We start from the raw sequence: 56355 nt of genomic DNA on the forward strand, positions 1-56355 counted from the left end.
GCCGGAAGTTGCGGGTTCAAGTCCCGTCGGTCGCCCCACTTCTTCACAGCCGAGAACCCGCGATGACCGATTGGGGCTTTCCCGATTTCGACGACCATGAGGGCGTCCACCTGTTCACCGATCCGGCATCGGGGCTTCAGGCCGTCATTGCGATCCACTCGACCTCGCTCGGACCGGCAGCGGGCGGCGCGCGCTTCTGGCATTACGCGACCACCGACGCCGCCATCACCGACGCACTGCGCCTGTCGCGCGGCATGAGCTACAAGAACGCGATGGCTGGTTTGGAGCTGGGCGGCGGCAAGGGCGTCGTCCTTGCTGCGAAGCCCGGCGACGTCATCACCACCGCGCAGCTCGAAGCCTTTGGCCGCTCGGTCGAGTCGCTTGGAGGCCGCTACGTGACCGCCGAGGATGTCGGCATGTCCGAAGAGCGCATGAAGGTGATCGCCGGCCAGACGAAGTACGTCTCCGGCCTGCCCGTCGCGAGCGGCGCGGCGGGCGGCGATCCCGGCCCCTACACCGCACATGGCGTATATCTGGGCGTCAAGGCCGCCGCCGCGCGCGGCCTCGGCGCGACCGACATGAAGGGTGTCCGCGTCGCCGTGCAGGGCCTCGGCTCGGTCGGCGGTGGCCTCGCCAAGCTGCTGGCGAAGGACGGCGCGATCCTGACGCTGGCCGATGTCGATTCTGCGCGTGCCGACCGTATGGCCAGGGAACTCGGCGCGACCGTGGTGTCGCCGGGCGCGATCCTGACCCAGGATGTCGACCTCGTCAGCCCCAACGCGCTCGGCGCGATCCTGACGGAGGCGAGCATCGCGGCCCTGACCGCCAAGGTCGTCGCCGGGGGTGCCAACAACCAGCTTGCGACCCGCGGCGAAGGCCAGCGGCTGCACGACCGCGGCATCCTCTACGCGCCGGACTACGTCATCAACGCAGGCGGCATCATCAATGTCGGCCTCGAATATCTCGGCCACGGCGACGAATCCGAAGTCATGGCGCGTATTGCCCGGATCCCCGAGCGCCTCGTGGAGGTCTGGGACGAGAGCGACCGCACCGGCCAACCGGCCTCGGACGTGGCGGACCAACTGGCGAAGCGCCTGATCGGCCGCTGAGCGCTCGTTGGCCGCCTACGCATTGTCGGCAACCGGGAAGGAGAGGGCGATGTCTTCCCGTTATTGGTGAAGACCCGCTCGGCAGGATGATGCGGCGTGGCGTCTACGCTCCAGGAGCATAGCGCCGTGTCAGCCGTGATCGCCGCGTAGAGGGCAGCGCTGGTCGGTCGTGCCATGTGCACGACCTGCCGAGCCCGTGCCCAGCCGGTCGAGACGGTCCTGACGGCATTGCCGCCGGTGATGGCCAGCGCGACGGTGGCGTCGATGGCGCGGCAAGATGTCGTCACGGGTCGAACCTCCGCGTTGGTGCGATCCAGCGCAAGGGCAATGATCCTCGTTGCAAAGACTGGTTAGCCCGCGGTCGTCGCCTGACCCACGTCTCCATTGCCGGCCCGGTAGTCGCGCGATCCCATCCTCAAGCGTCGCCCAAGCAAAAGCTGGGGGCTCCACGTCGAGAAGGGGCCGGTTTCAGCACCACGAGACCCCAGCGTTCGCTGGGGTGACGGATTGGGCCGTGGGTGGCCACGCGACCGGTGCCGCTGTCGCCGCCGGTGGGGTGTAGTTGGGTAGTCGGGCGACTGGGTGTTTACATGTTTCATGCACCCGCGGGCAACGGTGGAGCGCATCAGGCCTCTTTGCCGCCCGCCCGCCTACCTAACTGCAGCCCCAAGCGTCACCTCAGCAAAAGCTTGGGTCTTCATGAGGTGAGGTTGCGGAACCTCTTCTCCCACCCCGGCGGAGGCCGGGGTCTAGTTGGGATATGGGCGGTAGCCGATCGCGAGCATTGGCCTGACTGGACCCCGGCCTTCGCCGGGGTGGCGCTTTGGTGAACGGCAGTGGCCCTGTTTCTCGAAGAGCCCACAAGCAGAGGACGGTTCGTCACCGCGTAGAAACCTCTGCCTCCCGCAAAGGCGGCCGGACGCACGTCGACTGCACGCAGGGCAGCAATCGCCGACACCGCTACGACCGAACCCGATAATCCCCGCAATCCGCCCGCATCCCCAACTCGTGCGTGACGAGGCGGAATTTTCACCATATTAGTGATCGTTCAGTGCCGACGCTTCACGCCTTCGCCAATCCCGCCCGCTTCCTTCGAATCGCGCGCCCGCTGACGCCCATCCTGTTCTGGGCGGGCGTGGCGCTGATCGCGGTCGGCTGCTGGGCCGGGCTGACGCAGACGCCGCCGGATTATCTTCAGGGCGAAACCGTCCGCATCCTCTACATCCACGTACCCACCGCATGGCTGGGCATGGGCGGCTGGACCGGCATCGCCCTGTCCTCGATCGCCTTGCTCGTCTGGCGGCATCCCCTCGCTGCGATCGCCGCACGCGCCATTGCGGTGCCGGGCGCGCTGTTCGCGGCGCTGTGCCTCGTCAGCGGCGCGATCTGGGGACGGCCGACCTGGGGTACCTATTGGCAATGGGACGGGCGGCTGACGTCGATGCTGCTGCTGTTCTTCGTCTACTGCGCCTATATCGCGCTCGCCCGCGCCGATGCGGAGCGGGGCGGCGACGGACGACTGCCCGCGCTGTTCGGGATTGCCGGCACCGTGCTGCTGCCGATCATCCGCTACTCCGTGATCTGGTGGAACACGTTGCATCAGGGGCCGAGCATCGGCCTGACCAAGTCCACGATCGCAGGATCGATCCTGTGGCCGCTGCCGATCATGCTGGTGGGCTTTACCTGCCTGTTCGGCGCGATCGTGCTGATGCGGATGCGAACGTTGCTCGCGCTGGCCAAGGCGGAGGCGCGGATGCGCCGGATGGCGCGGGCATGAGGACGGCGGCATGAATCCCTGGCCCTTCGTGACCGCGGCCTATGCGGTGGTGCTCGGCGGCGCGGCGGTGCTGGCGCTGTTGTCGTTCATCGCCATGCGCGCGGCGGAGAAGCGCCCATGAAGGCGAAGCATCAGCGGCTGACGCTCATCCTGCTCGCGCTCGGCGCGGTGGCGGTGGCGGCGGTGCTCGCGCTGTCGGGATTGCGGGATCAGGCGGCGTTCTTCTACGCACCGTCCGATGTCGCCGCACAGGGCCTGCCCCTCGGCCGCGCGGTCCGTTTGGGTGGGATGGTCGAGGCCGGGTCCGTCAAGCGAGCCGCCGACGGCGTCACCGTCCATTTCGTCGTGACCGACGGCAAGGCGACGACGCCCGTCACCTATGCCGGCATCGTCCCCGACCTGTTCCGCGAGAAATCGGGCGTCGTCGCGGAGGGCCAGTTCCAGCGTGACGGATCGTTCGTGGCCGGCAACCTGCTTGCGAAGCATGACGAGAAATACATGCCGCCCGAACTGGCCGGCAAGATGCACGAGACGAAGACGCTGGAACAATGATCGCCGAGGCTGGCCTTGCTGCGCTGTGGCTCGCCGCCGCGCTCGCTGCCTTGCAGCTTGCCCTGGCCGCGATCGGCCTGCGTCGGGGCGAGGCGCCGGTCCTCGCCACCGTCCGCCCGGTCGCGCTGGTGCAGGGCGGGCTCGTGGCGCTGGCGATGCTGGCGCTGATCGTCGTGTTTCAGACATCCGACATGTCGGTGAAGCTGGTTGCCGAGAACAGCCATTCGGCTAAGCCGTGGATCTACAAGGTCGCCGGCGCGTGGGGTAACCACGAGGGGTCGATGCTGCTTTGGGTCACCATCCTCGGCCTCGCCGGCGGCGCCGTCGCGTGGTTCGAGAAGACGCTGGCGGAACGCACGCTGATCGCGACGCTCGGTGCGCAGGCGGCGATCGCGCTCGGCTTCTACGCCTTCCTGTTGTTCGCCTCCAACCCGTTCGCGCGGCTCAACCCGGCGGCGGTGGACGGCGCAGGGCTCAACCCGCTGTTGCAGGACCCCGGCCTCGCGTTCCACCCGCCGACGCTCTACGCCGGCTATGTCGGGCTGTCGGTCGCCTTCTCGTTCGCGGTTGGCGCGCTCGTCACGCGCGATGTCGGCCGCGAGTTCGCGCGGGCGATGCGGCCGTGGGTGCTGGGTGCGTGGATATTCCTGACGCTGGGCATCACCGCCGGCAGCTATTGGGCCTATTACGAACTGGGCTGGGGCGGCTGGTGGTTCTGGGACCCGGTCGAGAACGCCTCGCTGATGCCGTGGCTGGCGGCGACGGCGCTGCTCCATTCGGTGACGGTGCTGGCGACCCGCGACGGTCTTCGCGCGTGGACCGTGATGCTGGCGGTCGTCGCGTTCTCGATGTCGATGCTCGGCACGTTCCTGGTCCGCTCGGGCATCCTGACCAGCGTTCACGCCTTCGCCGTCGATCCGCGGCGCGGCGCGTTTATCCTCGTCCTGCTCGCACTCTACATCGGCGGCGCGCTGGCGTTGTTCGCGGCGCGGGTCGGCACCGTGCGGCAGGGGACGACCTTCGACCCGGTCAGCCGCGAAGGGGGCCTCGTCGCCAACAATCTGTTGCTGTCGGTGATCCTCGGCATCGTCCTGATCGGCACCCTGTACCCGATCGTCGCGGCCGGCTTCGACGTGCAATTGTCGGTCGGGCCACCCTTCTTCAACAAGGCCGCGGGGCCGCTCGCATTGATCCTGATCGTGGTCATGGCGGTCGGGCCGCTGGTCCGCTGGCGACGCGACGATGCGCAGGCGCTGGTCGTCCGCGCAGTCTGGCCGATCGGCGTCACCGCCTTCGCCTTCGCTGCGCTGGTCGTCTTCGCAATGCCGATCGGCGTGCTGCCGCTGCTCGGCCTCTCCCTTGCCGCCGGGCTGGCGGTGGCCAGCGTCGCGTCCTTGTGGGGGCGTGACCTGCGCCGCACGCCGCTATTCACCTGGGGCATGGTCGTTGCGCATCTCGGCATCGCCGTCAGCCTCGCGGGAATCGCGTGCGACTCCGCCTTCACCGTCGAACGCCTGATCGCCCTGCGCGGCGGGGACTCGACGAGGGTCGGTCCGTACAAGGTCACGCTCGACGGTATCTCGCCTGTCGTCGCCGACAATTGGTCGGCACTTCAGGCGCGGCTCAGCATCGAGCGCGACGGCCACGTGACCCGCCTCTATCCGCAGTCCCGCACCTTCTCCGATCCGCCGACCACGACCAGCGAGTCCGCGATCATGACCGTGCCCGATGGCCAGCTCTACACCGTGCTCGGCCAGCCCGATGGGACCGGCCGGTGGCAGATGCGGCTGTGGTGGAAACCTTTCGTGACCCTGATCTGGGCGGGCGGCGTGCTCGTCGCGATGGGCGGCGCGCTGTCGCTAGTTGGGCGTCTGCGCAAGCGGCGGCGACGGTGGGAGGCGTGGACGTGAGGCGCTGGCTGTTGTGGCTGCCGCTCGGGGCATTCGCCCTGCTCGTCGCGGTAGTGGCCAGCGGGCTGATGCGCCCCGCCGACCGCGCGGTGCACTCGGCGCTCGCGGGCAAGCCGCTGCCCGCCTTCACCCTAGCGCCGTCCGTCCCCGGCAAGCCGGGCCTGTCTTCGACGGCGATGCGGGGGCAGGGGCCGCGACTGCTCAACGTCTTCGCGAGCTGGTGCATCCCGTGCATCGCGGAAGCACCGCAACTGTTGAAGCTCAAGCAAGCCGGCGTGCCGATTGACGCGATCGCGGTGCGCGACACCGCCCGCGCCGTGCAGGGCTTCCTCGCGCGGAACGGCGATCCGTATGCGCGGATCGGCGACGACCGTCAGAGTGCGGTGCAGCTGTCGCTCGGCTCCTCGGGCGTGCCGGAGACGTTCCTGATCGACGGCAGCGGCGTCGTCGTGAAGCAGTATATCGGCGACATCCGCCCCGATCAGGTCGACGCGGTGATCGCCGACTGGCGAGCGGCCCGATGAAACGTGCCCTGTTGCTGGCTGCGATGTTCGCTGCACCGGTCGCTGCGCAGACCAGCGCGCCCGCCACGTACGCCGACACGCAGCTCGCCGATCCTGCGCAGGAAGCCCAGGCGCGCGGCCTGATGGAGACGCTGCGCTGCGTCGTCTGTCAGGGGCAGTCGATCGCCGACAGCGACGCGCAGATGGCTGGCGACATGCGCGCGCTGGTCCGCCAGCGTATCCGTGCGGGCGAGCGACCGGAGGCGATCCGCGACTGGCTGATCGGCCGCTACGGCGATTACATCAGCTACGATCCGCCGTTCGGTGCGGCAACCGCGGCACTGTGGCTGGCCCCGGTGGCGCTGCTGCTTGCAGGTGTGTGGATCGCGCGCGGCAGTTTCCGAAAGCGGCGGCGGGCATGATGGGCTGGATTGCACTGGTCGTGCTGGCGGCGGCGGCGTTCGGCGCGATGATCGCGTTGCGCGTGCCGCGGCTGTTATGGTCAATGGTGGGCGCGGCGCTGATGCTCGGCGCGACCGGCTATGCCTTGCAGGGCAGCCCCGCGCTTCCGGCGTCGCCGGTCTTGCCCGATCGCAACTCGCTCGTCGTGGACGAGGCGCTGGCCAACCTGCGCACCGACATATTCGGCCGGTACGGAGCGGACAGCGCGTATCTGACGGCGGCCGACGCGCTCTCGCGCGGTGGTAACCCGCGGTACGAGGTGGAGGCGCTGCTCGGCGGCATCCGTATGTCGCCAAAGAGCGTGCAGTTGTGGACTGCGCTCGGCGACGCGTTGGCCCGGCACGACCGGCAATTGTCGCCCGCATCCCGCTTCGCCTTCGCCCGCGCAAGGCAGTTGGAGCCCGCGAATCCCGGACCCTATTTCTTCCTTGGCGTGGCACAGCTTCGCTCCAACGACTTTCCCGCGGCTCGGGATTCCTGGCGGATGGCGCTGGCGAAGACCCCCGCCGATGCGCCATATCGCACGGCGATCGCCCAGCGTCTGGCATTGCTGGACCGATTGCTGAGTATCGATGCGGCAGCGGGTACTACTAAGTAGCGCGCGACAGGGCCGTAAAGACCCCGGCATCAAGTGTTGAGAACGCGGTTTAGGTAGTCTGATGGTGACCGGCTAGCCGCTCCGGCCGCGCAGGCGAAGTGTCCCGAAAGCGGTGCAGCGCTTCCATCATGTTCGCTCCACTGGTTTTATAAGAACCGCAGCGATAGCGTTTTTGTCGGGCTCGCCGACACTATGGTCACAGCAACGCCATCGCCTGAACCCGCAACCCGAGGCCGAACCGCGAGGACCGATTGCGTCATCCCCCGCTCGGGGTAAGTTTCTACACCTGCGCCAGGCGACCGCTATTCGTCACGGTTGCCGCAACCGAGTTCCACGCCAACGATGTTGCCCTAGCACCTCAGCGGAAGGTCACGTTTGGGCGATAAGAGAGCGCGAGCGCATCGCAACGCCCGAAGCTCGGCGGTGGCAGCGCCGCCTTGCTATGGCCGGCTGCTGCCCCGGAACCCGTGCACCCCGCAACGAGCGTGCAGCGCCATATTCAGCAGGCAAAAAAATAGCGGCCCGAAGGCCGCTATTTCCTTAGCCGAAGCTAGAACAGCTCAGTTGCTGTCCGAATCGTCATCGCTGTCAGCAACGATCACGATGCCGGCAACGACCGCAGCAGCGGCCAGAGCGGCAACGATGAAGCCGCCACCGGCCAGCTCGTTCTTCTTGGCCGAAACCGAACCGGCGCGAGCCGACTTGGCGACCGACAGGCTCGAAGCCGCGTTCACCGGAGCGGCAACCGCAGGCGCAACGACCATCGTCGCAGCGGCCGCAGCCGCGAGATACTTACCAAGACCCATGTAGAACTCCCTTCAAATGTCCGTCGATCAGCGCAGTGCCATAAAGCCAATGGCCTTGCAACAGTTCCACCCGACCGGCCCGTTTACGTCACCACATGATGCGGCGATGCAACACTCCAGTCGCGATTGTCTTACAGCAAAAATCGCGAACAAAAAGTAGCAAACTGCCGTAATGCAGCAATTCCGCGACGATCAGATCGTATCGAGATGCCATGTTCGCTCGGCTTCCAGACCCAGAGCGCTCAACCGGCCGGATTCGTAGGCGCCCGTATCGACGCCGATGCGATGCGGCAGGAACTCTACCGTAGATGAAACCGTGTGACCGTGGACGATCATCTTCTCCAATGGGGCCCGATGATCGAGGAAGGGGTTGCGAATCCAGCGTAAGTCGCTGCTGCGCTGCTCCGACAGCGCGCGATCCGGGTGAACGCCGGCGTGCACGAACGCATAATCACCGATGACCTCCATATCGCTCGCGCTCGCCAGCAAGGCCTGGTGACCCGGCGGCACAACATCCGCCAGCGCCTCGGCAAGTTCATCATAGTCCATCGCTTCGTAGTTCGGCGGCGCGATGCCGTAGCTGATCGCCGTCTCGCGACCACCGATGCGACAGAACAACCGCAATGCCTTGTCCTCGCCCCCGATCGCACCGAGGAATATCTCCTCATGGTTGCCAGCGAGGAGGCGCACATCGGGCTTCTCCTCCGCAAGTCGGCGTATCCGTTCGACGACGCCGCATGAATCCGGACCGCGATCGACCAGATCGCCAAGGAAGACATAGGTCGTACGTGCGGGACCGCGCGCAGTGTCGTCCGCGTCGATGGCGTCGAGCAAGGGCTCGAGCAGATCCAGCCGTCCGTGAATATCACCGATCGCATAGACTCGTTGGCCCGGCGGGATCGTCGGCGCGCTCCGCGGGGGCGTCGCCCGTTTAAGAAACTTGAGCAGCATCGCTTTTCAGGGACATGGCCAGCGGGACGCCGCCGGCAGGAGTCGTCGCCCTACGCGTTCGCAGGTTGCGCCGCAATGAATGCGATCAACTCGCCAGCCGCAGCTCCGGTCGCGTCGCCACGGGTGAGTAGGGCGGCTGATCGGGCCAGATGCCGCGCGTATCGAGTACCGCCTTGCCCTGACGCTCCTGAAGCGGGATCGAGCGGAACAGGTCGTGGTCCACCAACAGGATCATGATGTCGCACGTTTCGATCGCGGTATCGACGTCGATCAGGCGAGCGCCAGTGCCGTCGAACGCCTTGGGCAGCACGTCCGCATAGGGTTCGACGATGCGCACCCGTTCGCCGAAGCGGGCGGCCAGCGCGCTCGCGACGCGCAGCGCCGGGCTCTCGCGGAAATCGTCGATATTGGCTTTGAACGCGAGGCCCATGCAGCCGACCGATGCACCCGGCATCGCGTCGATCATCGCCGCCGCCTTGGCGATGACGTGATCGGTCTTGCCGTCGTTGACCTCCCGCGCGGTGCGGATCAGCGGCGTGCTGTCCGGCGCGGCGGCGACGAGGAACCACGGATCGACTGCGATGCAATGACCGCCGACACCCGGACCCGGCGACAGGATGTTGACGCGCGGATGGCGATTCGCAAGCCGGATCACCTCCCAAACGTCGACGCCCAGCCGATCGGCGACGAGGCTGAGTTCGTTGGCGAACGCGATGTTGACGTCCCGGAATGCGTTTTCCGTCAGCTTCGTCATCTCCGCCGCACGAGCGGTCGTGGTGACGCAGGCCCCCCGCACGAAGCGGCGATAGAAGCCCAGCGCCTTGCGGGCGCAGCGCGGCGTGATGCCGCCGATGACGCGGTCGTTGTCGATCAGTTCGACGAGGATGCGGCCCGGGAGCACGCGCTCGGGGCAATAGGCGATGGCGATGTCCGCGCCCTCGCCGCTGCCGCCGCGGCCCGGCACGCGCAGATCGGGGCGCAGCGTGGCCAGCAGATCACGAACCTGCTCGGTGGTGCCGACCGGCGAGGTCGATTCGAGAATGATCGTGTCGCCCGCCTTCAACACCGCGGCGATGCTGGTGGCCGCTTGCAGGACGTAGCCGATATCGGGCTGATGATCCGCGGCGAACGGCGTGGGCACGGCGATGACGAACACGTCGGCGGGGGCGACCTCGGTCGCGGCGCGCAGCGTGCCGCGGGAGACCACGCCCGAGACGAGGCCATCGAGATCGACCTCCTCGATATGGACGCGCCCGGAGTTGACCGTCTCCACGACCGAGGCAGTCACGTCGACGCCCAGCACCTGCGCGCCGGTACGGGCGATCACCGCCGCGGTGGGCAGGCCGATATAGCCCAGCCCCATGACGACGACGTTGAGTTCAGCGGCGGAAGCCATCGGCGATCACCTTTCCGATCCGGGCCGAAGCGTGACCGTCGCCGAACGGGTTGTGGGCGCGGGCCATGACGGCATGGGCGTCGCTATCGTCCAGAAGCGTGAAGACTTCGGAAACGATGCGATCCTCGTCGGTGCCGATCAGCTTTGCGGTGCCGGCGGCGACGCCCTCCGGCCGCTCCGTCGTTTCGCGCATCACCAGTACCGGCTTGCCCAGCGCGGGCGCCTCCTCCTGCACACCGCCCGAATCGGTCAGCACGATGTCGGACGCGGCGAGCACGGCGACGAAACCGGGATAGTCGAGCGGCGCGATACGGGCGACGTTCGCACGATCTCCCAGCAGCTCGTCCATGACGGCGACGACATTGGGGTTGGGGTGTACGGGAAAGATGACGCCGACATCCTGTCGCTCGGCGATGCGGCCGATCGCACGGGCGATCGCAGCCATGCCGTCTCCGAAATTTTCGCGGCGATGGGTGGTGACGAGCACGATCCGCCGACCGGCCATCTTGGCGAGCACCGGGGCGACCATGTCGGCGAGGGCGGGTTCGGTGCCGATCCGGTCGCGAGTCCAGTGCAGCGCGTCGATGACGGTGTTGCCGGTGACATGGACCTTGGTGGGATCGATCGCCTCCCGTATCAGCGCGTCGGCGGCGGTCTGGGTGGGGGCGAAGTGGTGCTGCGCGATCGGTGCGACGATGCGGCGGTTCACCTCCTCCGGCCAGGGGTGATAGATATCGCCGGAACGCAGCCCGGCTTCGACATGCGCAACCGGGATGCGACGATAATAGGCGGCAAGGGCGCCCGCCATCGCGGTCGCGGTGTCGCCCTGGACCAGCACCATATCGGGCCGTTCCACATCAATCGTCTCGCCGATACCGGTCAGCAGCCTGGCCGTCAGCCGGTCGAGCGATTGCCCCGGTTCCATGATGTCGAGGTCATGATCCGGCGTCAGGCCGGCAATCGCCAGCACCTGATCCAGCAGGCCGCGATGCTGCGCCGTCACACAGGTCCGCACGCGCAGGCCCTCGATCGACGCAAGGGCACGGATGACGGGAAATAGCTTGATCGCTTCGGGACGCGTGCCGAACACGACGAGGATGGTATGAGCCATGCCGCGGCTTTACGGCCGCAGGGTTTACCATCACGCTAACCGCGCATCGTGCAACAATTGAGGCGCGCATGGCTTTAGGTGGCAGGGTACGAGCCTGTGGTCAGCAGGCAAAGGGAGACGAATACCGATGACGATCAAGCCGTTGCGCAAGGCCGTGTTTCCGGTCGCGGGGCTGGGCACCCGCTTCCTGCCGGCGACCAAGGCGATGCCGAAGGAGATGCTGACCGTCGTCGACAAGCCGCTGATCCAATATGCCGTCGAAGAGGCGCTGGAGGCGGGTATCGACCAGATCATCTTCGTCACGGGTCGCAACAAGTCCGCGCTGGAGGATCATTTCGACATCTCCTACGAGCTGGAGGACACGATGCGCGCGCGCGGCAAGTCGCTCAGCGTGCTGGAGGGTATTCGGCAAAAGCCGGGCTCCCCCGTGTACGTCCGCCAGCAGGAGCCGCTGGGACTGGGCCATGCCGTATGGTGCGCGCGAGAGATCGTCGGCGACGAGCCGTTCGCGGTGCTGCTTCCGGACGAACTGATGGTCGGGCGGCCGGGCTTCCTGAAGCAGATGGTGGAGGCTTACGCTCGGGTCGGCGGCAACGTCATCGGTGCACTGGAGGTGGCGGACAGCGAGACCGACAAATACGGGATCATCTCTCCCGGTGCGCGGGTGGACGATCGTACCGTCGAGGTAAGCGCGCTGGTCGAGAAGCCGGCAAAAGGCACTGCGCCGTCGAACCTGATGATCCCCGGCCGCTATATCCTGCAACCCGAGGTCATGCGTATCCTCGAAGGGCAGGAGAAGGGTGCGGGTGGGGAGATCCAGCTGACCGACGCGATGGCGCAGTTGATCGGCAAGCAGCCGTTCCACGGTTTCACCTTCGACGGCGAGCGTTACGACTGCGGCGACAAGGCGGGCTATATCTGCGCGAACGTCGCGCTGTCGCTCGCGCGTGACGACATCGGGCCGGCGGTTCGCTCGTTCATCGAGACCAAACTGGGGTGAGCCCTCGGCATGCTCCGGTCAAATACCGGAGCACGCCGAGCAGGCGGGATCCTTCGGCAGGCGCAGCGTACGGAATCGTCCCGACAGGAAATCGAGCAACATGACGTTGCCCGCCGGGTCGTCCCCGAAGGGGGCGACGGCGCGCAGCACCTCTAGCGCTGCGAGGCTGCCGAGGACGCCGGTGACCGGGCCGAGCACACCCTGTTCGGCACAGCTCACCCCCTCCCGGTCGGGCGAATCGCCGACGAAACAGCGGTAGCAGGGCGCGGCGGGTTCCCAGCCGCGGAACACGCCCAACTGCCCGTCGAACTGCCCGACCGCCGCCGACACCAGGGGCGTGCGCAGCGCAAGCGCGGTGTCCGCCACGAGCAGCCGGGTCGCGAAATTGTCGCACCCGTCGAGGATCACATCGACGTCAGCCAGCACATCGCGCGCGTTGTCGGCGTCGAGCCGGATGGCATGCACCACGACATCGACATGCGGGTTGATCGCGGCGACCGCACGGGCGGCGGCAGCGGCCTTCGACAGGCCGAGATCGCCGCCGGAGAAGATCGTCTGCCGTTGCAGGTTCGACAGATCGACTCGGTCGTCATCGATCAGGACCAGCCGTCCGATGCCCGCCGCCGCAAGATACTGGATCGCGGGCGAGCCGATCCCGCCGCAGCCGACGATCGCCGCCGACGCCGCCCTGATTCGCATCTGGCCGCTGCCACCGACCTCGCGCAGGACGATGTGGCGGGCATAGCGGGCGAGTTCGTCGTCGGAGAGTGGCGTCACCAGCGGTAAGCGACCGACAGCCGGTACCAGCCGGGACGCGAGGCGGCGCTGCCGGTGCGGGTCAGCGCGATCACGTAGCCGACGGTATATTGCTCGACGGTGGGGCAGCCGATCGCTGCGGGCACGACCTGACGCACGCCGCCGGCCGGGCCGATCAGGATCGCCACCGGCGCGACGACGCGGACACCGTCTGCCGGTGAGGTGGCGATGCGGCAGCGTTCCGACTCCACTTCGCCACGGACATAGGCCGTCGCCTCCGGCGTGATCGCCGCACGCACCAGCGGGAAGGGCGGCAGGACCGTCCAGTCCTGCGGCGGTACTGGGGGCGCGGGCGTCGTCGCTGCCGCCTGAGCCAGGAGCGCCAGCGCAATCATCCGGCCAGTCCGCTTGTGCCTGTCGAGCCGAACCCGCCCGAGCCGCGCGCCGTTCCATCCAGCGCGTCGACCTCGATCATGTCGGCCCGTTGAACGGCGGCGGGTACGAGCTGCGCGATGCGGTCGCCGCGCGCGATCTGGAACGGCTCATCGCCCAGATTGGCGAGGATCACCTTCACCTCGCCGCGATAATCCTCGTCGATCGTGCCGGGCGTGTTGAGACATGTGATTCCGTGCTTCAGCGCGAGACCGGAGCGGGGCCGGACCTGCACTTCGTAGCCCGCGGGAATGGCGATGGCGAAGCCGGTGGCGACGGCGGCACGCGCACCCGGCGCGAGCGTCAGCGCCTCCGCCGCGACCACGTCCATGCCCACTGCGCCGGCTGTCGCATAGGCGGGGAGGGGGAGGTCGCTGCCGTGCGGCAAGCGCTTCAGCGCGATACGGATCGCAGTTGTCATATCGCCCGACAGGTAACGTCTGGGGGGCTTCAGGACAAGGTTGGGGCCGGTATTCCGGTCAGGCTTTCCGCGATCCGGTCGACCAACCGCGCCGCAACCGCGTCTTTCGGCAGGCGCGTCCAGCTTTCCACGCCGGCGTCCGTGACGAGGTGAACGCTGTTGTAATCGCCACCGAAGACGTCGGTCGAGACGTCGTTGGCGACCAGCCAGTCGCAGCGCTTGCGCACCCGCTTGGCGATGGCGTGTTCGAGGACGTTCTCCGTCTCCGCCGCGAAACCGATCAGCAGCGCCGGCCGCTGCGACGAAGACGCCAGACCGGCCAGGATATCCGGATTCTCGACCAACGTCAGCGCGGGCGGGGCATCGCCCTTCTTGAGCTTCTGCGGCAGCGTCGCGACGCGCCAGTCGGCAACGGCGGCGACCATCACGGCGGCGTCGACGGGCAGTGCGGCGTCGACCGCAGCGGCCATGTCCAGCGCCGACTGCACGTCGACGCGGTCCACCCCGGCGGGCGTGGGCAGGCCGACCGGCCCGGCGACGAGCGTCACGCGCGCACCGCGGCGGGCGAGGGCGGCGGCGATCGCAAAGCCTTGTCGGCCGGAGGAGCGGTTGGCGATGTAGCGAACGGGGTCGATCGGCTCGTGCGTCGGTCCGGCGGTGACCAGGACGTGGCGGCCGGTGAGCGGCTTCGGTGCGGCGGGATTCGCGGCCTCGATCGCGTCGACGATCGCCTGAGGCTCCGGCAGGCGACCGGGGCCGTACTCGCCGCAGGCCATTGCGCCTTCGTCAGGGTCCATGACGGTGATGCCGTCCGCGCGTAGTTGCATCACGTTGCGGACGGTGGCGGCATGCTGCCACATCCGGACGTTCATCGCGGGCGCGCAGAGCACGGGCGTGTCGGTCGCGAGCAGCAACGTGGTGGCGAGATCGTTCGATAGCCCCGCCGCCATCCGCGCGATCAGGTCGGCGGTGGCGGGGGCGACGACGATCAGGTCGGCTTGGCGGCTGAGCTGGATGTGGCCCATCTCGGCCTCGTCCTTCAGGTCCCAGAGGGTGGTGAAGACCTGATCCTCCGACAGCGCGGCGAGCGTCATCGGTGTGACGAAATGGCTGCCGCCCTCGGTCAGGACGCACCGCACGCTGTGGCCACGCTTGCGCAGCAGCCGGATCAACTCGCACGCCTTGTACGCGGCGATACCACCGCCGACGATCAGCAGGATGCGCATCAGCGTACCACCCGCGTAACGGTGATGCGACGTCCGTCGCGCGCGGCGGCGATCAGGTCGCGCAGCGCGTCGACCGAGAAGATCAGCCCAACGACCGATAGCGGCGCGATCAGCAGCGCCCAATAATAATTGTCCGCCCGCGCGACGATCGCCAGCACCATCGCGTAGGCGGCGATCGTCACCTGCACGCGAACGGCGATCGGCTCCCGCCATGCCGACCAGCCCGCGAGTGCCAGCACAAGGAAGGGCGCGGCGAGCCAGAGCGGAACGAACTGCAAGGCGCTCGACAGGATCGTCGCCCGGATCGCGAAGCCGAGGCCGAGCAACGCGCCCCAGCCGGGCGATGCCGGATCGAGCGGGCGAACGACCTCCGCCACCGCCTGCGCATGGAAACCGAGAATGACCGCGAGCACGACGAGCGCCGCCGCCCACCCGATCGCTTCCCGCCGGGCACCGTCGCGGGCCGCAAGCACGAGCATAACGACGACGTACAAAGCCGCCGTCTCGCGGATCAGCGCGGCGGCGAGGCCGATCGCGACCGGCTCGATCCAGCGATCGGGCCGGTCCGCGGGGCGATGCAGCGCCAGCGACAGGGCGATCAGCAGCCCGGCCCAGAGTTCGTGGAAGATCGCGAGTTCGGGCGCGCTCGCCGCGGCGAGGCCCGCGAGCAGCAGCACCATCGCCGCGACGCGGGCGGGCGTCCGCGCCAGCGCAGGCGCGAGGCGGGCATACCAGGCCAGCGCCACCGCGACCGTCAGCATCCACAAGAGCACCGTGACGACGAACGCCGGCATCGCGCCCGCCACGACCGCCAGCGTCGGCAGGCGAAAGGCGACGAACGGGCGGAGCGGGTAGCTGCCGGAGCGCAGGGCATCGGCCGCCACCGAGTAGTAGTCGCCGCCGTGACGCACATTGTCGACGATCGTACCATACAGGACCGCGTCGCTCATGCCGTCGCTCGGCGCGCCGACATCCGGATTGGGAGTGCCCATCGCCACCAACGCCGCCAGCAGCAGCGCGGCGAGAGCCGCCAGCATCATCCGCGCGGCATTCTGGGGCCAGCCGGCGAAGCGCGACGGTTGGGCGAGCAGCAGCGGGGCGAGCGGGCGACGGCGCATGGCGGATGCGCGGTAGCATGGATTTCGCGACTGGCGAATGCTTTGGCGAGCGCTCGCGATTGTCGCCGCACTGCCCGCATGGCAAGCCACTGGCGATCAGGGAGATAACGATGCGCGGCTGGGTGATGACGGGCAGTGTGATGACAGGCGGCGTGATGAAGGGCGGTGTGATGGCGTGCGGTCTTGCGCTGGTCGCGGCGATGCCGGCCGTGGGAGCGGAGCGGCAGGTGCTGCCGGCGGACGTGGTGCCGCTGCACTACGACGTGGCGATCGTGCCCGACGCGGCGGCGCTGAGCTTTTCGGGCGAGGTCGGCACCGACGTGCAGGTCGCGACAACGACCGGGCGCATCGTCGTCAACGCCGCCGATCTGGTGCTGGATTCGGCGACGCTGGACGGCAAGACGCCGCTGACGATCGCGATCGACAAGGTGGCGGAGACCGCGACGCTGACCGCGCCGGGCATGATCGCGCCCGGCAGGCACCGCGTCACGATCCGCTGGCATGGCGCGATCAGCAAATTCACCTCCGGCTTCTTCGCGCTCGACTATGACGATGCGGCTGGCACGAAGAAGCGGATGATCGCCACCAAGTTCGAGCCGGCCGCCGCACGCCGCTTCATGCCTTTGTGGGACGAGCCTGCGCGCAAGGCGAGCTACACGCTGACGGCCGATGTCCCCGCCACCGATCTGGCGCTGTCGAACACGCCGGTCGCGAAGGAGGTCACGCTGCCGGGCGGGCGCAAGCGGGTGACGTTCGCGAAGACGCCGAAGATGTCGTCCTATCTGCTGTTCTTCGCGAGCGGCGATCTGGAGCGATTGTCGCGCAAGGTCGGCAAGGTCGAGGTCGGGATCGTCACCCGCCGCGGCGTCGCGTCGCGCGGGCAGGAGGCGCTCGACACGGCGGTGCAGTTGCTGCCCTATTACAACAGCTATTTCGGGGCCGAGTACCCGATCGCCAAGCTGGACCTGATCGCGGGGCCGGGATCGGGCAGCTTCAGCGCGATGGAGAACTGGGGCGCGATCTTCTTTTTCGAGAACGCGTTGCTGCTCGATCCCGCCAGCATCACGGAATCGGCGCGGCAGCAGATCTATGGCGTCGTCGCGCACGAGATGGCGCACCAGTGGTTCGGCAATCTGGTGACGATGGACTGGTGGAACGACCTTTGGCTTAACGAGGGTTTCGCGAGCTGGATGGCGACGACCGCGACCGCGCGCTTCCATCCCGAATGGAAGCCGTGGCTGGGAAGCCAGATCGACCGCGCGGGAGCGATGCGGCTCGATGCGCTGCCCGGCACCCATCCGGTGATCCAGGACGTGGCGAGCGGTCCCGCCGCCAATCAGGCGTTCGACGGCATCACGTACGGCAAGGGCGAGGCGGTGATCCGGATGCTGGAGGCGTATGTCGGCGCGGCGTCGTTCCAGCGCGGGGTGCAGGCGTACATGGCTGCGCACGCCTACGGCAACACGGTCAACGACGACCTCTGGACCAGCATCGAGGCGGCGAGCGGCCAGCCTGTCGCGGCGATCGCGGCGGATTTTCTGGGTCAGGCGGGCGTGCCGCTGGTGAATGTCGCCGGAGGTGGCCCGGTGTCGCAGGGCCGGTTCAGCTTCGATCCGGCGGCGACGGCAGGGCGCTGGACCCTGCCGCTGACGATCCGGCCGCTGGCCGGCGGCTCGGGCCAGCCGTGGTTGATGACGGCCGCCACCACGCGGCTGCCGACCGCTGCGCCGACGCTTTTCAATGCAGGGCAGGCGGCATATGCGCGCGTCTCCTATGGGGCGCCGGCCTATGCGCCCGTCCTGGCGGCGTTTCCGAGCCTGCCGGCGGCGGACCAGATCGGGTTGTTGTCCGATGCCTGGGCGTTGGGACAGGCGGGAAAGGGGCCGGCCGCGCGTGCGCTGGAGCTGGCCCGCGCGTTGCCCGCCGATGCCGATCCGCTGGCGTGGACGCAGGCGCTGTCGGCGATCGGCGAAACGACCGGTCTGGAGGCGGGCACCCCCGGTGACGCGGCGTGGCAGGGATGGGTGCGGGCGACCGTCGCCGCACCGTTTGCGCGGTTCGGCTGGACCGCGAAGCCGGGCGAGAGCGCCAACGACGCGATCCTGCGCGAAGCGCTGATCTACACGCTGGGTCGCGCCGACGATCCGGCGGTGCTGGCGGAGGCGAAGCGTCGCTTCGCAGGCTGGCAGCGCGACAGGTCGAGCCTGCCCGCAGCGCTGGTGGATCCGGTGCTGATCCTGGCGGGGCGGAATGCGGACGCGGCAACGTTCGCGATGTTCCGCAGTGCAGCGAAAGCGGAGGCGGACCCGGAGCGCAAGGCGGCGCTCTACGCGTATATGGCAGGCGCACGGGACCCGGCGCTGGCGGCTGAGATGCTGACGATCGCCACCGGTGGAGAGGCGCCGCCGGCGCGCGCGGCGCGGCTAGTGGCGCAGGTCGCGCGCGTTCATCCCGACCTTGCGTGGACGCATGCGCTGGCAACGTTGCCGGCGGTGGCGCCCAATCTCGACCTGCGCCAGCGCTTCCAATACTTGCCTTCCGTAGCGTCGGGCTCGGCGAGTGCAGCGCGCGCCGACGAATTGCATGCCATCGCCGCGCGCAATTTTCCCGAAGGGTCGCGACGGTTCGCCGATCAGGCGGAGGCGGGTATCCGGCAGCGCGCGCGGTTGAAGCAGACGATGCTGCCGGAGGTCGATCGCTGGATCGCTTCATCGGGACGTTAGATCAGAAAGCGCAGAGTGATCGCTTCTGCCGATCACGCCCTGCGGCAATCTCAATTTTGCGATGCAGCATTTATGCCTACATGGGGGTGGCAATTCTCATCTGACAAAGGACATCGCAATGTCGCTCATCGGCACCAAGCTGAAGCCGTTCACCACCCAGGCCTACCGCCAGGGCAAGTTCGTCACCGTCAGCGACACCGACGTGACGGGCAAGTGGGCGGTCTTCTTCTTCTACCCCGCCGATTTCACGTTCGTCTGCCCGACGGAGCTGGAGGATCTGGCCGACGTGTACCCGACGCTGCAAAAAATGGGTGTCGAGGTATACAGCGTGTCGACCGACACGCATTTCAGCCACAAGGCGTGGCACGACAGCTCGCCCGCGATCGGCAAGATCGATTATTATATGCTGGGCGATCAGAACCACAGCATCAGCACCAGCTTCCAGATCCTGCGCGAAGGTCAGGGCCTCGCCGATCGCGGCACGTTCGTGATCGATCCGGAGGGCGTGATCCAGCTGATCGAGGTCACCTCCGAGGGCGTCGGCCGCAATGCCGCCGAACTGCTGCGCAAGATCAAGGCTGCGCAGTACATCGCCGCACATCCGGGTGAGGTCTGCCCCGCCAAGTGGGAAGAGGGCGAAGAGACGCTCGCCCCATCGCTCGACCTCGTCGGCAAGATCTAAGCATATCGGTTTCCGGTCTCCATCTCTCCCCCGACGGGAGGCCGGATGACGGCCCGGGGCACCCCCTCCGCCCCGGGTCGTTTCAATTTACAGCGGAGTTTTCGCCATGCTCGACGCCAATCTGACGCAGCAGCTGAAGGCCTATCTGGTCAACATCCGCGAGCCGATCGAGCTGGTCGCCAGCACGGGTGACGACGCCAAGAGCCGCGACATGGCGGCCTTGCTCGACGAGATCGCGGTGCTGTCCGACGAGATCACCGTGGTGCGTGGCGACGACAAGCGCGTACCCAGCTTCTTGATCCGGCGGGCGTCGGACGCCGCCGTCGCAGTCCGGTTCGCCGGTCTGCCGATGGGGCATGAGTTCACGTCGCTGGTGCTGGCGCTTTTGCAGGTCGGCGGCCACCCGTCGCGCGCGGCGCAGGAGCTGCTCAATCAGGTGCGCGCGCTGGATGGCGATTACGCGTTCGAGACATATTATTCGCTGACCTGCCAGAACTGCCCGGACGTGGTGCAGGCGCTGAACCTGATGGCGGTGCTGAACCCGCGCATCACGCACACTGCGATCGACGGCGCACTGTTCCAGAGCGAGGTCGCGGATCGCAAGGTGATGGCGGTGCCGACCGTGTTCCTGAACGGGGAGAGCTTCGGTCAGGGCCGGATGGAACTGGAGCAGATCGTCGCGAAGCTCGACACCGGCGCGAGCGCGAAGGCGGCGGCGAAGCTGGCGGAGAAGGAGCCGTTCGACGTGCTGATCGTCGGTGGTGGTCCGGCCGGCGCGGCGGCGGCGATCTATGCGGCGCGCAAGGGCATCCGCACCGGCATCGCGGCGGAACGGTTCGGCGGGCAGGTGCTCGACACGATGGCGATCGAGAACTTCGTGTCGGTGCAACATACCGAAGGGCCGAAGCTGGCGGCGCATCTGGAGAGCCATGTCCGCCAGTACGACGTCGATATCATGAACCTGCAACGCGCCACGGCGCTGGTGCCGGCGACCGAGGTCGGCGGGCTGCATCGGGTGACGCTGGAAAACGGCGCGACGCTATCGGGCCGAACCGTGATCCTGTCGCCGGGTGCGCGCTGGCGGCAGATGGGCGTGCCGGGTGAGGACGCGTACAAGAACAAGGGCGTGGCATATTGTCCGCATTGCGACGGGCCGCTGTTCAAGGGCAAGCGCGTGGCGGTGATCGGTGGCGGCAATTCCGGCGTCGAGGCGGCGATCGATCTGGCAGGCATCGTCGCGCACGTGACGTTGATCGAATATGACGCCGATCTGCGCGCCGACGCGGTTTTGCAGCGGAAACTCGGCAGTCTGCCGAACGTCCGGATCGTCACGTCCGCACTGACGACCGAAGTCACCGGCGACGGCGAGCGGGTGACCGGCCTGACCTACCGCGATCGCAATCACGACACACTGCACGAGGTCGCGCTGGAGGGCGTGTTCGTACAGATCGGGCTGGTGCCGAACACCGAATGGCTGGGCGACGCGCTGGCGTTGTCGCCGCGCGGCGAGATCGAGATCGACCATCGCGGGCATACCTCGCGGCCGGGCATCTTCGCCGCGGGCGATGCGACGACGGAGCCGTTCAAGCAGATCGTCGTGGCGATGGGGGCAGGATCGACCGCGGCACTGTCGGCGTTCGACCACCTGATCCGGCTGGCACCCGAGGATGTTCTGGCGGCTGCGTGAGGGGTGACGTGGCGCGGCCGAGCTAACCCTCGTCATGTTGGGCGGTGGGCGGCTTTACGGAGTGGGTTTCGGTAAGCGTCCCCCGACATGCGCAAGCCGTGACACGACGATTCCGGGCCGATCGACATCCACGGTCTGGAGTGCATGTCGCACTCCACTCACCGTCACCCCGAACTTTCCCGTTGTCTGCCGGGCCAAAAGCTCTGAGGGTCGTTCACCTTCCGTGTCCAAAGCCCCCCGGTGGCCCCTGAACAACTACGTTGCCGCACTGTCTTGGTGCATCGTTGAACGACGATATGTAGGATCAGCGTTGTCTAGCGGATGGTCTGGCGTCGTCAGTTTCTTCAGAAAGGTATGTCTGGAGCGATGAGCAGGTGAGGTTCGGCGACCAGCCGCCGCGCGTGGTGCCGCGTGAGTGGTGTGAAGCCTAGATCGTTGGCTCCAGCGAATGCTCTGAACGTCGGCAGTCTTTTTTCCTAGCCGGCCACGTCGCCTACGCGCCAGCGATGCGGCCGGTCGGGCGTCCTCAGACCACCTCGACCGGTTCCGCAACACCTCTCGGAACGGAAGGGAAGGCCCGGAACGAAACATTCCGAACCTACGCCGGCAGACAGGATCAGTCGTTCTTGCCGCGCCCGGTCTTGCTCTGAAGCTCATCGATGCGCTTCGACGCATCCGCCTTGCTCAGCGTGTCGTCGAATTCTTCATGCGCCTCTTCGGACAGCGTCTTGAGATAGCTGGCCTGCGCGCCGGTCATCGCCTCGTCGCCGGTCGTCCAGTCGTCGGGGTCCTTCTCTGCGTTGGAGAAGGGTTCGGATTTCGGGTTGTCGGTCATCGTGAATTCCTTTCGCGATCGACCAACAACCCTGTTCCGTGTTCGTTCCGTCGAGCCGGTGCGAAACTCAGGCCGGTTCGAACGTCAGATCAAGCGCTTCGGCCACCGCCTGATGGCGAATTTTGCCCTGCGATACGTTCAGTCCAGCCGCCAGATGGGGGTCGGCGGCCATCGCCGCCTCGGCTCCCAGATTGGCAAGCTTCAGCGCGAACGGCAGCGTCGCGTTGTTGAGCGCGAAGGCGGAGGTCCGCGCGACGGCACCCGGCATGTTGGCGACGCAGTAATGGATCACGCCGTCGACCTCGAACACCGGGTCCTCGTGCGTGGTAGCGTGCGAGGTTTCGAAACAGCCGCCCTGATCGATCGCGATATCGACCAGCACGCTGCCGCGCTTCATCGTCTTCAGCATCTCGCGCGTGACCAGCTTGGGGGCGGCGGCACCCGGCACCAGCACTGCGCCGATCACGAGGTGAGCGTTCTTTACCGCCGCGGCGATCGCCGCCTTGCTGGCGTAAGCGGTCTTGATCTGGCTGGAGAAGAACATGTCGAGCTCGGCCAATCGCGCCATGTTCAGGTCGTAGATCGTCACGTCCGCCCGCATCCCGACCGCCATCTGCGCCGCATTGATGCCGGACACGCCGCCGCCCAGAATAGCGACCTTCGCCGGTGCGACGCCGGGGACGCCACCGAGCAGGATGCCGCGACCGCCCTGTTCCTTCTCCAGATAATGCGCGCCGACCTGCACCGACATCCGGCCCGCGACCTCGCTCATCGGCTTCAGCAGCGGCAAACCGCCGCCCTGCGCCGTGACCGTCTCGTATGCGATGCACGTCGCGCCGGACTTCATCAGCCCCTCCGCCTGCGGCTTGTCGGCGGCGAGATGGAGGTAGGTGAACAGCAGGTGGTGCGGCTCCAGCATCGCGATCTCGACCGCCTGCGGCTCCTTCACCTTCACGATCATCTCGGCGGCGGCAAACACCGACTTTGCATCCGGCAGGATCGTCGCGCCGACCGCCTCGTAGTCGGCATCCTCGAAGTCGATGCCGGCACCAGCCTGCGTCTCGACTACGACCTCGTGCCCCGCCGACACCAGCTCGGCCACCGACGGCGGCGTCAGTCCAACGCGATATTCGTGATTTTTGATTTCCTTGGGAACACCGATTTTCACAGAACCGCTCCTATTCGATTGTTGCGCCGGGTATAGCGGCCTGCCTCTGCCGTTGCACGCGTCGCGGCACGGGTGTAGGCGAAGCCGCATGACGAACAGGGGCGTTGACGGGCTGAATAGCCCCTATCGTACTGATAACGCACGACATGGAGCGTCGCGGCCGTGACCGCGACGCAGGTGGCGACGGAGTCGGCTCCGTCGTCGGGCGACAGCGGCCATCACCACGGTGACGGCATGCTGAAGCTGTCGCTGGGTGCCATCGGTATCGTCTTCGGCGATATCGGCACCAGCCCGCTGTATGCTTTTCGGGAAACCTTCGCGGGGCATCACCCGCTGACGCTCGATCCCGCACACATCATGGGCGTCCTCAGCCTGATGTTCTGGTCGATGATGATCGTGGTGACGGTGAAATACGTCATCATCATCATGCGCGCCGACAACAAGGGAGAGGGGGGCAGCCTCGCGCTGCTCGCGCTGATCTCCGGCAAGACCAAGGTCAAACGGTGGAGCAACGGCATCGTCCTGCTCGGCGTGTTCGCGACTGCGCTGTTCTACGGCGACAGCATGATAACGCCGGCCGTGTCGGTGCTGTCCGCGGTCGAGGGTGTAGCGGTTGCCGCGCCGGCGTTCGCCGGGCTGGTGCTGCCGATCGCCGTCGTGATCCTGATCTTCCTGTTCTCGATCCAGCGTGGCGGCACGTCGCGGGTGGGCCTGTATTTCGGGCCGATCATGCTCGTCTATTTCGGCACGATCTCGGTGCTGGGCACGCTCAGCGTCATCCAGAACCCGGGCGTGCTCTGGGCATTCTCTCCGCACTACGCCGTCGAGTTTTTTCTGATGGACCCCCTGCGGGCGTTTCTGGCGCTCGGCTCCGTCGTGCTTGCGGTGACCGGGGCAGAGGCGCTGTACGCCGATATGGGCCATTTCGGTCGGCGGCCGATCGGGTTGTCGTGGCTGTGGTTCGTGCTGCCGGCCCTGATGCTCAACTATATGGGGCAGGGTGCCTTGCTGTTCCGCGAGGGTGCGGCGGCGCTGGAGAGCCCGTTCTACATGCTCGCGCCGGAGGGGCTGCGTCTGCCGCTCGTCATCCTTGCGACGGCGGCGGCGATCATCGCCAGTCAAGCGGTCATTTCGGGCGCGTTCTCCGTGACGCAGCAGGCGATCCAGCTCGGCTTCATGCCCCGTCTGCGGATCGAACATACCAGCGCCTCGACCGTGGGGCAGATCTATATCCCGCTCATCAACTGGCTGTTGATGGTGATGGTGATCCTGCTCGTCCTGAGCTTCCGGACCTCGTCCGCGCTGACCTCGGCGTACGGGATCGCGGTGACGGGGGCGATGTTCATCGACACCTGCCTGCTCGCGGTGGTGCTGTTCCGCCTGTGGAAGTGGCCGCCCTATGCCGCGGTGCCGTTGCTGACCGTGTTCTTCATCGTCGACGGCGCCTACCTCAGCGCGAACCTGACAAAGATTCCCGCCGGCGGCTGGTTCCCGCTGCTGGTCGGTTTCATCGTGTTCACCTTCCTCACGACGTGGTCGAAGGGCCGCAAGCTGATGATCGAGCGCCTGCGCGAGGCGGCGATGCCGATCAAGGTGTTCATCGCGTCGGCCGCCACCTCGGCCAGCCGGGTGCCCGGCACGGCGGTGTTCATGACGTCCACGGCCGATGGCGTTCCGCACGCGTTGCTCCACAACCTCAAGCACAACAAGGTCCTGCACGAGCGGATCATCCTGCTGACCGTGGCGATTGCGGGCCAGCCTTATTGGCCGGAGGCCGATCGGGTGCAGCATGACGATCTTGGCGACGGTTTCCACCGCATGGTCCTGAAATTCGGCTTCATGGAGGAGGCGAACGTGCCCGCCGCGCTCAAGCACGCGCACAGCGTGGGGCCGGAGTTCCGGATGATGGAAACGAGTTTCTTCCTGTCGCGCCAGACGCTGATCGCGTCGGAACGGCCGGGCATGGCGCTGTGGCGCGAAAAGCTGTTCGCGTGGATGCTGCGAAATGCCGAAAGCGCGATGGAGTTCTTCCGCCTGCCGACGAACCGCGTCGTCGAACTCGGCAGCCAGGTCGAGATTTGACGCGGGTCGCGGTGTCGTCGGGCACGCTCGGGGAGGGGCTCGCCCCGGTCATCGTCACGGCGCTGTTCGGCCGCAACGATCAGGGCTGGTTCGATGCGCAGCGGGCGGAGTTCTTCCCGCCCGAACGCAACGTGCTGGCCGCGCATTGCACGCTGTTTCACCACCTGCCGCCCTCCGCAGCGGACGAACTGAAGCATCGCCTGTCGCAGGCGACCCGCGGCGTCCGCGCCCCCGACGCGCGGGTCGGCGGCCTGATGTCGCTCGGCCGCGGCGTCGCCTATCGCATCGAATCGCCGGCGCTGGTCGCGATCCGCTCGGACCTCGTCGAGGCGTTCGCCGGCCTGCTGACGCCGCAGGATGCCGGTGGTTGGCGTCCGCATGTGACGATCCAGAACAAGGTCACGCCATCCGTGGCGAAACTGCTGCTCGACCGCCTCGGCCGCGACTTCAAGCCGCGCACCGTCGAACTCGCGGGACTGGCGACGTGGTGGTATCGCGGCGGCCCGTGGGAGCCGTTGTCGCGCCACATGTTCGCATGACGCGGAATCCCGCCAAACCTGCTTGACCGATTCCCGAAGCCCTCCTATCAGCGCCGCTCCTTCGGGCTGTGGCGAAGTAGCTCAGCTGGTTAGAGCACGGGAATCATAATCCTGGGGTCGGGGGTTCAAGTCCCTCCTTCGCTACCATGCCCGAAGGTTTTCCACGGATCGTTGGCCACCAGAATCGCGTCGCCGCGGGCGAGCGCGAGCAGGGTCAGCTCGTGGGCGGCGGCATGCTCGATCGCCAGCGTCGTCGGCGCCGACACGCCCATCAAGAGCGGCGCACCGGCGACCAGCGCCTTGTCGACCATTTCGAAGCTGATCCGCGATGTGACCACGATGAATCCGTCGATCGCGCTCCCGGCCAGCGCCGTCGCCCCGATCAGCTTGTCGAGCGCGTTGTGCCGACCGACGTCTTCATACGCCGCGACGATCCGCCCCTCTGTGTCACACACGGCGGCGGCATGGACCGCACCCGTTGCCGCGTTCAGCGGCTGGTGCGCACGAAGCCCTGCCAGGGCCGCGAACAATGCCGGCGATTGGACGGTGGGGCGGGGCGGACTGCCCGCGATCGGTCGTCTCAGTTGTTCCAGCCCGGAAATGCCGCACAGCCCACATCCCGTGTCGCTGGTCCGGTGGCGGACGCGGTCGTGGATGCGCCCGCGACACCGCTCTGACAGCGCGATGCGCAGGATCCAGCCGCTATCCGCCTCGAACGGCTCGACGTCGATCACATCGGCGGCGGTGTCGGCCAGCCGCTCGGTCAGCATGAAGCCGGTCGCGAACGCCTTCAGATCGGCCGGCGTCATCATCATCACCGCATAGCCGAAACCGTCGACCTCGACCGCCACCGGCGCCTCCAGCGCGATGCGTCGCGTCGCCTGCGACACCCCGTCGGGCCGCAGGACGACGATCGGCCACTCGTCTGCCGTCACAGCGCCATCAGGTCATCGCGCGTGTTGACGTTGGGGATCGCCACATCGGATGCAATCGGGATCGCCCCCACCGCGCGCGCCCAGCCGCGCACGGAGCGATCGCCGCCCACCTCGAGATACGACAGCAGATGCGCGCCCAGCGCGGACGGCCACAGCCCTAGCACCGGCGCGTCGCTGCAAAAGGCAGGTGCCCGGTGGAGCAAAGTCTCGAACAACTCGTCGGGCACGCGCGGCATGTCGCACCCGATCGTCAGCACGCAACGAAAGCCCCGGCTGGCGCCCCAGTCGAGCGCCGCCGCAATCCCGCCGAGCGGCCCGAGGCCGGGTCCGGGGAGGTCGGGCACCGCCTCGCCGCCGATCATCACCACCTCTTGCACGAACGGCGTAAGGGCGGCGGCGGCGTGGTCCGCCAGCGATCGGTCGCCGAACATCGCCTGCGCCTTGTCGGAGCCGAACCGCGAGGACCGCCCGCCGATCAGGACCGCGCCTAGGATACCCGTCACCGCCTGATCCTGACCGGTACCGACTTCGCTGCCGGGACGTGGCTGTCGAGCGCGTGATGCTCGACCGGGATCAGATAGTTGAGTTCCGGGTAATAGCCCGCGATGCAGCCCGCCGGGATGTCGTATTCCACCACCATCAGCCCCTCGACGACGCGATCTGTCTGATCCTCCGCGTCGCTTTCCAGCGCGATGATGTCGCCGCCCTTAAGCCCCATGCGCGCCAGATCACCGCGGTTCATCATCGCCACCATGCGCGTGCCGCTGATGCCGCGGAAACGGTCGTCATAGCCATAGATCGTGGTGTTGAACTGATCGTTGGAGCGCAGCGTCACCAAGCGGAAGCGCCCCTCCGCGTCGGCGAACCCGGCGGCGTTAAGCGCACGCGGCACGTTGAACTCGGCCTTTCCGCTCTCCGTCTCCCACTTGCGGTGCGAGGCGGGGTTACCCTTCCAGAAGCCACCGGGCGTGAACAGGCGCTGGTTGAAGTTCGAGAACTTGTCCGGATAGGTGTTCTCGATCGCGCTGCGGACCAAGCCGTAATCGTCGACCCACTCGTCCCACGGGACGTTGGGGTTGGGCTCCAGCACCGCCTTGGCTATCCCAGCGACGATCGCCGGTTCGGACAGCAACGTGTCCGCCGCCGGCGTCGCCTTGCCGACCGATCCGTAGATGTGGCTGAACGAATCCTCCATCGACACGGCCTGCCGGCCGCTGCCCTGCATGTCCTGCTCCATTCGGCCGAGGCACGGTAAAATCCAGCTTTCCTCGCCGGGAATAAGATGGCTCTTGTTGAGCTTCGTCGCGATGTGGACGGCGATCGGCAGCTTCGCCCAGCCTTCCCGCATTGCCGCATGCTCGGGCGTCGCGCGCAGGAAATTACCGCCGAGCTGAACGAAGCCCTGACACTCGCCGGCGATGATCTTGCGACAGCAGTCGACCGTATCCCAGCCTTTTTCGGTCGGCGGCTCGAACTCGAACAGCTCCTTCAGCCGCTCGACGGGGGCGAGCTCGGTCTTTTCGGTGATACCGACCGTGCGCTGGCCCTGCACGTTACTATGCCCGCGCACCGGCCCTGGACCTGCACCCTCGCGGCCGATATTGCCGCGCAGCAACAGCAGGTTGACGATCATGTACAGGCTGTCGATGCCGTAGCGGTGCTGGGTGATACCCATGCCATACACGGCGATCACTCGCTCCGCCTTCATGTAAACCCGCGCGGCCGCCTCGATCGCCTCGCGGCTCAGCCCGCTCTCGCGGACGATATCCGCCCAGTCGGCCTTGCGGCAGTAGGCGGCGAACTCGTCGAACCGCACCGTATGCTGCTCAACGAAATGGTGGTCGACCACGCGCGGCGCACCGCTCGTCAGCGCCGCGTCGTCGGCCTCGATCACGAGCTTGCAGATGCCGAGGATCGCCGCAATGTCGCCGCCGGCACGGAGCTGATGATATTGCGACGATATGCGCGTCGATCCGCCTGTCGTCATCTCCACCGGGTTCTGAGGATCGGTGAACCGCTCCCACCCGCGCTCGCGCAGTGGATTGAAGTTCACGATCTCGACGCCGCGCTTCACGCAGTCGCGTAGCGTGTGGAGCATGCGCGGGCTGTTCGTGCCGACATTCTGCCCGAACGCGAAGATCGCGTCGCACTTGTCGTAATCGTCCATCTGGATCGTCGCGACCGGCGATCCGATCGCGTTCTTCAGCCCGACCGACGTCGTCTCGTGGCACATATTGGACGAGTCGGGCAGGTTCTGGCTGCCCCACATTCGAGCGAAGAGCGCATACATGTACGACGTTTCCAGGGAAGCGCGCCCCGACGCGTACAGCACGACCTTCTTCGGATCGCACGTCTTCAGCTTCGCGCCGATCGCCGCGAACGCCTCGTCCCAGCTTGCCGCGACATAGCGGTCCGTAGCGCGGTCGTAGCGCATCGGATGCGTTAACCGCCCGGCCTGCTCCAGATCGTGGTCCGGCCACGATTCCAGTTCGGTGACGCTATGCTGCTGGAAGAACTCCGGCGTGACGCGTTCGCGGGTCAGCTCCCACGCCGTCGCCTTGGCGCCGTTCTCGCAGAATTCGGCGATGTGCGGCTTGGCGGGTTTTCCCCACGCGCAGCTGACGCACATCACGCCTTCGGGTTTGTTCTGGCGGCGCAGCGCATCGAGCAGATCGGGACTGATCCCCTCCTTCGGCAGGACCTTCGACATGCCCTTCATCGAGCCCCAGCCGCCGGCCGCCCCGGTATATTTCGTGATCTCGATGTCGCTCATGAATCCTCCGCGATTTCATAACGAAGCGGGTGCGGTTTCGGTGCCGTGACTGCCGGTTCAAATTCACGGTCGGAACGCCTAGATGAGGTTCGATTCGGACAGGACGCAATTGATGACGACGCACACCACTCGCATGCTCATTCTCGGCTCCGGCCCCGCGGGGTTGTCGGCGGCGATCTATGGCGCGCGAGCGGGGATGCAGCCGATCGTCGTGCAGGGCATCCAGCCCGGCGGCCAGCTGACCACGACCACCGATGTCGAGAATTATCCCGGCTTCGCGGACGTGATCCAGGGCCCGTGGCTCATGGAGCAGATGCAGAAGCAGGCGGAGCATGTCGGCACGCGCCTGATGTGGGACACGATCACCGAGGTCGACCTGACTCAGCGGCCGTTCCGACTGATCGGCGACGGCGGCGACGTGTACGAGGGCGAGGTGCTGGTGATCGCCACCGGCGCGCAGGCGAAATGGCTCGGCCTCGACAGCGAGGAGGCGATGAAGGGGAAGGGCGTCAGCGCCTGTGCGACCTGTGACGGATTCTTCTATCGCGGCAAGAAGGTGGCGGTGATCGGCGGCGGCAACACCGCGGTCGAGGAGGCGCTGTACCTGACCAACCACAGCGACGACGTGACGCTGATCCATCGCCGCGACACGCTGCGCGCGGAACGGATCCTGCAGGAGCGGCTGCACGCGCACCCGAACGTCAAGGTGCTCTGGAACAAGGAAGTCCGCGAGTTCGTCGATGGCGGCGGCAATGCTGGCCTCGTCGCGCTGGAGCTGGAAGATACCGTCACGGGCGAGCATTCGCGCCTCGATGTGGAGGGCGGGTTCGTCGCGATCGGCCATCATCCGGCGACCGAGCTGTTCCGCGGCCACCTCGATCTCGACAGCGACGGCTACATCAGCGTGGAAGTCGGCTCGACCCGCACCAGCGTCCCCGGCGTATTCGCGTGCGGCGACGTACAGGACAAGGTCTATCGTCAGGCGGTGACAGCGGCCGGCACCGGCTGCATGGCCGCGCTGGACGCCGAACGCTTCCTTGCGGCGGCGGAGTTCGAGGAGTTCAAGGAAGCCGCCGAATAGCCTCGATCAGCAGGCGGTGCAGCGTGTCGGCATGGCCGACGAAGCTGTGCGAGGCGGTGGCGACGCGTTCGATCGCATAATCGCGATCCCGTGCTGCCTTGGCGAAGGCGATCGCGGTGGCGTCGCCCTCCGCCAGCACGATCCTCGCGGCATCGCCCCACGCGTCGATCCCCGCCAGCACTCGGTCGGCGAGCGGATCGGGCGCGGTGCGGCGGCCGAGCTTCGCCAGACCGCCCGCCAGCTTGCCCAGATCGACACCGCCGGTCAGCAGCCGCCGCCATTCCGCCGGATCGCGGAGCCGCTGGGCATAGCGCGCGCGGATCGCGGCGGTGGGGGGCAGGGCGTCCGCCTCTTCCCGCAGCCACGGGTTGGCGAGCAGCACCGCATCGACGCCGCCAGCGCGCCCGCCGAGCGCCAGCGCGCTGGCCGCATCGCAATTGCCGAAGCCGACGACGTGTCGCAGACCCGGCGCTTCCCTGCGGAATGTTGCGCAAGCCGCGCCGATGTCGGGCAGGCTCCCCTCGAATCCTGCGTCCTCCCCAGCCGAATCACCGACGCCGCGCCGGTCGAAGCGGAATACCGGCACGCCATCCGCCGCTAGACGTGCCGCCAGCATCGCCATGCCGCGATGCGCCCCCATGCGCGGCTCGCTGCCACCCGATACGATCAGTACGCCCGTCCGACCGTCCGCCTCGTCGAGCGTCCCGACGAGGTCGCATCCCGTCGAGGCGAAGCGGATCACCCTTCGCATGAGCGCACCCACGCCGCGATATCGTCCGCCAAGTGCTTCGCCAGCGCCAGATCGTTGCCCGGTTCCGCCCGCCGCCAGAGCGGCGCACCCGCGAGTTTCAGGTCGGCCGTCCGCGGATCACTCTCCAGACGCACCACCCGTTGTGGCACATGCTCGCCGTCATAGACGCGCGCCCCGGCCAGATCGGCCAGCATCGCCGGCGACAGCAGATTGCCCGCCAGTTCCACCGCCTCCGTGGCCTGCATCAAGGTCGATACGTCTGTTCCCGGCCGCGTCCGCGCCGTTTCGCGGAGCACCGTCTCACCCTTGATCGGCGATAGATGCCAGCGTCCGTCCATCGGGGCCGACGCGTCGATCAACGCACCGCTCCGCACACCGACCGCATAAGCCGGTCGCGCGATCTGCTCGACCAAAGCCTCGCATGCCGCGCGCATTGCCAGCAATCGCGCATCGCGCGTCTCGATCAAACTTTCTCCGGTGCCAGGCCAATCGGGCAGCACGCTGCCGATGCCGTGGTCTGCCAGGGCGCGCAGGATCGACACCGTGAATGCCCGCGTCCGGTTCGCCTCTTCGAACAGCGGCAGCGAAGCGATCACGGCCGGGCCGTCGTCCGGCCCGAAGCGCAGCATCGCCTCGCGGCCGCCCGCCCAGTCATACGCGTCGATCAGCTGCGCGCCTTGGAGGCTGCGAACGCGGTCAGCGCGCCGAACGTCTCCAGCATGTCGCCATCGACCTCGTCATCCTCGATCAGGATGCCGAGACGATCCTCCAGCTCCGTCAGGACGCTCGCCACCGCCATCGAATCCAGTTCCGGCAGCGCGCCGAACAGCGGCGTCTCCGCACCAAATGCGGCGACGCGCGCGGGCGACAGGCCCAGCACGTCGCCCAGCACGGCGCGCACCGCATCCTCGACCGTCGTTTCGCTGCGTTCTGGAAGCAAGGTCCCGTTTCCCGGCTGGTGTTGCAGCGCCCCTATCGTCCGCCGCAGGAAACGGCAACGTTCAGCCGGTCACGCCTGTGCTGCGAATACAACGGCTCAGCCGCAATCCCGTGCGCGGTAGCCCGCACTCGGGGACAAGGAAAGTGGGGCCCGTGCAACGTCGCGCACTCGGCGCTACATCACCGCGCATGACCCCGCTCGACCCGGTTGCCCACCCGCTCGACCATCTGACAAAGCGCGGTGCACCGGATGCCGTCGCGCTCGTCGATCGTGCCGACGACATGACCTATACCGAACTGGAGGTCGCGGTCGGCGGTATGGCCGCGTGGCTGTCGGCGCGCCACCAGCCTGGCGAGCGTATCGCCACGTGGCTGCCGAAGACGCGGGCCGCCTGCATCATGCCGCTCGCTGTGGCGCGGGCAGGGCTGATCCATGTGCCGGTCAACCCCGCGCTCCGACGGGCGCAGGTCGCCCACATTCTGGCGGACAGCGGCGCGGCGATGCTGCTGACCCAACCGGCTCGTGCGGCGACACTGGAGCCCGGCGACGTGCCGGCCGGCTGTACGATCGTCGCCGAAGCCGACGTTATGCGAGCGCTGCCCGACCACGTCGGACCGTCGTCGCTCGATCCGCTAACGCTGGCGGCGATCCTGTATACTTCCGGATCGACCGGCCGACCGAAGGGTGTGATGCTCAGTCACGCGAACCTATGGCTCGGCGCGATATCCGTCGCCCACTACCTTGAAATAAAACCGAAAGATCGTGTCCTCGGTGTGCTGCCACTGTCGTTCGACTATGGTCAGAATCAACTCTTCTCGACCTGGGCGGCGGGCGCGTCGGTCGCGCCGCTGGACTATCTCGTCGCTCGCGACGTCGTGAAGGCGGTAGAGCGCACCGGAGCGACCACGCTCGCCGGCGTGCCGCCGTTGTGGGTACAGTTGCTAGACGCGGACTGGCCGCCGGAAACCGCTGCCCGCCTGCGCCGCCTGACCAACTCCGGCGGAGCGCTGACCCCGCGCCTCGTCCGCGCTCTGCGGGAGCGCTTCCCGAAGGCGGACCTCTACCCGATGTATGGCCTGACCGAAGCCTTCCGGTCCACCTATCTGCCGCCCGCCCTGGTTGACGCGCATCCCGAGGCGATGGGACGAGCGATTCCTTACGCCGATGTCGCGATCGTCCGACCCGACGGCACGCGCGCCGCGCCGGACGAAGCGGGCGAACTCGTCCACGCCGGACCGCTGGTCGCGCAGGGCTATTGGCAGGACCCCGACCGCACCGCGGAGCGCTTTCGCCCGGCACCCGCGTTCATGGCGCAGGGGACCGCCGTCTGGTCCGGCGATACCGTGAAGCAGGGTACAGACGGCCTGTTTCGCTTCGTCGGACGTGACGACGAGATGATAAAATCCGCCGGCAACCGTCTGAGTCCTCAGGAGATCGAGGAAGCCGTCCTGTCCGGCGGCGAAGCACGTGAAGCCGTCGCGATCGGCGTTCCCGACGATCGCCTAGGACAAGCGATCGTCGTTGCGGTCGCGGGGGACCCTGCCAGCGAGGGGGCTTTACGCAAGCGGCTGAAGGCGGACCTCCCCGCCTTCATGCAACCCGTCCGCTACGTCTGGCACGACGAACTTCCCCGCAACGCCAATGGCAAGCTCGACCGGGCGGGCATCCGCAGGAGCATGACGTCATGAAGCCGACCGGTCCGATCCCGCCAGAGTTCGCCGATCAACGCGGCGACCTGACGATCGCCGGCCGTTCGGCGACGGCGTGGGCCTCGGCAGGCACGCCGCTGTTCGTCTACGACACGGCGATCGTCGCCGCGCGCGTCGCCCGCTTCCGTGCAGCGATGCCCGCGGTCGATCTCCACTACGCGATCAAGGCTAACCCGCACCCGGATCTGCTCGTCGCCGTCGCGCCGCTGGTGGACGGTCTCGATGTGGCGTCCGGCGGCGAACTCGCCCGCGCCTTGGCGGTGAAGCCGGCGACGGCGATCAGCTTCGCCGGCCCCGGCAAGCGCGATCCCGAGCTCGAAGCCGCGATCGTGTCCGGCGCCACGATCAACCTCGAATCTGAAGGCGAAGCCACCCGCGCGCTCGCCATCGCGCACCGCGCAGGCGTGACCCCGAACCTCGCAGTTCGTGTAAACCCCGATGTGGAACTCCGCGGATCGGGAATGAAAATGGGCGGCCGCCCGTCACCGTTCGGTATCGACGCCGCCCGCGTGCCGACCCTGGTCCGCGACCTCGTCGCCAGCGGTGCGAACTGGCGCGGTTTTCACATCTATGCCGGCAGCCAAGCCCTCGACGCCGCCGCCATCGCCGAGACGCAGACCGCGACGCTAGCGCTCGCCGCCCGCCTCGCGGAGGAGGCCGGCCACGCCCCGCCACTCGTCAACCTCGGTGGCGGCTTCGGCGTGCCCTACTTCGCCGGCGACCGCCCGCTTGACGTCGAGCATGTCGGGCAGCGTCTGTCCGAAGCACTCTCCACCCGCTCCACCGTCCTCAAGAAAAGCCGGTTCGCGATCGAGCTCGGCCGCTGGCTGGTGGCGGAGGCGGGGGTCTATCTCGCGCGGATCGTCGATCGGAAGGAGAGCGGCGGCGAGACTTTTCTGATCCTCGACGGCGGCCTCAACCACCAGCTCGCCGCGTCCGGCAATTTCGGCACCGTCGTCCGCCGCAACTACCCGGTCGCCGTCGCGCACCGAATGGGCGCGGACGCCGCGGAAACCGTCTCCGTCGTCGGTCCGCTCTGCACCCCGCTCGACCGGCTCGGTGACCGCGTCGCGCTGCCGCGGGCGGAGCCGGGCGATCTGATCGCCATCTTCCTCGCCGGAGCGTACGGCGCGACCGCCAGCCCGGCGGCATTTCTCGGCCATCCGCCTGCCCTGGAACAGGTCGCCGGCTGACGCGGCGTCACTAACGCTATCTTCACCTCTGCCCCGCATAGCCGACCCTGAAAGCCCGTCCTGCGTCCGCGCCGGATCGGCCGATGGAGAAGTCGATGCATTCGTACCGTGCCCCTCTCGCCTTCGCGACCACGATGATGCTCGCGGCCTGCGCCGGTGCTGGCGGCAGCCGGCCGGAACTGCCCGCCGCGGGCTATGTCGCCAGCCGCGAGACGCCGAGCGAGGAATATGTCATCGGGCCCCTCGACCAGCTGTCGGTATTCGTGTGGCGTAACCCGGAACTGTCGGCGAAGGTGCAGGTCCGCCCCGACGGCCGCATCACCACGCCGCTGGTCAGCGACATGCCCGCCGTCGGCAAGACTCCGTCGCAACTGTCGGACGACATGAAGAAGGCGCTGTCCGCTTATATCAACGCCCCGATCGTCTCCGTCATCGTCGAGAACTTCTCGGGCACCTACTCGCAGCAGGTCCGCGTCGTCGGCGCGACCGAGAAGCCCGCGTCGATCCCATACCGCGCCAACATGACCCTGCTCGATGCGATGATCTCGGTCGGCGGGCTCAACCAGTACGCGGCAGGCAACAAGGCGCGGCTGGTCCGCTACGACCGCGGCACCGGCAAGCAGAAGGAATATCAGCTTCAGATCGCCAACCTGCTGAAGAAGGGCGACAGTCAGGCGAATGTCCGGCTGGAACCGGGCGACGTCATCATCATCCCCGAGTCGATGTTCTGAGCGCCGGACGGTGAACGGCATCTATGACGAGGCGCGTCTGGCGCTGCATGCGATCTGGACGCGGCGCTGGCTCGCGCTCGCGGTGGCGTGGGGCATGTGCGTCGCCGGCTGGCTGGTCGTGAGCCAGATCCCGAGCCGCTACGAAAGCCGCGCGCGCGTGTTCGTGCAGATGCAGACCCTGCTCCCCGCCGGCCTCAGCGGCCAGCCGCAGGACCAGAACGCCGATATCGACCGCATCCGCCAGACGCTGATCTCCGCCGTGAACCTGGAGAAGGTCGTGCGCGGCACCGATCTGGCGAACAGCGTCGCCAGCGACCGCGACGTCGCCGACCGCGTCGCCGCGCTCGCGCAGAACATCAAGGTCACCTCGACCCAGGACAATCTGTTCGAGATCACGACCAGCGCCGCCAGCCCGAAGCTGGCGCGCACGGTGACGCAGAAGCTGATCGACATCTTCGTCGAACAGAACCTCGCCGGCGACCGGACCCAGACGTCGCAAAGCCTCGCCTTCCTCGACAAGCAACTCGCGACGCGCCAGCAGCAGTTGCAGGACGCCGAATCGAAGCGCGCCGATTTCCAGAACCGCTATCTCGGCAGCCTGCCCGGCACCGGCTCCGTCGGTGATCGCATCGGCGCGGCGCGGGCGCAGGTCGCGCAGGTGGACGGTGACCTCGCCGCCGCGCAATCGGCGTTGTCCGCGGTGCAGGGCCAGATGGCCGTGACGCCGCAGACGATCGCCGGGGCAGGGGGCGTCACCGGTGGCCCGGCTCGCGCACGTCTCGCTGCGATCCAGGGCCAGTTGGCGGACGCGCACGCCCGCGGCTTCACCGACGCGCATCCCGATGTCCTCGCGCTCAAGAGCCAGCTTGCCGCTGCGCAAGCCGCCGCGCGCGGCGAGCCGACCGGCGTCGCCGGCGGAACGGGCAATCCGCTCTACCTGTCGCTCCAGTCAATGCAGGCCGACAAGCAGAGCCAGGTCGCGGCGCTGCGCATCCGCCGCAACCAGCTGCAAAGCGACCTCGACCTGCTCAATTCGAAGCTGACCGAGGACCCCGAGGTCGCCGCCGAGCAGGGCCAGATCGAACGCGACTATCAGGTGCTGAAGGATCAGTACGACCAGCTTCTCGTCAATCGGGAGCAGATCGCGTTGCGCGGTCAGGCTCAGTCGCAGACCGATCAGGTCAAATTCAGCGTGATCGATCCGCCGACGACGCCGCGCGTGCCGAGCGCGCCGAACCGCCTGCTGCTGCTGACTGGCGTGCTGCTGGCGGGACTGGCGGCGGGGATCGGTGGCGCGTTCGCACTGGGCCAGCTTCGCGCGACCTTCGCGACCGCGCCCAAGCTGGAGCGGGCGACCGGCCTGACCGTCATCGGCTCGATCGGCGAAGTCGTGACCCGTGCCCAGTCCGACCTGCGCCTGAAGCATCTCAAGATCTTCGGCGGCGCGACCGTCGGCCTCGTGTTCGCCTACGTCCTGCTCCTCGGCGTCGAATTCCTCCAGCGCGGGATGGCCGCATGACCCTGCCTCGTCCCGTCGATCGCCAGCCCTCGCTGCTGGAACGCGCCGCCGCGGTCTACGACTTCGGCGAACATTATCGTGCGAAAGTCGGGGACGCGTCCTTCGGCCATGCCCGGGACGGGCGGGAGGAGGAGGTCACGCCTCCCCCAGCGTTCGTGCCGAGCGGGATCGAGGCACGGGCCACACCGCAATCCGCTGCGCGCGCCGTTCCCGACCTGTCCGCGATCCCGGCCGAGTTCCTTGCCGATCCGAACGCCGACCCCGACGACTTCGTGCCCCCGCCGCTGCCGGCCGGGATCGTGTCGATCGACCGCGGCATGCTGGCGGAACACGGCATGATCGTGCCCGGCGCGCCGGTCGGCCCGCTGGCGGAGGAATTCCGCCTCATCAAGCGCCAGTTGCTCGTTACCCGCCGCCGCGTCGCTGACAGCGATCAGGCGGACAAGGCGCGCAGCGTCCTCGTCTGCTCGGCGCGTCCGCGGGACGGCAAGACATTCTGCGCGGTCAATCTCGCGCTGTCGATGGCGGCCGAGCGCGATACCGAGGTGCTGCTGGTCGATGCCGATGTCGCCAAGCCCGACGTGCTGCGCCGGCTGGGCATGCAGGACGGTCCCGGTCTGCTCGACGCGCTGGCCGACCAGACGATCGACGTTGAGTCGCTGGTGCTCCACACGGACGTACCGCAATTGTCGGTGCTGCCGGCGGGCGCGAAGACGGCGATGGACACCGAACTGCTCGCCAGCGCCCGGACGGAGGTGGTGATCCGCCGCCTGCTCGACGCCAATCCGCGCCGCCTGCTCATCTTCGACTCGCCTCCCGCACTCGCCGCGTCGCCCGCCGCCGTGCTGGCGATGCTCGTTGGGCAGGTGATGCTCGTCGTCCGCGCCGACCGGACACCCGAAACCGAGATCGGTCAGGCTGCCGACCTGCTCGACGGGTGCGAGCATATTCAGCTCGTGCTCAACGCCGTCTCGTTCGTCCCCGGTGGTGCCCGCTTCGGCAGCTATTACGGCATGGAGGAGCGCGCGTGATCCGGTCCGTCTTCGTCCTCGTGCCGGCGCTCGTCCTCGCCAACCCGGTCGATGCGCAGGATGCTCCTCGCGTCGCCCTCGCGCCGTATATCGAACTCAGCCAGGTCGTGACGGCCGACCTGAACTCCGGCGATGTCCTGACCTACAGCTCGCTGGCCGCCGGCATCGACGCGTCGATCGCGACGCGTCGCGCGAACGGTCAGCTATCGTACCGCTACGAGCGGCGGATCGCCTGGGACGATCGGATCGGCGACTCCGACATCCACTCCGGCCTCGCGCGCGGACAGGTCGCGCTCGCCCGCGGGCTGACGCTGGACGGCGGCGCGATCGCTGCGCGCGCGCGCAACGATATCCGCGGCGATGCGCCCGGCATCCTTGCCGGGAACAGCGGCAACACCAGCCAGATCTACGGCGCCTATGTCGGCCCGTCCTACACCACGCAGGTCGGCGCGTTCGGCCTGAACGCCGCCTACCAGCTCGGCTATACCAAGGTGGAGACGCCGACGGTGGACGGGGCAGGCCCGAACCGCCGCCGGCTCGACTATTACGACGACAGCTGGGGACAGCTCGCCGCCGCCAGCATCGGTACGGCGCCCGGCGCGATCCTGCCCGTCGGTCTCACCCTGTCGGGCGCGTATAGTCGCGAGACAGCGTCGCAGCTGAAGCAGCGGTACGAGGGGTTATATGGTCGCGGGGACGTGCTGCTGCCGGTGTCCTATACCGTCGCCCTGACCGCCGGCGTCGGCTACGAAAAGATCGAGGCGTCGCAGCGCGATCCGCAGGTGGACGCGAGCGGCGCGCCGGTGGTCGACGGCAATGGCCGCTTCATCACCGATCCCGCCAGCCCGCGCCGGATCGCGTACCGCACCGACGGCGTCTATTACGATGCCGGCGTCGTGTGGCGTCCCAACCACCGCACCGAAGTCCGCGGCGCGGTCGGTCGTCGCTACGGCTCCACCAGCTACACCGGCAGCGCCACGTGGCAGGCGTCCCAGTCCACCGGGGTCGGCGTCGTCGTCTACGACACCGTCACTACGTTCGGCCGCCAGCTCCGCACCGGTTTGACCGCGCTGCCGACCAGCTTCCAGGTCCGCCGCGATCCGTTCGGGCAGAACTTCAACGGCTGCACCTTCGGCACGTCCGGTGCCGCACCCGGCGGCTGTCTGAACGACGTGTTCCAGTCGATCTCAACCGCCAGCTACCGCGCGCGCGGGATCGAGGGCGTGCTGTCGTCGCAGCGCGGACGCAGCACCTACGGCGTCGGTGTCGGCTACGCCAACCGCCGGCTATATGCCCCGGCCAATGGCTCGGGCATCATCGTCACCGGGCTGGAGGACGAGAATTACTTCGGCCAGCTATTCTTCACGCGCGCGCTGTCGCGGGTGTCGGGCTTCGATACCAATGTCTTCCTGACCTATTCGGATACCGAGCTTCAGGATGGCGACGGCACGTGGTCGGGCGGAGCGACGGCCAGCTACTATCACGGCTTCGGCCGGCTCAGCACCACCGCGTCGGTCGGCCTCTATGCCTTCCAGGTCGGCGATTTCGAGACGAGCTGGTCGGCGCAGGCGCTCCTCGGCGCGCGCTACACCTTCTAAGGACTGGATGATGGACGACGCGTACTGGGGCCTGACGGATCGCCCGTTTCAACTGACGCCGGACCCGCGCTTCTGGTTCGAGACGGCGACCCATCGCAAGGCGATGGCCTATCTCGGCTATGGCCTCGCGCAGGGGGAGGGCTTCATCGTCGTCACCGGCGACATCGGTGCGGGCAAGACGACGTTGCTCGGCCATTTGCTGGAGACGATCGATCACCAGCGGCTGAACGCGATCAAGCTGGTGTCGACCGCGATCGAGGCCGACGACCTGCTGCGCATCTGCGCGACCCAGCTGAATGTCGACGCCGCCGGCCTCAGCAAGGCCGAGCTGCTCGTCGCGATCGAGCGCGGCCTGCACGCCGTCGCGCGGACCGGTCGCCGCACGCTGTTGGTCGTGGACGAGGCGCAGGCGCTGCCGGTCTCCGCGGTCGAGGAACTGCGGATGCTGTCCAACTTCCAGGCGGGTGGCCACGCGCTGCTCCAGATCCTGCTGCTCGGCCAGCCGGAATTCCGCGATCGGCTGCACGGTCTGGAGCAATTGCGCCAGCGCATCATCGCCATCCACCACCTCGACCCGATGGGCGAGCATGAGGTCGAGGATTACATCGCACACCGCCTGTCCGTCGTCGGCTGGACCGGCCGCCCCGATTTCGCGGACGATGCCTTCACCGCCTTCTACGAGGGGTCGGGCGGGGTGCCGCGCCGGCTCAACCTGCTCGCCGGTCGGGTCATGCTGCACGCCGCGCTGACCGATCTCGACCTGATCGACGGCGCGACCGTGCGTCAGGTGATCGCCGATCTCGCCGCCGATCTGCCCGCGCCCGTGATCCCATCGGTGGCGACGCCCGTCGTCGCGGCCGAACCGGCGGTGGAACGTTCGGAACCCGTCCACCCGGACTCGACCGTCGATGCTCGCATCACCGGGTTGGAGGATCGCATCGAGCAACAGGATGCAGCGCTGCGCCGGGTGCTGACCCTGCTGGTCGACTGGATCGAGGCGGAGGACCCGCACCGCGTCGTCGCGCCGGAAAGCTATGTCCCCAACCGCACCGCGACGGCGTGGACCGATGCGGCCTGATCCACGTATTCTCAATGGCATGTCCGTGGATGTGGAGGACTGGTTTCAGGTCGGCGCATTCGAGAATGTGATCTCTCGTGACGACTGGAACCACCTCGACCGCCGCGTCGAACGCAACACCGACGCCGTGCTGGACCTGTTTGCCCAAGCCGGCATTGCCGCGACCTTCTTCACGCTCGGCTGGGTCGCGGACCGGCACCCGGCGCTGATCCGTCGCATCGCCGCTGCCGGGCATGAGGTCGCGAGCCACGGCTGGGATCACCGGCGCGTCTTCACGCTCTCGCCGGGCGAGTTCGTCGTCGACCTGCGGCGGGCGCGCGAGGCGCTGGAGCAGGCGAGCGGGCAGGCGGTTACCGGCTATCGCGCGCCCAGCTTCTCGATCGACGCGCGAACCCCGTGGGCGCACCCCATCCTCGCGGAGGAGGGCTACGCCTATTCGTCCAGCGTCGCTCCGCTCGCGCACGACCATTATGGCTGGCGGGAGGCCCCCCGCTTCGGCTTCCGCCCGCTGAACGATAGCGCGCTCACCGAGGTGCCCGTCACCGTCGCGGAGTGGCACGGCAAGCGCATCGCGACCGGTGGCGGCTTTTTCCGCCTGCTGCCTGCCAAACTCACGGATATCGCCGTCGGCCAGTCGAACCGCGCCGGCCAGCCGGCGATGTTCTACTTCCACCCGTGGGAGATCGACCCCTCCCAACCACGCGTCGCCAACGCACCGCTGCGGTCGAAGCTGCGCCATTATTCGCGGCTCGGCGCGATGCGCGGCAAGCTCGCCGGGCTGCTGCGGCGGCATCACTGGGGCCGCGTCGACCGCGCGATCGGGCTGTGACGATGCCGCTCGTCACCGCGCCGCTCGGCATCCGCGAAGCTTCGCTGACCGACATCCGCGAAGCGGCGCGGATCGACGCGTTCGTGCGGGACACGAAGGGCGCGACGCCGTTCCACCTGACCGGCTGGAGCCGCGCGGTCGAACGCGGCTGTCGCCAGCGCGCGCGCTATCTGGTGGCAGAGCGTGCGAACGGTACGCTGGCGGGAGTCCTGCCGCTGACCGAGATACGGTCGCTGCTGTTCGGGAAGGCGCTGGTCTCGACCGGGTTCGGCGTCGGCGGCGGCGTGCTCGGCGAGGGTGTCGAGGCGCTCGCGGCCGGCGCGTGGGACCTTGCGACGCGGCTCGGCTGCCCCGACGTCGACCTGCGCGGCGGCCCTGCGCCTGCGGGCTGGACGATCGACAACGCCACCTATGTCGGCTTCGTCCGCGCCCTGGGGGCCGATGCGACGGCCGATCTCGCCGCGATCCCGCGCAAGCAGCGTGCCGAGGTTCGACGTTCGCTCGGCCTCGACCTCACGGTGGAGACGGGCCGCGATCCGGCCACGCATCATCGCGTTTACGGCGAGTCGGTGCGGAATCTCGGCACGCCGGTCTTCCCGCCGGCGCTGTTCCGCGCCGTGCTCGACGAACTCGATGCCGACATCCTAACCGTCCGGCACGCCGGCGTGCCGGTCGCCAGCGTCCTGTCGCTGTATTTCGGCGGCACCGTCTTCCCCTATTGGGGCGGCGGCACGGCGGCGGCGCGGGGGCTGCGCGCCAATGATCGCATGTATCTGGCGTTGATGAGCCACGCCCGCGACCGTGGCTGCACCCGTTTCGATTTCGGGCGTTCCAAGACCGGCACCGGCGCGGCGGCGTTCAAGAAGAACTGGGGATTCGACCCCGTGCCGCTGGCCTACGCCCGCTGGCACGAGGGGAAAGCGCGCAGCGTCAATCCGCAGAACGCCAAATACCGGATGATGGTCGCTGGCTGGAAGCGCCTGCCGCTGCCGGTCGCGCGTCTCGCCGGGCCGTGGCTGTCGCGGGGCCTCGGGTGACCGACCTGCTGTTCCTCGCCCACCGTGCGCCGACCGCGCCGGATCGGGGCGACCGCATCCGCAGCTACCATGTCCTGCGCCATCTCGCTGCGCGTGCCCGCGTCCACGTCGTCGCCTTCGACGAGGGGTATGCACCGCGCCCTGTGCTCGATCTGGCGAGTTGGACCGTGATTCCGCGCACGAAGACGCGCGTTCGCGCGGTGGCGGAGGCGCTGGCGACCGGCCGCCCCGTATCGCTCACCGCCTTCGCCGACCCGCGCCTGACTGCCGCGCTCGCCGCGCTGCCGCCGGTCGACGCCACCTACGTCTTTTCGGGCCAAATGGCGCAGCACGTGCCGGTCGGCGCGACGACGATCATGGACTTCGTCGATCTCGACTCGGCCAAGTTCGCACAGCAGGCGGACGCCGCGCATGGCCCGACGCGCTGGCTGCTCGCACGGGAGGCGAAGCTCCTCGCCCGGTTCGAACGCAATATCGCGTCTCGTGCAGGCTCAACGCTGTTCATCAGCGATGCGGAGGCGGCGCTGTTCCGGTCGACGGGCGGGCAGGGGCACATCGCAGCGATCGGCAACGGCATCGATGCGCGCCACTTCGACCGCGCCGAAGTCGTGCCCGTCCCGAGCAAGCGTCCGCTGATCGTCTTCACCGGGCAAATGGATTACCAGCCGAACGTCGATGCGGTGACGTGGTTCGCCGATCACGTGCTGCCCCGCCTTGCCGCCGATTTCGCGATCGTCGGTCGCGCCCCGACCGCCGCCGTCCGCGCGCTCGGTAGACGCGAAAATATCGTCGTCACCGGCGAGGTTCCCGACACCCGTCCGTGGCTCGCCGCCGCGTCGGTCTGCGTCGCCCCGCTGCGACTGGCGCGCGGCGTCCAGAACAAGGTGCTGGAGGCAATGGCGATGGGGTGCCCTGTCGTCGCCACCCCGCAGGCCGCGGATGGTATCGACCACGGCGACACCATCCGCGTCGCTGAGCCGCGCGATTTCGCCGCCGCCTGTGCCGCGTTGCTCGCCGATCCCGGCACCCTCGGCGTCGAGGCCCGCGCCCGCGTGCTGTCGCATTATGACTGGGCGGCCCGGCTTGCGCCGCTCGACGATCTGCTGGGGATCGTTCGGCCGCTCGCCGCATGACATCGCTCGCCATCAGCCCCACCGACACGACGGGCCCTTGGCCGCGTCACCTCGGCGTGCTCGCGGGCGTGGCGGCGATGATCCTCGCGCTGTTCGCGAACGATGTTGCGCAAATGACCGGCATCTGGTGGACGAGCACCACCTACGGCCACTGCCTCTTCATCGGCCCGGTCGTCGCATGGCTGGTCTGGACCCGCCGCGCCGACCTCGCCACGCTGACGCCGGTCGCGTGGTGGCCGGGGCTGGTGCTGGTCGCGGTGGGCGGGTTAGGCTGGCTTTTGGGCGATGCGGGATCGGTATCGCTCGCCCGCCAGCTCGGCCTTGTGCTGATGCTGCAGGGGGCGGTCGTGACGCTGCTCGGCCCCAATGTTGCGAGCGGGCTGCTTTTCCCGCTGTGCTATGCGCTGATCCTCGTGCCGTTCGGCGACTTTCTCGAACCGCAGCTACAGGCGGTGACCGTTGCGATCGTGATGCCGCTGCTTCACCTCGTCGGCGTCACGGCATCGGTTGACGGTGTCCTGATCCACGCCGGCCGCTATCATTTCGAGGTCGCGGAGGCGTGTTCGGGCGCGAAGTTCGTCATCGCCATGTTCGCCTTCGGTATCCTCGTCGCCGCGACCTGTTTCCAATCCTGGCGGCGGCGGGCGGTGTTCATGGTCGTCGCGCTCGTCGTGCCGGTGCTGGCCAACGGTGTCCGCGCCTGGGGGACGATCTACGCTGCCGATATCTGGGGCATCGAGCGCGCCACCGGGCTCGATCATATCGTCTATGGCTGGCTGTTCTTCGGCTGCGTCATGGCCGGCGTCCTCGCACTCGGCTGGCGCTGGTTCGATCGCGCACCCGACGCGCCGGTGTTCGGCTCGCGCCGCCTGCAAGCTCCGCCCCGGTTTGTAGCCCCTCTGGCCTTCGCCGCCGCCCTGACGCTCGCAACCGCTGCCCTGTTCCCCGCCTGGAGCGGCGCGATCGCCGGCCGGGCCACCGTGTTGCCGCAGACCACCGATCTTCCGCCCGTCGCCGGGTGGAGCGTAGCTTCGCCCGATCGCGAAGCGCCGTGGCAGCCGCATCACCCCGGCGCCGACCGCAGACTGTTCGGCCGCTACACCGACGGGCGCAACAGCGTCGATGTCGGCGTCGCGATCTATTTCGACCAGCATGAGGGCAAGGAACTTGTCGCGTTCGGCACCGGCGTGCTTCAGGAGGAAGACCGCTGGGTCCGCGTCGCCGATCTGCCCTCCGTCGCAGGCGGTTCCGCGATGCGGATCGTTGCGCCGGGGCCGGTGGAGCGGACGGTCGCGACATGGTACCGCGTCGGCTCTACGGTCACGGCGGACGAGCGACGGGTGAAGCTGGAAACGATGCGCGCGCGCCTGATGGGCGGCAATCAGGTCGCGGTGGCGCTGCACATCGCCGCGCCCGGCGACGACGACCCGGCGGTGATCGCGCGATTCGTTGCAGCGGCGGGCGGCCCCGATGCCTTGATCGAGCGGACGCTGCGCTAGCATGTGCGGCATCGCGGGGATCTTTCACCCCGGCATTCCCAAACCCGTCGACCCCGCCCGTGTCCGGCGAATGCTCGACGTGCAGGCGCATCGTGGGCCGGACGGGCAGGGGGTGTGGACCGCGCCCGGCGTCGCGCTTGGCCATCGCCGGCTGTCGATCATCGACCTCGCCGGCTCGCCGCAGCCGATGGCGGACGGTGCACTGACCGTCACCTACAATGGCGAAATCTACAATTTCGCGGCCCTGCGCGCCGAGTTGACGCAGAAGGGCGCACGCTTCCGGACGGATGGCGATACCGAGGTGCTGCTCCACGGCTGGCGGCATTGGGGCCCGGCGATGCTCGACCGGCTCGACGGCATGTTCGCCTTCGCGATCCACGACACCGACGCCGGCACGCTCTTCCTCGCGCGCGATCGGTTTGGAGTGAAGCCGCTGCATTATGCGGAACTGTCGGACGGCAGCGTCGCCTTCGCGTCGGAACTGAAGGGGTTGCTCGCGCACCCGTTGCTGCGGCGCGTGCCGGACATATCCGCGGTCGAGGATTACCTCGCCTACGGGTACGTGCCCGACGACACCTGCCTCGTCGCGGGCGTGCGCAAGCTCGCCGCCGGTCATACGCTGCTCCTACGCCGCGGCCACCCGCTGCCCGCGTCCACCCAATGGTGGGACATCAGCTTCGCCGATCGCGCCATTGGCAAGACCGATGCGCTGGCCGAGGAACTGATCGAGCGCATGCGCGCCGCCGTGCGCAGCCGGATGGTCGCCGACGTTCCGCTTGGCGCGTTCCTGTCCGGCGGCGTCGACAGTTCCGCGGTCGTCGCGCTGATGGCGGAGGCGTCGCCGCGCGCGGTTCGGACCTGCACGATCGGCTTCGACGAGGCGGATCATGACGAGCGCCGCTTTGCCATCACGGTTGCGAAGCGTTTCGCCACCGACCATGTCGATCGCATCGTCGATGCCGACGACTTCGGACTGATCGACACGCTCGCCGGCCAGTTCGACGAGCCGTTCGCCGATGCGTCCGCGCTCGCGACGTGGCGCGTCTGCGCGCTCGCCCGCGAGAGCGTCACCGTCGCACTGTCCGGCGACGGTGCCGACGAGGCGCTGGCTGGCTATCGCCGCTACAAGTTCCACGCTGCCGAGGAACGCGCGCGGGGCCTGTTCCCCGCCGATTTCCGTCGAACCGTATTCGGCACACTCGGGGGCATCTACCCCAAGGCCGATTGGGCTCCACGCCCCCTGCGCGCCAAGTCGACGCTGCTCGCGCTCGCCAGCGATGGCGACGAGGCTTATGCCCGCGCCGTCGGCGTCACCACGCCGGAATGGCGCGCCCGCTTGTTCACCCCCGCCGCCCGCGCCGCCTTTTCCGGACATCGTGCCGAGGATCGCTACGTTGCGGCGATGCGCGCCGCCCCCGCGCGCGACGCGCTCGACCGGGCGCAATATGCCGATGTGAAGATCTGGCTGCCCGGCGACATCCTGACCAAGGTCGATCGCACCAGCATGAGCGTCGGGCTGGAGGCGCGCGAGCCGTTGCTCGACCACCGTCTCGTCCAGTTCTGCGCCACGCTGCCCGCATCGATGCGGCTGCGCGGGGGTGAGGGCAAATGGCTGATGAAGCGCGCGCTCAAGCCCTATCTGCCCGACGATCTGCTCCACCGCCGCAAGATGGGCTTCGTCACGCCGGTCAGCGCGTGGTTCCGCGGACCGCTGGCCGAGCAAGCGGCCGCCCTGTCGCGTTCCCGCAGACTGACCGAAACAGGCTGGTTCGACATGCCGACGATCGCGCAGATGACCGCCGACCACCGCGCGGGCCGGGCGGAGCATGGCCGCACGCTGTGGCAATTCATGATGCTGGAACGCAGTCTGGGGCGGCTGTTCGGCTAGCGGAGAGGCTTGAACGGCGCGCAAAAGAAAGCCTCCCCCGGTCGCCCGGAGGAGGCTTATTCAAACCTCGGCGAGAAGGATCAGGCGAATAGCTTCGCCCAGCCGCGCTTCGCACGGTCCTTCCAATGGCCGCGGTGATAGGCGTCGGACGCCAGCAGCGGCATTACCGAACCGGCTTCCGCGAACACCATCTGCTCGATGCCGGTGTTCACCTTGCCCCAGCTCGCCGCTTCCTGCAGCGTCGAGGACGAACAGGCACCGTCGCGCACGTCTGCGACGGTGATCTGCACCGCGTACTTGTGCACCGCGACGTCCTCGTGGCCCAGGATTTCGGCGCAGACGACCGTGTCCTGTATGAAGTTCTTCGGCACGCCGCCGCCGATCATCAGCAGGCCGGTGGTGCCCGCCTCGATCTTGATCTGCGTCAGTTCCCGGAAGTCCGCGATCGCATCGAGCAGCAGGTACGGCTTGCCGGCCTTGGCCCGGTCGACCTGATGCTTGACGAGGCCGAAGCCCGCCGAAGAATCGACAAAGGCCGGGCAGAAGATCGGCACGTCATGCTCGTACGCCAGCTTGACGAGGCTGTTGTCCTTCTTGCCGTGCTCGACCAGGTACTTGCCCATCTCGCGGATGAACGCGCGGCTCGAATAGGCCTTGGGCTCCAGCGACTCCGCGATCTCGAAGATCGTGTGGTCGACGTTCTGGAGCGCCTCCTCGTCGATATACGTGTCGTAGATGCGGTCGATGTACAGCGACCGCAGCGTATCGTCGTCGGGGATTTCCAGCGCCTGATAGTGCTTGTGGCCAAGCCCTTCGAAGAAATCCATGTCGACGATGGTCGCGCCGGTGGCGACGATGCAATCGACCATGTTGTTGCGGACCAGCTCCGCATACAGGTCCATGCAGCCGCCCGCGGAGGTCGATCCGGCGATGACGAGGCAGACCGTGCAGTCCTTGTCGGCCAGCATGTCGTTGTAGATCTTCGTCGCGCGACCCAGGTCGCGGCTGGTGAAGCTCATGTCCGCCATCGCATCGACGATCGGGCGCGCGTCGAAGCTGGTGATGTCGATATGCTTGACCTGCTTCGACAGAAGCTCGGCCTTGCGGGTATCGTTGATCGGCGCGTTCGCCGCGGCGGTCTTGTTCAGGGTATCGGTCATGGCTGGCCCTTGGCTATCCAGAACCCGTCGTCGTTCGAAATGGGGACGCGGAAACCCAAAGCCGCCCCCTCCACGCAACCGCGCGGAGGGGGGCAGAACTGCAATATAGGTAAGCCGTTACAGCTTGACGACGTTCGACGTCATCTCAAGCTCGGCGGGAACGTACAGCGACACCATCGGCTCGTCGTCGACCATCACGGTTTCGTCGCAGCCGAAGCCGTTGAAGGCGGTACGCATCGCCGCGCCATATGCGCCGAGCATCCCGATCTCGATATAGTCGCCCGCGTTGACGTCGGCCGGCAGCAGGAACGGCCCTGCCATATGGTCCATGTCGTCACAGGTCGGACCATAGAACGAGAAGGGATGATCCCGCACGGTCGATTCCGGCTCGCGCAGCAGCGTCGTCGGGAACTGCCAGCCGAGATGAGCGGCATCGAACAGCGCGCCGTACGCCCCATCGTTGATGTACAGCTCGTTGCCGCGGCGACGCTCGACGCGCACCACGACCGACGAATATTCCGCACACAGCGCCCGGCCCGGCTCCGCCCACAATTCCGCCGAATAGCTGATCGGCAGGGACTCGAACGCGCGGTGGATCGTCTCGAAGAAACGTTCCAGCGGCGGCGGCTCCATCCCCGGATAGGAAGAGGGGAAGCCGCCACCCACGTCGATCACGTCAACCGTCACCGCCGCGTCGACGATCGCCGCACGCACGCGCTCCATCGCCGCCGCATAGGCTTCCGGCGTCATCGCCTGGCTGCCGACGTGAAAGCAGATGCCCAGCGCGTCCGCCGCCTGGCGGGCCGCGAACAGCAGTTCCTTCGACTCGCCTGGGCCGACGCCGAACTTCGATGCCAGCGACAGCTTCGAATGCTCGGACGACACGCGCAGCCGGACGCACAGCGCCAGATCGGATGCGTTGCGGGTGGCGCGCATGATCTTCGCCAGCTCTTCCATGCTGTCGAGCGAGAAGGTGCGGACGCCGTGCGTGAAGTACGCCTCGGCGATCGCTTCCTCGGGCTTGACCGGGTGCATGAAACAGCAGGTCGCCTCCGGGGCCACCGACTTCACCAGACGAACCTCGGCGATCGACGCCGTGTCGTAATGGGTGATGCCGTTGTCCCACAGGATCTGGATCAGGTCGGGTGACGGATTCGCCTTCACCGCATACATCGAACGGCCCTGGAACTTCTCGACGAAGAACCGGGCGGCCCGCGCAGCGGCGTGGGGACGAGTCAGCGTCACCGGATCGACCGGTTTCCGCTTGGCGATGTCGATGCCTCCACGAACGACGGAGAGGACGGTCGAATGGGCTTTCGCTAGCCCCAGCGCGCTATGGTGCTTGTGCAATTCAAGGGACCTCCAAGTGCCTGACGGCTACGGTTCGAAAAACACTGCCTTGCGGTTGGAAGTCCCATGGGGCAGCGGAAGCGCGATCTATGGGCGCGCGCCCTCCATGTAAAGCGGCTTGATGAAGGAGTCGGCAAAGAGTGACGATTTTGCGACAGCCGACGCGTGCGGGCGTGCGCGACGCTGCGGCCAAACTGGCGCAGGTGGTACCGCCGACCCCGCTCTACGTCGCTGAAATCAGGGGTGTTCCGGTAGCGCTCAAGGCTGAGTCGCTGCAACCGATGGGGGCGTTCAAACTGCGCGGGGCATGGCACCGCCTGACCGCGCTGGACGAGGCCGCCCGGCGCCGCGGCGTCGTCGCTTTTTCATCCGGCAATCACGCGCAGGGCATTGCGTGGGCAGCCAAAAAGCTCGGCATCGCCGCGACGATCGTGATGCCGTCGGACGCGCCCCGGTCGAAACGGGAAGGTACGCTCGCGCTGGGGGCGGAGGTGGTCGATTACGACCGAGCAACCCAGAGCCGCGAACAGATCGCCGCACAACTGGCGGAGGCGCGCGGCAAGACGCTCGTCCCCAGCTTCGACGATCCGTGGATCATCGAGGGGCAGGGCAGTTGCGCGCTCGAAGCCGCGACCCAGATGGTGGCGGCGGGCCTGCCCTCACCGGCGCACGTCGTCGTTCCCTGCGGGGGCGGCGGTCTGGCGGCCGGTACGGCGCTCGCCCTGCCGGACGCGCGTGTCACCGTCGTCGAGCCGGAGGGCTGGGACGACATGCGCCGCAGCCTGGAGGCGGGCTGGATCGAGCCGGTCGGCCCCAATCCGCCGCCGACCGCCTGCGATTCGCTCCAGACCCCGCGTGTGTCGCCGCTGACGTTCGACGTCCTCTCCCGTCGTGGCGCCGAGGGCGTCGCGGTGTCCGAGACGGAGATCGCCGCCGCGCAACGCTGGGCTGCCGAGCGCCTGCGCCTTGTCATCGAACCCGGCGGGGCAGTCGCCCTGGCGGCACTGCTGACGGGCAAGGTCGCGCCCGCCGCCGGAACGCTCGCGATCCTGTCCGGCGGCAACGTCGACCTCACCGCCTATGCCAAGGTCTTGGCGGGATGACCGGCCCGCTGGGCACGATCGCCTCTGCCGCCCCGGCGATCGCGATGTTGGGTTGCTTCGCGTGCGTCGCTGGCGGTGCCGTCCTGATCGTCCGCCAGCGCAACTACTTCAAGGGTGCGCTGATGCTGGTGATGGCCGCGGTGCTGCTGGGGAACGTGCTGATCTGGACGATGTGAGCGGGAGGCAATTGCCGGCGACCTCCCGCAGGCTTCGCGGACTTCCGCTTAGTCTCAGGGAGCGCTGGCGATGTCACGGCCCGCCGGGGGCCAAGCCCGCGTCGTCGGACGGCGCGAAGCGCCGCCGGCCGGGCAAAGGGCGCGCATTTCGCGCACCCTTTGCCTCACTTGATCGGCGACTTCGGGTCCAGCCGCATGTCCAGATACTTGTCCACCGACCCCATCAACTCGGGCATCTCATGCTCGAAGAAGTGGTTCGCCTTCGGGATCGTGTCGTGATGGATGGTGATGTGCTTCTGCGTGCGCAGCTTGTCGACCAGCTTTTGGACGGCGCTGGGCGTCACCACCTCGTCCGCCTCGCCCTGGATGATGATCCCAGACGAGGGGCAGGGCGCGAGGAAAGTGAAGTCGAACATGTTCGCAGGCGGCGCGATCGAGATGAAGCCGCGAATCTCCGGCCGCCGCATCAGCAACTGCATGCCGATCCACGCGCCGAAGCCGGTGCCCGCGACCCAGGTCTGCGACGCCTCCGGGTGGAAGCTCTGCACCCAGTCGAGCGCCGACGCCGCATCGGACAGTTCGCCGATGCCGTTGTCGAACGTGCCCTGGCTCTTGCCGACCCCGCGGAAGTTGAAGCGCAGGGTCGCGAAACCGCGCCGCTGGAACGTCTTGTAGAGTTCCTGCACGATCCGGTTGTTCATCGTCCCGCCGGCGCTGGGATGCGGGTGCAGGATCATCGCCACCGGCGCGCGCGGACGCGGTGCGGGGGCGAAGCGCCCTTCGAGACGGCCTTCGGGACCGGGGAAAATGACTTCGGGCATAAGAGACTCGTCCGGGAAAGCGCGACCGAGGTGGAGCGCGGAAACTGGCGCGCTATATAGGCACGGTCCCTTCTTTCGCAAACGAAACGGCCCACCCGCTTGTCCCGCATCTATCTCGACCATGCCGCGACCACGCCGATGACCCCCGCCGCGCGTGCCGCGATGGCGGAGGCGGCCGCGACCTGGGCCAATCCGTCGTCCCCGCATGCGGAGGGCCGCGCCGCCCGCGCCGCGTTGGAGGATGCGCGGCGCCGGATCGCCGCCGCGTACGGCTGGACCGGCGAAGTGATCCTGACCAGCGGCGCGAGCGAGGCGCTGGCGCTGGCCTTGACCCGCACGCAGGTCGCGCATCACCGCATCACCGCAGTCGAGCACGACGCCGTGTTCCGCGCGGCCCCGCAGGCGGAGGTGCTGCGCGTCGGCACCGACGGCCAGCTCGCCGCGATCCCATCCGCGGCCGACACGCTGACCTGCGTCCAGTGGGCGAACAGCGAAACCGGCGTGCGCCAGCCGATCGCAGCCGTCGCCGCCGCGATCCACGAATCGGGTGGCCTGCTGCTGGTCGACGCCGCGCAGATGCCCGCCGGCGTCGACGCGGACATCGCGAAGGCGGATTTCGTTGCCGTCTCCGCCCACAAGCGCGGCGGCCCGCCCGGCATCGGCGCGCTGCTGGTCCGCGATCTCGCCACGCTGATGCCGACCGGCGGGCAGGAGCGCGGCTACCGGCCGGGAACGGAGAACGTGCCCGCCGCGATCGGCTGGGCCGCGGCACTGGCCGAGCCCGAAGACGTGCACGCGTTGAAGTCCCTCCGCGAACATCTCGACGATGCGATCCTGCGCTCGGGCGGCGAGGTTGTCGCCGCCGCAGCAGCGCGCCACCCCGCGATCGGATCGTACCGGCTACCGGGCGTCGCCTCCGCCGCGCAACTCATCCGTCTCGACCTCGCCGGGTTCGCGGTGTCGGCCGGCAGCGCGTGTTCGTCGGGCAGCATGAAGCCGAGCCACGTCCTCGCCGCGCTGGGATACGCAGAGGAGGCCGGTCGCGAGGTCATCCGCGTCAGCTTCGGCCGCACCACGACGGCGGCAGAGGTCGACGCCTTCATCGCCGCGTGGCGCAATGTTGCCCGCGCCACGCACAGCTTCGCGGCATGATCTACCTCGACTATCAGGCGACGACCCCGCTCGCGCCCGAAGCGTTCAAGTCGATGCTGCCGTGGCTGCGCGACCAGCACGCCAATCCGCATTCCGCGCACCGCCCCGGCCGTGCTGCCAAGGCTGCCGTTGAAGTCGCTCGCGCCGAGATCGCCACGTTGCTGCCGCCGGGGGGGCGCGTCGTCTTCACCAGCGGCGCGACCGAGGCGCTGAACTGGGCGATCAAGGGCAGCCGCCGGCCGATCACCACGATCGCCACCGAGCATGCCGCCGTGCTCGACACCGTCGCGACGGTCGGCGACGCGACGATCCTGCCGGTCGATCGCGACGGCCGCGTCGCGACTCCGCCGGCGAGCCACGAACTCGTCGTGGCGATGCTCGTCAATAATGAGATCGGCACGATCCAGCCGCTGGACGCAATGCGCGGCGCACCGCTGCTCTGTGACGCCGTTCAAGGCTTTGGCCGCGTGCCGATCCCCGATAACGTCGACCTCGTCGCCATCTCCGCGCACAAGATCCACGGGCCGAAGGGGACCGGCGCGCTCTGGATTCGTGACGGCCTCCACCTCGAACCGCTGCTCCACGGCGGCGATCAGGAGGGCGGTCGTTCGGGCACGCTCTCGCCCGCCTTGTGCGCGGGCTTCGGCGCTGCCGCTCGCCTGATGCGCGACCGGGCCGTTCAGGACGCCGAGCATGTCGAACGGCTCTGGTCGCTCGCCACCGACCGGTTGAAGGGGTGGACGATCAACGGCTCGACCGAGCATCGCTACCGCGGGAACCTCAACGTCCGCCGACCGCGGCTCGATGTCGCGCGGTTGATGAGCGACTGCCGCGACATCGCTTTTTCCGCGGGTTCGGCCTGCGCCAGCGGCTCCGGCCGGCCTAGCCATGTGCTGCGCGCGATCGGACTGACGGATGCGGAGGCGCGCTCGTCGATTCGGCTCGGCTGGGGCCGGTACACGACGGAGGCGGAGCTTGGCGACGCGCTCGACCGCCTGATCGCCGCCGCGGACGCGCAGGCATGATCCGTGTCCGCCTGGAGTCGCCTGACGGCATCGTCGTGGAAGCGGAGGGCGCGGACGGTGCCCGCCTGCTCGACGTGGCCCAGGCCGCCGGTATGCCGCTGGAGGGAACGTGCGACGGCGACATGGCCTGCGCGACGTGCCACGTGATCGTCGCCGCCGACGATTTCGCCCGACTGCCACGGGCGACGGAGGCGGAGGAAGACCTGCTCGACCTCGCCCCCGTCGCGACCCGCACCAGCCGCCTGTCCTGCCAGATCCGGCTCACGGCCGCGCTCGACGGCCTGAGGGTGCGCGTCCCGGCAGAGTGAAGGTGCGCAACCTCAGTACCCGGCATGGACCGGTCCCGTCTCCCCACGAAGGGGGGATCCAGTACTGTGCTCCCGCCTTCGCGGGAGCACATGGATGCCGGGCAGGTGTCACCGCGGGGGTGGGCTGCGCGTCGACGTGTTTCGGGGTTCACATGCCCAAACCACCGACAAAGCTGACGATTCCACAACGGCGGGTTCAGCCACAATGCATCGGCCGGGGTCCATCTCCCCTTCATGCCCGCACCGGGAAGCGGGTCAGTAAAGGAGTATGGAGCCATGAAGATCATCGCATCGATGAAGATCGTGATGGGTGCCGGCCTGATCGCCGCCAGCGGCCTCGCCACCGCGACGCCGGCCGAGGCGCAGCGCTGGGACCGCGACGGATACGGGCGCGGCGGCTATGATCGCGGTCACGATCGGGATTACCGGGACGATCGCCGCGGCCGCCACTGGAACCGTGGCGACCGCTGGGATCGCGGCGACCGCTGGCACCGCGGCAACGCGCGCTGGGATCGCGGATCGCGCTGGGGCGGCCGGGATTATCGTCGCGGCCGCACCGTGTGCCGCTACGACCGGACGCGTCATGGACCGGTCCGCAACTGCTATCAGGTCTATCGCTGATCCCATTTGACCGGATCGGGCCGGATGGAACGGGCGCGTCGCCCGGACATTCGGCCCCGACCGGGAGCTAGAAAAGGAAAATCGTCATGACATTCAAGTTCGTTCTCGCCGCCGCGCTCGCCGTCGTCGGTGTGTCGCCGGCGCTTGCCAGCCCGGCCGCCGCCGCACCCGTCGCGGCCACCGCACCGCTGTCCGCCGCCGCATGGGAGCCGCAGCGCACCATCGTTCACGAGCGCACCGTCGTACGTCGCGGACCGGGCTATGGCCGCCACGGCTATCGCGACCGCGTCCGCACCCGCCGCGTGTGCACCAACCGCTGGCGTCACGGCGAGCGCGTCCGCGTGTGCCGCACGGTGCGTCGCTACCGCTGACGACTTGATCGCGCCGCCCGGCTCCGCCATAGGAGCCGCGGGAGTCGGGCGGACGTGGTCGTCGCCAACCCGGTCAGGTCCGGAAGGAAGCAGCCGCAACGATTCCGCCACGGGTCGTCCCGGCTCCCACCGCGCAGTCAGCGAGAGCGCAGCAAGCTGCGCCACGCTGACAAGCGCGGCCGGCGGGCGAAGCCCGACCAACGGCGCGGCTTCTGCGCAGCAAGCGAGAGCACGTCTCGACGTGCCACGCGCGCAAGCACGGCCAGCGGTGCGCAGCACCGTCTGACGGCGCGGCTTAGCCGCGACGCCCCTTCTGTTTTCCTAAACGTATACTGGTGACCGCGAAGCATCTCGTTCGCGGAAACCTCCCAGCCCCTCCCCAAGGGGAGGGCAGAAGTAGAGTACCAACCACAAACCTGTCCTACGCCCCCCACATCGTGCATACCGACACCGATGCCAGCCACAGCGCCGATCCCCGCAAACACCCTCCTGACGCCGGCCGTCCGCGCCTCTATGTGGAGACCGATGGAACGCCTCCACTTCCTCCACTTCGATGCCGCCCGTGGCTGATTCGTTCGATCTTGGCGAGCCGCCCCAGCCGGTGAAGCCGGAGGCGTACCGCGTCCTAGCGCGCAAATACCGGCCGCAGACGTTCAATGAACTGATCGGCCAGGACGCGATGGTCACCACGCTGGGCAA

General features: G+C 68.0%; 54 protein-coding genes, 2 tRNA genes and 1 other RNA gene (2 of these 57 cut by a window edge). 37 read left to right on the forward strand and 20 right to left on the reverse strand.

Features of this window, described 5'->3' with window-relative positions:
* From AC0CH8_RS09555 to AC0CH8_RS09590, 8 genes are all read left to right on the forward strand, one after another.
* Nucleotides 1-38: transfer RNA gene (locus tag AC0CH8_RS09555), tRNA-His, on the forward strand; it begins 39 nt to the left of the window's first position.
* 24 nt (nt 39-62) lie between these two features.
* Complete coding sequence (locus tag AC0CH8_RS09560) at nt 63-1109, forward strand: Leu/Phe/Val dehydrogenase (protein ID WP_465239689.1); 1047 nt, start codon at nt 63-65, stop codon at nt 1107-1109.
* A gap of 1051 nt (nt 1110-2160) precedes the next feature.
* The gene (gene ccmC / locus AC0CH8_RS09565; RefSeq protein WP_465239690.1) at nt 2161-2886 is read left to right on the forward strand and encodes a heme ABC transporter permease CcmC; all 726 of its coding nucleotides are present in this window, start codon (nt 2161-2163) and stop codon (nt 2884-2886) included.
* Between the two features lie 117 nt (nt 2887-3003).
* Entirely contained in the window at nt 3004-3438 is a 435-nt protein-coding gene (gene ccmE, locus AC0CH8_RS09570; RefSeq protein ID WP_465239691.1) for a cytochrome c maturation protein CcmE, read from the forward strand.
* Nucleotides 3435-5348, forward strand: a complete 1914-nt coding sequence (locus AC0CH8_RS09575) for a heme lyase CcmF/NrfE family subunit (RefSeq protein WP_465239692.1) — start codon at nt 3435-3437, stop codon at nt 5346-5348. The genes ccmE and AC0CH8_RS09575 overlap by 4 nt, the downstream gene beginning before the upstream one ends.
* Nucleotides 5345-5872 carry a redoxin family protein gene (locus AC0CH8_RS09580; RefSeq protein WP_465239693.1) on the forward strand — a complete coding sequence of 176 codons (528 nt, stop codon included), beginning with the start codon at nt 5345-5347 and terminating at the stop codon, nt 5870-5872. Before AC0CH8_RS09575 ends, AC0CH8_RS09580 begins: the two co-directional genes overlap by 4 nt.
* Nucleotides 5869-6273, forward strand: coding sequence for a cytochrome c-type biogenesis protein (locus AC0CH8_RS09585; protein ID WP_465239694.1), 405 nt, complete (start codon nt 5869-5871; stop codon nt 6271-6273). The genes AC0CH8_RS09580 and AC0CH8_RS09585 overlap by 4 nt, the downstream gene beginning before the upstream one ends.
* A complete protein-coding gene (locus AC0CH8_RS09590; RefSeq protein WP_465239695.1) occupies nt 6270-6911 on the forward strand; it encodes a tetratricopeptide repeat protein in 642 nt (213 codons plus the stop codon). The genes AC0CH8_RS09585 and AC0CH8_RS09590 overlap by 4 nt, the downstream gene beginning before the upstream one ends.
* Before the next feature lie 560 nt (nt 6912-7471).
* Here the strand turns inward: AC0CH8_RS09590 and AC0CH8_RS09595 are convergent.
* The 4 genes from AC0CH8_RS09595 to wecB all read right to left on the reverse strand — a co-directional run bounded on the left by AC0CH8_RS09595 (nt 7472) and on the right by wecB (nt 11175).
* Nucleotides 7472-7717, reverse strand: coding sequence for a hypothetical protein (locus tag AC0CH8_RS09595; RefSeq protein ID WP_204200475.1), 246 nt, complete (start codon nt 7715-7717; stop codon nt 7472-7474).
* Nucleotides 7718-7909: 192 nt separating this feature from the next.
* Nucleotides 7910-8668 (reverse strand): metallophosphoesterase family protein, encoded by a 759-nt coding sequence (locus AC0CH8_RS09600; RefSeq protein WP_465239696.1) that lies wholly within the window; start codon nt 8666-8668, stop codon nt 7910-7912.
* Nucleotides 8669-8753: 85 nt separating this feature from the next.
* A complete protein-coding gene (gene wecC / locus AC0CH8_RS09605; RefSeq protein ID WP_465239697.1) occupies nt 8754-10064 on the reverse strand; it encodes a UDP-N-acetyl-D-mannosamine dehydrogenase in 1311 nt (436 codons plus the stop codon).
* Complete coding sequence (gene wecB, locus AC0CH8_RS09610) at nt 10048-11175, reverse strand: non-hydrolyzing UDP-N-acetylglucosamine 2-epimerase (protein ID WP_465239698.1); 1128 nt, start codon at nt 11173-11175, stop codon at nt 10048-10050. The genes wecC and wecB overlap by 17 nt, the downstream gene beginning before the upstream one ends.
* 127 nt (nt 11176-11302) lie before the next feature.
* Between wecB and galU the strand changes: the two genes are divergently transcribed.
* Nucleotides 11303-12175, forward strand: a complete 873-nt coding sequence (gene galU / locus AC0CH8_RS09615) for a UTP--glucose-1-phosphate uridylyltransferase GalU (protein WP_204200479.1) — start codon at nt 11303-11305, stop codon at nt 12173-12175.
* Nucleotides 12176-12193: 18 nt separating this feature from the next.
* Here galU and AC0CH8_RS09620 read toward each other — a convergent pair whose 3' ends face one another.
* From AC0CH8_RS09620 to AC0CH8_RS09640, 5 genes are read right to left on the reverse strand one after another with little or no spacing between them, the layout of a single operon-like run.
* Entirely contained in the window at nt 12194-12952 is a 759-nt protein-coding gene (locus AC0CH8_RS09620) for a molybdopterin-synthase adenylyltransferase MoeB (RefSeq protein WP_204200480.1), read from the reverse strand.
* A complete protein-coding gene (locus AC0CH8_RS09625) occupies nt 12949-13326 on the reverse strand; it encodes a hypothetical protein (RefSeq protein WP_204200481.1) in 378 nt (125 codons plus the stop codon). Before AC0CH8_RS09625 ends, AC0CH8_RS09620 begins: the two co-directional genes overlap by 4 nt.
* The gene (gene dut / locus AC0CH8_RS09630) at nt 13323-13784 is read right to left on the reverse strand and encodes a dUTP diphosphatase (protein WP_204200482.1); all 462 of its coding nucleotides are present in this window, start codon (nt 13782-13784) and stop codon (nt 13323-13325) included. Before dut ends, AC0CH8_RS09625 begins: the two co-directional genes overlap by 4 nt.
* A 29-nt stretch (nt 13785-13813) precedes the next feature.
* Entirely contained in the window at nt 13814-15010 is a 1197-nt protein-coding gene (gene coaBC, locus AC0CH8_RS09635; RefSeq protein ID WP_465239699.1) for a bifunctional phosphopantothenoylcysteine decarboxylase/phosphopantothenate--cysteine ligase CoaBC, read from the reverse strand.
* Entirely contained in the window at nt 15010-16128 is a 1119-nt protein-coding gene (locus tag AC0CH8_RS09640) for a hypothetical protein (protein WP_465239700.1), read from the reverse strand. The genes coaBC and AC0CH8_RS09640 overlap by 1 nt, the downstream gene beginning before the upstream one ends.
* Nucleotides 16129-16238: 110 nt before the next feature.
* Between AC0CH8_RS09640 and AC0CH8_RS09645 the strand changes: the two genes are divergently transcribed.
* The 3 genes from AC0CH8_RS09645 (at nt 16239) to ahpF (ending at nt 21220) form a co-directional block, all read left to right on the forward strand.
* Nucleotides 16239-18851 carry a M1 family metallopeptidase gene (locus AC0CH8_RS09645; RefSeq protein WP_465239701.1) on the forward strand — a complete coding sequence of 871 codons (2613 nt, stop codon included), beginning with the start codon at nt 16239-16241 and terminating at the stop codon, nt 18849-18851.
* Between the two features lie 118 nt (nt 18852-18969).
* Complete coding sequence (gene ahpC, locus AC0CH8_RS09650) at nt 18970-19533, forward strand: alkyl hydroperoxide reductase subunit C (protein WP_204200486.1); 564 nt, start codon at nt 18970-18972, stop codon at nt 19531-19533.
* A 106-nt stretch (nt 19534-19639) separates the two neighbouring features.
* Nucleotides 19640-21220, forward strand: a complete 1581-nt coding sequence (ahpF, locus tag AC0CH8_RS09655; protein WP_465239702.1) for an alkyl hydroperoxide reductase subunit F — start codon at nt 19640-19642, stop codon at nt 21218-21220.
* 616 nt (nt 21221-21836) lie between these two features.
* Here the strand turns inward: ahpF and AC0CH8_RS09660 are convergent.
* Nucleotides 21837-22055, reverse strand: a complete 219-nt coding sequence (locus AC0CH8_RS09660) for a DUF3072 domain-containing protein (protein ID WP_204200488.1) — start codon at nt 22053-22055, stop codon at nt 21837-21839.
* Nucleotides 22056-22122: 67 nt separating this feature from the next.
* On the reverse strand, nt 22123-23223 hold the full coding sequence (gene ald, locus AC0CH8_RS09665) for an alanine dehydrogenase (protein ID WP_465239703.1): 1101 nt from the start codon (nt 23221-23223) through the stop codon (nt 22123-22125).
* A gap of 162 nt (nt 23224-23385) precedes the next feature.
* On the opposite strand from ald, the gene AC0CH8_RS09670 reads away from it, so the two are divergent.
* From AC0CH8_RS09670 to AC0CH8_RS09680, 3 genes are all read left to right on the forward strand, one after another.
* Nucleotides 23386-25305, forward strand: coding sequence for a potassium transporter Kup (locus AC0CH8_RS09670; RefSeq protein ID WP_465239704.1), 1920 nt, complete (start codon nt 23386-23388; stop codon nt 25303-25305).
* Complete coding sequence (locus tag AC0CH8_RS09675) at nt 25302-25844, forward strand: 2'-5' RNA ligase family protein (protein WP_465239705.1); 543 nt, start codon at nt 25302-25304, stop codon at nt 25842-25844. The genes AC0CH8_RS09670 and AC0CH8_RS09675 overlap by 4 nt, the downstream gene beginning before the upstream one ends.
* A 70-nt stretch (nt 25845-25914) precedes the next feature.
* A tRNA-Met gene (locus tag AC0CH8_RS09680) sits at nt 25915-25991 on the forward strand.
* Here AC0CH8_RS09680 and fdhD read toward each other — a convergent pair.
* Genes fdhD through AC0CH8_RS09695 form a run of 3 tightly spaced genes read right to left on the reverse strand, consistent with a single transcriptional unit; the run spans nt 25970 to nt 29552 of the window.
* A complete protein-coding gene (gene fdhD, locus AC0CH8_RS09685; RefSeq protein ID WP_465239706.1) occupies nt 25970-26779 on the reverse strand; it encodes a formate dehydrogenase accessory sulfurtransferase FdhD in 810 nt (269 codons plus the stop codon). The two genes, AC0CH8_RS09680 and fdhD, sit on opposite strands and share 22 nt — an antisense overlap.
* On the reverse strand, nt 26776-27282 hold the full coding sequence (locus AC0CH8_RS09690; protein WP_465239707.1) for a molybdenum cofactor guanylyltransferase: 507 nt from the start codon (nt 27280-27282) through the stop codon (nt 26776-26778). The genes fdhD and AC0CH8_RS09690 overlap by 4 nt, the downstream gene beginning before the upstream one ends.
* Complete coding sequence (locus AC0CH8_RS09695; RefSeq protein ID WP_465239708.1) at nt 27279-29552, reverse strand: FdhF/YdeP family oxidoreductase; 2274 nt, start codon at nt 29550-29552, stop codon at nt 27279-27281. Before AC0CH8_RS09695 ends, AC0CH8_RS09690 begins: the two co-directional genes overlap by 4 nt.
* Nucleotides 29553-29664: 112 nt before the next feature.
* Between AC0CH8_RS09695 and trxB the strand changes: the two genes are divergently transcribed.
* Nucleotides 29665-30633, forward strand: a complete 969-nt coding sequence (trxB, locus tag AC0CH8_RS09700; protein WP_465239709.1) for a thioredoxin-disulfide reductase — start codon at nt 29665-29667, stop codon at nt 30631-30633.
* On the opposite strand, the gene AC0CH8_RS09705 is transcribed toward trxB, so the two are convergent.
* From AC0CH8_RS09705 to AC0CH8_RS09715, 3 genes are read right to left on the reverse strand one after another with little or no spacing between them, the layout of a single operon-like run.
* Nucleotides 30614-31396, reverse strand: coding sequence for a hydrolase 1, exosortase A system-associated (locus AC0CH8_RS09705; protein ID WP_465239710.1), 783 nt, complete (start codon nt 31394-31396; stop codon nt 30614-30616). The genes trxB and AC0CH8_RS09705 overlap by 20 nt on opposite strands.
* Complete coding sequence (locus tag AC0CH8_RS09710) at nt 31372-32013, reverse strand: alpha/beta hydrolase family protein (protein WP_465239711.1); 642 nt, start codon at nt 32011-32013, stop codon at nt 31372-31374. The genes AC0CH8_RS09705 and AC0CH8_RS09710 overlap by 25 nt, the downstream gene beginning before the upstream one ends.
* Nucleotides 32014-32048: 35 nt before the next feature.
* On the reverse strand, nt 32049-32324 hold the full coding sequence (locus tag AC0CH8_RS09715; protein WP_465239712.1) for an acyl carrier protein: 276 nt from the start codon (nt 32322-32324) through the stop codon (nt 32049-32051).
* Between the two features lie 188 nt (nt 32325-32512).
* On the opposite strand from AC0CH8_RS09715, the gene AC0CH8_RS09720 reads away from it, so the two are divergent.
* From AC0CH8_RS09720 to AC0CH8_RS09775, 12 genes are all read left to right on the forward strand, one after another.
* A complete protein-coding gene (locus AC0CH8_RS09720; RefSeq protein WP_465239713.1) occupies nt 32513-34012 on the forward strand; it encodes an acyl-CoA ligase (AMP-forming), exosortase A system-associated in 1500 nt (499 codons plus the stop codon).
* On the forward strand, nt 34009-35226 hold the full coding sequence (locus tag AC0CH8_RS09725) for a pyridoxal-dependent decarboxylase, exosortase A system-associated (protein ID WP_465239714.1): 1218 nt from the start codon (nt 34009-34011) through the stop codon (nt 35224-35226). Before AC0CH8_RS09720 ends, AC0CH8_RS09725 begins: the two co-directional genes overlap by 4 nt.
* Nucleotides 35227-35309: 83 nt before the next feature.
* Nucleotides 35310-35957 (forward strand): XrtA/PEP-CTERM system exopolysaccharide export protein, encoded by a 648-nt coding sequence (locus tag AC0CH8_RS09730; RefSeq protein ID WP_465239715.1) that lies wholly within the window; start codon nt 35310-35312, stop codon nt 35955-35957.
* A 10-nt stretch (nt 35958-35967) separates the two neighbouring features.
* A complete protein-coding gene (locus tag AC0CH8_RS09735; RefSeq protein ID WP_465239716.1) occupies nt 35968-37476 on the forward strand; it encodes an XrtA system polysaccharide chain length determinant in 1509 nt (502 codons plus the stop codon).
* Nucleotides 37473-38507 (forward strand): AAA family ATPase, encoded by a 1035-nt coding sequence (locus AC0CH8_RS09740; protein ID WP_465239717.1) that lies wholly within the window; start codon nt 37473-37475, stop codon nt 38505-38507. Before AC0CH8_RS09735 ends, AC0CH8_RS09740 begins: the two co-directional genes overlap by 4 nt.
* A complete protein-coding gene (locus AC0CH8_RS09745) occupies nt 38504-40105 on the forward strand; it encodes a hypothetical protein (protein WP_465239718.1) in 1602 nt (533 codons plus the stop codon). The genes AC0CH8_RS09740 and AC0CH8_RS09745 overlap by 4 nt, the downstream gene beginning before the upstream one ends.
* A gap of 10 nt (nt 40106-40115) precedes the next feature.
* A complete protein-coding gene (locus AC0CH8_RS09750) occupies nt 40116-41183 on the forward strand; it encodes an AAA family ATPase (protein WP_465239970.1) in 1068 nt (355 codons plus the stop codon).
* A 19-nt stretch (nt 41184-41202) separates the two neighbouring features.
* The gene (locus AC0CH8_RS09755) at nt 41203-42012 is read left to right on the forward strand and encodes an XrtA system polysaccharide deacetylase (protein ID WP_465239719.1); all 810 of its coding nucleotides are present in this window, start codon (nt 41203-41205) and stop codon (nt 42010-42012) included.
* Between the two features lie 2 nt (nt 42013-42014).
* Nucleotides 42015-43049: a FemAB family XrtA/PEP-CTERM system-associated protein gene (locus AC0CH8_RS09760; RefSeq protein WP_465239720.1), complete on the forward strand. Its 1035-nt coding sequence runs from the start codon at nt 42015-42017 to the stop codon at nt 43047-43049.
* On the forward strand, nt 43046-44182 hold the full coding sequence (locus AC0CH8_RS09765; protein ID WP_465239721.1) for a TIGR03087 family PEP-CTERM/XrtA system glycosyltransferase: 1137 nt from the start codon (nt 43046-43048) through the stop codon (nt 44180-44182). Before AC0CH8_RS09760 ends, AC0CH8_RS09765 begins: the two co-directional genes overlap by 4 nt.
* Nucleotides 44179-45681: an exosortase A gene (gene xrtA / locus AC0CH8_RS09770; RefSeq protein WP_465239722.1), complete on the forward strand. Its 1503-nt coding sequence runs from the start codon at nt 44179-44181 to the stop codon at nt 45679-45681. Before AC0CH8_RS09765 ends, xrtA begins: the two co-directional genes overlap by 4 nt.
* 1 nt (nt 45682) lies before the next feature.
* Nucleotides 45683-47569 carry an XrtA/PEP-CTERM system amidotransferase gene (locus AC0CH8_RS09775; RefSeq protein ID WP_465239723.1) on the forward strand — a complete coding sequence of 629 codons (1887 nt, stop codon included), beginning with the start codon at nt 45683-45685 and terminating at the stop codon, nt 47567-47569.
* 80 nt (nt 47570-47649) lie between these two features.
* On the opposite strand, the gene AC0CH8_RS09780 is transcribed toward AC0CH8_RS09775, so the two are convergent.
* On the reverse strand, nt 47650-48729 hold the full coding sequence (locus AC0CH8_RS09780; protein WP_204200511.1) for a 1,9-bis(guanidino)-5-aza-nonane synthase: 1080 nt from the start codon (nt 48727-48729) through the stop codon (nt 47650-47652).
* A 117-nt stretch (nt 48730-48846) separates the two neighbouring features.
* Nucleotides 48847-50079: a type III PLP-dependent enzyme gene (locus AC0CH8_RS09785; RefSeq protein WP_465239724.1), complete on the reverse strand. Its 1233-nt coding sequence runs from the start codon at nt 50077-50079 to the stop codon at nt 48847-48849.
* 140 nt (nt 50080-50219) lie between these two features.
* On the opposite strand from AC0CH8_RS09785, the gene AC0CH8_RS09790 reads away from it, so the two are divergent.
* Together AC0CH8_RS09790 and AC0CH8_RS09795 are read left to right on the forward strand one after the other, a co-directional pair.
* The gene (locus AC0CH8_RS09790) at nt 50220-51182 is read left to right on the forward strand and encodes a threonine ammonia-lyase (RefSeq protein ID WP_465239725.1); all 963 of its coding nucleotides are present in this window, start codon (nt 50220-50222) and stop codon (nt 51180-51182) included.
* Nucleotides 51179-51358 carry a hypothetical protein gene (locus tag AC0CH8_RS09795; RefSeq protein WP_465239726.1) on the forward strand — a complete coding sequence of 60 codons (180 nt, stop codon included), beginning with the start codon at nt 51179-51181 and terminating at the stop codon, nt 51356-51358. The genes AC0CH8_RS09790 and AC0CH8_RS09795 overlap by 4 nt, the downstream gene beginning before the upstream one ends.
* Before the next feature lie 164 nt (nt 51359-51522).
* On the opposite strand, the gene AC0CH8_RS09800 is transcribed toward AC0CH8_RS09795, so the two are convergent.
* Nucleotides 51523-52179 (reverse strand): alpha/beta hydrolase, encoded by a 657-nt coding sequence (locus tag AC0CH8_RS09800; protein ID WP_204200515.1) that lies wholly within the window; start codon nt 52177-52179, stop codon nt 51523-51525.
* A gap of 138 nt (nt 52180-52317) precedes the next feature.
* Between AC0CH8_RS09800 and AC0CH8_RS09805 the strand changes: the two genes are divergently transcribed.
* The 7 genes from AC0CH8_RS09805 to AC0CH8_RS09835 form a co-directional block, all read left to right on the forward strand.
* Nucleotides 52318-53331, forward strand: a complete 1014-nt coding sequence (locus tag AC0CH8_RS09805; RefSeq protein WP_465239971.1) for a cysteine desulfurase family protein — start codon at nt 52318-52320, stop codon at nt 53329-53331.
* Nucleotides 53328-54356 carry a cysteine desulfurase family protein gene (locus AC0CH8_RS09810; protein WP_465239728.1) on the forward strand — a complete coding sequence of 343 codons (1029 nt, stop codon included), beginning with the start codon at nt 53328-53330 and terminating at the stop codon, nt 54354-54356. Before AC0CH8_RS09805 ends, AC0CH8_RS09810 begins: the two co-directional genes overlap by 4 nt.
* Complete coding sequence (locus tag AC0CH8_RS09815; protein WP_465239729.1) at nt 54353-54664, forward strand: 2Fe-2S iron-sulfur cluster-binding protein; 312 nt, start codon at nt 54353-54355, stop codon at nt 54662-54664. The genes AC0CH8_RS09810 and AC0CH8_RS09815 overlap by 4 nt, the downstream gene beginning before the upstream one ends.
* Before the next feature lie 276 nt (nt 54665-54940).
* Nucleotides 54941-55285 carry a hypothetical protein gene (locus AC0CH8_RS09820; protein WP_465239730.1) on the forward strand — a complete coding sequence of 115 codons (345 nt, stop codon included), beginning with the start codon at nt 54941-54943 and terminating at the stop codon, nt 55283-55285.
* Nucleotides 55286-55371: 86 nt separating this feature from the next.
* Nucleotides 55372-55656 (forward strand): hypothetical protein, encoded by a 285-nt coding sequence (locus tag AC0CH8_RS09825; protein ID WP_204200520.1) that lies wholly within the window; start codon nt 55372-55374, stop codon nt 55654-55656.
* Between the two features lie 36 nt (nt 55657-55692).
* An RNA gene (ffs, locus tag AC0CH8_RS09830) (signal recognition particle sRNA small type) lies at nt 55693-55790 on the forward strand.
* A 419-nt stretch (nt 55791-56209) separates the two neighbouring features.
* A protein-coding gene (locus AC0CH8_RS09835; protein ID WP_465239731.1) for a DNA polymerase III subunit gamma/tau crosses the window boundary here: on the forward strand, nt 56210-56355 show its beginning. The gene runs 1492 nt beyond the window's last position; the window shows 146 of its 1638 coding nt (coding positions 1-146); the start codon lies at nt 56210-56212; its stop codon lies off the right edge, out of view.

The organism is Sphingomonas sp. AC435, assembly GCF_979253005.1.

Excerpts from the sequence above, each read along its gene's own strand:
- AC0CH8_RS09645 (WP_465239701.1), top strand. The coding sequence starts at position 16,239 with ATGCGCGGCTGGGTGATGACGGGCAGTGTGATGACAGGCGGCGTGATG.
- trxB (WP_465239709.1), top strand. The coding sequence starts at position 29,665 with ATGACGACGCACACCACTCGCATGCTCATTCTCGGCTCCGGCCCCGCG.
- AC0CH8_RS09595 (WP_204200475.1), bottom strand. The coding sequence starts at position 7,717 with ATGGGTCTTGGTAAGTATCTCGCGGCTGCGGCCGCTGCGACGATGGTC.
- galU (WP_204200479.1), top strand. The coding sequence starts at position 11,303 with ATGACGATCAAGCCGTTGCGCAAGGCCGTGTTTCCGGTCGCGGGGCTG.
- AC0CH8_RS09780 (WP_204200511.1), bottom strand. The coding sequence starts at position 48,729 with ATGACCGATACCCTGAACAAGACCGCCGCGGCGAACGCGCCGATCAAC.
- wecC (WP_465239697.1), bottom strand. The coding sequence starts at position 10,064 with ATGGCTTCCGCCGCTGAACTCAACGTCGTCGTCATGGGGCTGGGCTAT.
- AC0CH8_RS09640 (WP_465239700.1), bottom strand. The coding sequence starts at position 16,128 with ATGCGCCGTCGCCCGCTCGCCCCGCTGCTGCTCGCCCAACCGTCGCGC.
- AC0CH8_RS09825 (WP_204200520.1), top strand. The coding sequence starts at position 55,372 with ATGACATTCAAGTTCGTTCTCGCCGCCGCGCTCGCCGTCGTCGGTGTG.
- AC0CH8_RS09625 (WP_204200481.1), bottom strand. The coding sequence starts at position 13,326 with ATGATTGCGCTGGCGCTCCTGGCTCAGGCGGCAGCGACGACGCCCGCG.
- AC0CH8_RS09750 (WP_465239970.1), top strand. The coding sequence starts at position 40,116 with ATGGACGACGCGTACTGGGGCCTGACGGATCGCCCGTTTCAACTGACG.
- AC0CH8_RS09800 (WP_204200515.1), bottom strand. The coding sequence starts at position 52,179 with ATGCCCGAAGTCATTTTCCCCGGTCCCGAAGGCCGTCTCGAAGGGCGC.
- AC0CH8_RS09585 (WP_465239694.1), top strand. The coding sequence starts at position 5,869 with ATGAAACGTGCCCTGTTGCTGGCTGCGATGTTCGCTGCACCGGTCGCT.
- AC0CH8_RS09730 (WP_465239715.1), top strand. The coding sequence starts at position 35,310 with ATGGAGAAGTCGATGCATTCGTACCGTGCCCCTCTCGCCTTCGCGACC.
- AC0CH8_RS09590 (WP_465239695.1), top strand. The coding sequence starts at position 6,270 with ATGATGGGCTGGATTGCACTGGTCGTGCTGGCGGCGGCGGCGTTCGGC.
- AC0CH8_RS09810 (WP_465239728.1), top strand. The coding sequence starts at position 53,328 with ATGATCTACCTCGACTATCAGGCGACGACCCCGCTCGCGCCCGAAGCG.
- AC0CH8_RS09720 (WP_465239713.1), top strand. The coding sequence starts at position 32,513 with ATGACCCCGCTCGACCCGGTTGCCCACCCGCTCGACCATCTGACAAAG.
- ahpC (WP_204200486.1), top strand. The coding sequence starts at position 18,970 with ATGTCGCTCATCGGCACCAAGCTGAAGCCGTTCACCACCCAGGCCTAC.
- ahpF (WP_465239702.1), top strand. The coding sequence starts at position 19,640 with ATGCTCGACGCCAATCTGACGCAGCAGCTGAAGGCCTATCTGGTCAAC.
- AC0CH8_RS09660 (WP_204200488.1), bottom strand. The coding sequence starts at position 22,055 with ATGACCGACAACCCGAAATCCGAACCCTTCTCCAACGCAGAGAAGGAC.
- xrtA (WP_465239722.1), top strand. The coding sequence starts at position 44,179 with ATGACATCGCTCGCCATCAGCCCCACCGACACGACGGGCCCTTGGCCG.
- AC0CH8_RS09815 (WP_465239729.1), top strand. The coding sequence starts at position 54,353 with ATGATCCGTGTCCGCCTGGAGTCGCCTGACGGCATCGTCGTGGAAGCG.
- AC0CH8_RS09740 (WP_465239717.1), top strand. The coding sequence starts at position 37,473 with ATGACCCTGCCTCGTCCCGTCGATCGCCAGCCCTCGCTGCTGGAACGC.
- AC0CH8_RS09725 (WP_465239714.1), top strand. The coding sequence starts at position 34,009 with ATGAAGCCGACCGGTCCGATCCCGCCAGAGTTCGCCGATCAACGCGGC.
- AC0CH8_RS09560 (WP_465239689.1), top strand. The coding sequence starts at position 63 with ATGACCGATTGGGGCTTTCCCGATTTCGACGACCATGAGGGCGTCCAC.
- AC0CH8_RS09795 (WP_465239726.1), top strand. The coding sequence starts at position 51,179 with ATGACCGGCCCGCTGGGCACGATCGCCTCTGCCGCCCCGGCGATCGCG.
- wecB (WP_465239698.1), bottom strand. The coding sequence starts at position 11,175 with ATGGCTCATACCATCCTCGTCGTGTTCGGCACGCGTCCCGAAGCGATC.
- AC0CH8_RS09575 (WP_465239692.1), top strand. The coding sequence starts at position 3,435 with ATGATCGCCGAGGCTGGCCTTGCTGCGCTGTGGCTCGCCGCCGCGCTC.
- AC0CH8_RS09755 (WP_465239719.1), top strand. The coding sequence starts at position 41,203 with ATGTCCGTGGATGTGGAGGACTGGTTTCAGGTCGGCGCATTCGAGAAT.
- coaBC (WP_465239699.1), bottom strand. The coding sequence starts at position 15,010 with ATGCGCATCCTGCTGATCGTCGGCGGTGGTATCGCCGCGTACAAGGCG.
- AC0CH8_RS09695 (WP_465239708.1), bottom strand. The coding sequence starts at position 29,552 with ATGAGCGACATCGAGATCACGAAATATACCGGGGCGGCCGGCGGCTGG.
- AC0CH8_RS09805 (WP_465239971.1), top strand. The coding sequence starts at position 52,318 with ATGACCCCCGCCGCGCGTGCCGCGATGGCGGAGGCGGCCGCGACCTGG.
- AC0CH8_RS09820 (WP_465239730.1), top strand. The coding sequence starts at position 54,941 with ATGAAGATCATCGCATCGATGAAGATCGTGATGGGTGCCGGCCTGATC.
- ccmE (WP_465239691.1), top strand. The coding sequence starts at position 3,004 with ATGAAGGCGAAGCATCAGCGGCTGACGCTCATCCTGCTCGCGCTCGGC.
- AC0CH8_RS09775 (WP_465239723.1), top strand. The coding sequence starts at position 45,683 with ATGTGCGGCATCGCGGGGATCTTTCACCCCGGCATTCCCAAACCCGTC.
- AC0CH8_RS09760 (WP_465239720.1), top strand. The coding sequence starts at position 42,015 with ATGCCGCTCGTCACCGCGCCGCTCGGCATCCGCGAAGCTTCGCTGACC.
- AC0CH8_RS09710 (WP_465239711.1), bottom strand. The coding sequence starts at position 32,013 with ATGCTGCGCTTCGGGCCGGACGACGGCCCGGCCGTGATCGCTTCGCTG.
- AC0CH8_RS09600 (WP_465239696.1), bottom strand. The coding sequence starts at position 8,668 with ATGCTGCTCAAGTTTCTTAAACGGGCGACGCCCCCGCGGAGCGCGCCG.
- dut (WP_204200482.1), bottom strand. The coding sequence starts at position 13,784 with ATGACAACTGCGATCCGTATCGCGCTGAAGCGCTTGCCGCACGGCAGC.